The sequence below is a fragment of the Pseudomonas sp. lyk4-R2A-8 genome, assembly GCF_030209095.1.
Lineage (GTDB): Bacteria > Pseudomonadota > Gammaproteobacteria > Pseudomonadales > Pseudomonadaceae > Aquipseudomonas > Aquipseudomonas quebecensis.
Window position 1 is genome coordinate 1 of the sequence record NZ_JARVSS010000023.1, and the last position, 56,530, is coordinate 56,530.

Here is a 56,530-nt window from a genome sequence, read left to right on the forward strand (position 1 = left end):
ACTTACCCATGACGCCCCCAAAGGTTGTGTCCAACCTTTGGGGGTCAGTTCACTCCGCGTGGGAATGCAGCGGGTGACGCTCCGCGTCACGACCGTCAAGAGCGGACGCGGAGCGTCCAGGGCGGCATTCCCACGCAAGCGTGGGAACGATCAGCGCAAGGCGTTGACCAGCATGCCAATCGCCACCACCACACACAGGCTGGCAAACCCCACCTGCAGGGTGCGTGCGGCGATGACCGAACACAGGCGCCGGCCAACCAGCATGCCGACGATGCTGGCTGCGATAAACACCCAGCCGACGGCGTCGATACGCACGCCGGCATGGAATGCGCCGACCACGCCGATCAGCGAAATCAGGCTGATCACCATCAACGAGGTGGCGACAATGCCGCGCATCTGCACATCGGTAAGCTGTTTGAATGCCGGCACGATCAGAAAGCCACCGCCCACGCCGAGCAGACCCGACACCGCACCGGTGATGGCGCCCAGGGTGGCCAGGGTGGCGGTGCATTTGGCGGTCCAGGCCAGGCGCCCGGTCTGCTGGTTGAGCATGCAGTTTTTCTGGCCCCAGGAGGCGGCGCCATGGTCGCTCGGCCCGGCCTGGAGTTTCTCCCGTTGCAGCATGCGCCACGCCACCAGCACCATCAACGCGCTGAACAGGCCCTTGAGCAGCGCTTCGGGCATCTGGTGGGCGACGAACACCCCCAGCGGGGAAAACAGCGCGCCGAGCAACGCGATCAGCAACGCGGCGCGATAACGCACCAGGCCATGACGCAAACCGTCAATCGCCCCCACCGCCGCCGCCGCGCCCACCGCGAGCAGCGACACCGGCGCGGCCTGGGTCATGCTCAGGCCCAGCCCCAGCACCAACGCGGGCACACCGAGGATGCCGCCACCGGCGCCGGTCAAGCCCATGACCATGCCCATCAACACGCCCAACACACTGGCCAGCAGCATTCAGTCCACCTTGCTCAGGCGGGTCAGCCATTCGCGGCCCTTGAGCATGCCGTTCCAATAGAACCATGGCAGCAACGTGGCCTTGAGAAACCACATGGAACGACGTGCCCGCGTCGGGTCGAGGGCGAACGTCGGCAGCAGCTTGCCACCGTAACCAAACTCGGCCAGCACCACTTTGCCCTTCTCCACCGTCAGCGGGCAGGAACCGTAGCCGTCGTACTTGAGCGGCAGCGGCGCCTGTTTGCGCAGGGCCAGCAGGTTTTCGGCGACCACCACAATCTGCTTGCGCACCGCCGCGGCGGTCTTGGCATTGCTGGTGCCGCACACATCGCCCAGGCCGAAGACACGCGCATAGCGCTGATGCTGCAGGCTGTGCGGGTGCACGTCGCACCAGCCGGCGGCGTCGGCCAGTGGGCTGTTGCGGATAAACTCCGGCGCCAGTTGCGGTGGGACCACGTGCAGCAGGTCGAAGGTTTTTTCGACACGGGTGACGTTGCCTTCGGCGTCCTTGACGTCAAACCAGGCTTTGCGTGCCGGACCGTCGACTTTCACCAGGTTGGTATTGAAGGCCAGGCGCGCGTTGTATTTCTCCACGTATTTCATCAACGGCGGCACGAAGGTCGCCACGCCGAACAGCGCCGCGCCGGCCAGGTTGAATTCCACGTCGATGTTTTTCAGATGGCCTTGCTTGAGCCAGTGATCGCAGGACAGGTACATGGCCTTCTGCGGCGCGCCGGCGCATTTGATCGGAATGGCCGGCTGGGTGAAGAGCGCTTTGCCGGCCTTGAGTTGCTTGACCTGCTGCCAGGTATAGGCGGCGTGCTCGTAGCTGTAGTTGGAGGTCACGCCGTGCTGGCCGAGGGTGTCCTGCAGGCCTTCGATTTTTTCCCAGGCCAGACGCAGGCCAGGGCAGACGACCAGGTTGTTCCAGGTCACGCGCTGGCCGTTGTCGAGCACCAGGCTCTGGCTGTCCGGCAGCACCTCGGTGACGGCGGCCTGCACCCAGGTCACGCCATTGGGCAATACGTCGGCCAGGGGACGGCGGGTTTTTTCCAGGTCGTAGGCACCGCCGCCCACCAGGGTCCAGGCCGGTTGGTAGCAGTGGTAGTCGCTGGGTTCGATCAGGGTGATGTTCAGATGGGGGTCGCGCTTGAGCAGGCTGGCCAGCAGGCCGATGCCCGCCGAGCCGCCGCCGATGACAACGATGTCGCCACTGATGGTTTGGCCCCAGTGTTGGTCGGTCATGGTCTATCGCCTTTTTTTGTCAATGCACACAAGGGTCGCCGCCGGATGGCGTTACGCCCAACTTTTTATGACCGCGCCGCAGTACAGCCCGGACAAGGTCTTCATCACTTGAATCACTTCGTGGCTGGCCAGCCCGTAGAAAATGTATTTGCCTTCGCGACGGGTGGCCACCAGCCCTTCGTCGCGCAGGATGCCCAGTTGCTGGGACAGCGTCGGCTGGCGCACGCCGGTCATCGTCTCCAGCTCGCCGACATTGCGTTCGCCCTGGGTCAACTGGCACAGGATCAACAGGCGGTCTTCATTGGCCAACGCCTTGAGCAAGGCGCAGGCTTTGGACGCGGACGCACGCAACTGGGCGACTTCGCCCTCACTCAAGGTAGATTCCATTTGCGTCGGGTCCTGTGTGTCACTTAATCTGAAAACATTATGTTTAAATATAAAGTGATTGTAATCACTTTTTTCCAGCATCAGGGGCTACCGCCATGCCAGCGTTGATTCAATCCTTTCTGGACGAGGCGTCGTCGACCTATACCTATGTGGTCTACGAAGCGGACGGCGGCGCCTGCGCCATCGTCGATTCGGTGCTCAACTACGACCCCGCCTCCGGCCGCACCGACACCACCCAGGCGGACAAGGTGATCGCATTCGTACACGAACACCGTTTGCAGGTGCAGTGGCTGCTGGAAACCCATGCCCACGCCGACCACTTGTCCGCCGCGCCCTACCTGCGCCGCACACTGGGCGGCAAGATCGCCATCGGCCAGTGCATCAGCAAAGTGCAGGACGTATTCAAAAACCTGTTTAACCTGGAGCCGGAATTCCGGGCGGACGGTTCGCAGTTCGATCATTTGTTCGCCCCGGACGAGTGCTTCCACATCGGCGGCCTGCAAGCCCAGGCCTTGCATGTGCCCGGTCATACCCCGGCGGACATGGCCTACCTGATCGAGGGTCGGTTGATCCTGGTCGGCGATACCCTGTTTATGCCGGATGTGGGCACCGCGCGCTGCGACTTCCCCGGCGGCGATGCGCGACAGTTGTACGCCTCAATGCGCAAATTACTGGCGTTTCCACTGGAGACCCAACTGTACGTGTGCCATGACTATCCACCCCAGGGGCGCGAGGCGAAATGCCTGACCACGGTAGCCGAACAGCGCGCAGGCAATATTCATGTGCATGACGGCGTGGATGAAGCGGCGTTTGTGGCGATGCGCACCCAGCGCGATGCGGGGCTGGGGATGCCGACGCTGTTGTTGCCGGCGATCCAGGTGAATGTACGGGCCGGGCATCTGCCGCCGGCGGAAGACAATGGGGTGACCTACCTGAAGATCCCCCTCAACCAGCTCTGAAATGCGGGATTCGAGTTGCCCAAGATGGCGGTGTGACAGGCAGCTTGGCGCTAGCTGATTCACCGCCATCGGGGGCAAGCCCCCTCCCACATGTGTGCCTGGGTTGCATCAGGAACCGAGGCTGATGCCGTTGGAGGGCAATGGCAACGCGGTCTTGTAGCGCACCTGCTTGAGCGCAAAGCTGGAGCGGATATTCGCCACGCCCGGCACTTTGGTCAGAAAGTCCATCATGAAACGTTCCAGCGCCTGGATCGTCGGCACCAATACGCGAATCAGGTAGTCGGGGTCGCCGGCCATCAGGTAGCACTCCATCACCTCGGGGCGGTCGGCGATGGCGCTTTCGAACTGTTGCAGGGCCAGCTCATTCTGTTTTTCCAGGCTGACATGGATAAACACGTTGACGTGCAACCCCAGCAGATCGGCATCCAGCAAGGTGACCTGCTCACGGATCAGGCCCAGTTCCTCCATGGCCTTGACCCGGTTGAAACACGGCGTGGGCGACAGGTTGACCGAGCGGGCCAGGTCGGCGTTGGTGATCCGCGCGTTCTCCTGCAGGGCGTTGAGAATGCCGATATCGGTACGGTCCAGTTTGCGCATGAGACAAAATCACCTGTTTATTATGTTTATGCAGATTTTTTATCCGCAAATGATCATGAGCGCAATGAAACACAGATAAATATTCTTCTACGCCCCGCCTATGATTGTTGTAGGACAAGATTTCCCCTATCCGGGGACTGATTGTCAGCTAGCGCGCCCACTACAAGAAATTCACAAGATAGAGCGTAGAAAGCCATGACCCAGCAGTACGAACCGCTGCGCCTGCACGTTCCCGAACCCTCGGGCCGCCCAGGCTGCAAGACCGATTTCACCTACCTGCGCCTGAACGACGCCGGCCTGGTGCGCAAACCCGCCATCGACGTAGAACCCGCCGACACCGCCGACCTGGCCAAGGGCCTGATCCGCGTGCTCGATGACCAGGGTCAGGCCCTGGGGCCGTGGGCCGAAGGGGTTCCCGTAGAGATCCTGCGCAAGGGCATGCGTGCCATGCTCAAGACACGGATCTTCGATAACCGCATGGTGGTCGCCCAGCGTCAGAAAAAAATGTCGTTCTACATGCAAAGCCTTGGCGAGGAAGCCATCGGCAGCGCCCAGGCCCTGGCCCTGAACATCGACGACATGTGTTTCCCCACCTACCGCCAGCAAAGCATCCTGATGGCCCGCGAAGTGCCGCTGGTGGACCTGATCTGCCAGTTGCTGTCCAACGAGCGCGACCCGCTCAAAGGTCGTCAGCTGCCGATCATGTACTCGGTCAAAGACGCTGGCTTCTTCACTATTTCCGGCAACCTCGCCACCCAATTCGTACAGGGCGTGGGCTGGGGCATGGCGTCGGCGATCAAGGGCGATACCAAGATCGCGTCGGCCTGGATCGGTGACGGCGCCACCGCCGAATCGGACTTCCACACCGCCCTCACCTTCGCCCACGTCTACCGCGCGCCGGTGATTCTCAACGTGGTCAACAACCAATGGGCCATCTCCACCTTCCAGGCCATTGCCGGCGGTGAAGCCACCACCTTCGCCGGACGCGGCGTCGGTTGCGGCATCGCCTCCCTGCGTGTGGACGGCAACGACTTCATCGCGGTGTACGCCGCTTCCGCCTGGGCCGCCGAGCGTGCGCGCCGCAACCTGGGCCCGACCCTGATCGAATGGGTCACCTACCGCGCCGGCCCCCACTCCACTTCGGACGATCCATCCAAGTACCGCCCCGCCGACGACTGGAGCCACTTCCCGCTGGGCGACCCGATTGCCCGTCTAAAGCAGCACCTGATCAGGATTGGCCAGTGGTCCGAAGAGGAGCACGCGGCGGTCAGTGCCGAACTGGAAGCCGAGGTCATCGCCGCGCAAAAACAAGCCGAACAGTACGGCACCCTGGCCGGTGGCCAGATCCCAAGCGCCGCGACCATGTTCGAAGACGTCTATAAAGAGATGCCGGAGCACTTGAAGCGCCAGCGTCAGCAGTTGGGGATCTGACATGAACGATCACAACAACAGCATCGAAGTGGAAACCGCCATGACCACCACCACCATGACCATGATCCAGGCCCTGCGCTCGGCCATGGATGTGATGCTCGAACGCGACGACAACGTGGTGGTGTTCGGCCAGGACGTCGGTTATTTCGGCGGCGTGTTCCGCTGCACCGAAGGCCTGCAGAGCAAGTACGGCACTTCGCGGGTATTTGACGCGCCGATCTCCGAAAGCGGCATCGTCGGCGTGGCGGTGGGCATGGGCGCCTATGGTTTGCGCCCGGTGGCCGAGATCCAGTTCGCCGACTACGTCTACCCCGCCACCGACCAGATCATCTCCGAAGCCGCGCGCCTGCGTTATCGCTCCGCCGGCCAGTTCACCGCGCCGCTGACCATGCGCATGCCCTGCGGCGGCGGCATCTATGGCGGCCAGACTCACAGCCAAAGTATCGAAGCGGTGTTCACCCAGGTCTGCGGCCTGCGCACAGTGATGCCGTCCAACCCGTATGACGCCAAGGGCCTGCTGATCGCCTCCATCGAAAACGATGACCCGGTGATCTTCCTCGAACCCAAGCGCCTGTACAACGGCCCGTTCGACGGCCATCACGACCGCCCTGTCACCCCGTGGTCGAAACACCCGCAAGCCCAAGTGCCGGACGGTTACTACACCGTGCCGCTGGACGTGGCCGCCATTGTGCGTCCGGGCTCGGCCGTCACCGTGCTGACCTACGGCACCACCGTGTATGTGTCCCAGGTGGCCGCCGAGGAATCCGGCATCGACGCCGAAGTCATCGACCTGCGCAGCCTGTGGCCGCTGGACCTGGAAACCATCGTCAAATCGGTGAAAAAGACCGGCCGTTGCGTGGTGGTGCATGAAGCCACGCGCACCTGTGGCTTTGGCGCCGAGCTGGTAGCGCTGGTGCAGGAGCATTGCTTCCACCACCTGGAAGCGCCGATCGAACGCGTCACCGGGTGGGACACCCCCTACCCGCACGCGCAGGAGTGGGCGTATTTCCCTGGGCCGTCCCGTGTGGGCGCGGCGCTGCAACGGGTCATGGAGGTCTGAATGGGCACGCACGTTATCAAGATGCCGGACATTGGCGAAGGCATCGCGGAAGTAGAACTGTCGCAGTGGCATGTGAACGTCGGCGATATGGTGGTCGAAGACCAGGTGCTGGCGGATGTGATGACCGACAAGGCGATGGTGGATATTCCCTCGCCGGTGCACGGCAAGGTGATCGCCCTCGGCGGCGCGCCGGGCGAAGTCATGGCCGTGGGAAGTATTCTGATCAGCATTGAAGTGGAAGGCGCGGGCAATGCCAAGGACGTGCCGGTCGAGGCTGAACCGGTGAAGGCCGCTCCCGTCGTTGAAGCCAAGCCAGCCCCGGTCCAAAGCAAACCCGCACCAACTCAGGCTCCAGCGCAAGCCCCGGTAGCCCGCGAAGCCGACGAACGCCCGCTGGCCTCCCCCGCCGTGCGCAAGCATGCGCTGGATGCCGGCATCCCGCTGCGCCTGGTCCAAGGCTCTGGCCCGGCGGGCCGCATTCTGCACGAAGATTTGGACGCTTACTTGCTCCAGCCTGCGACGCAACATAAAACCGCTGCCGCCTCTTACGCCGAACGCCACGACGAAGAACAGATCCCGGTGATCGGCATGCGCCGCAAAATCGCCCAGCGCATGCAGGACGCCACCCGGCGCGCGGCGCATTTCAGCTATGTGGAAGAAATCGACGTCACCGCGCTGGACGAGCTGCGCGTGCACCTTAACGAAAAACACGGTGCCACACGCGGCAAGCTGACCCTGTTGCCGTTTATCGTGCGCGCCATGGTCGTGGCGCTGCGCGATTTTCCGCAGATCAATGCGCGTTACGACGACGAAGCCCAGGTCATCACCCGCCTCGGCGCGGTGCATGTGGGCGTCGCCACCCAGAGCGACATCGGCCTGATGGTGCCGGTGGTGCGGCATGCCGAAGCCCGCAACCTGTGGGGCACCGCCGAAGAAATCGCGCGCCTGGCCACGGCCGCGCGCAATGGCAAGGCCAGCCGTGAAGAGTTGTCCGGTTCCAGCATCACCCTGACCAGCCTCGGCGCGTTGGGCGGTATCGTCAGCACGCCGGTGCTGAACCTGCCGGAGGTGGCCATCGTCGGCGTCAATCGCATCGTCGAACGGCCGATGGTGATCAAGGGCCAGATCGTGATTCGCAAGATGATGAACCTCTCCAGCTCCTTCGATCACCGCGTGGTCGATGGCATGGACGCGGCGCAATTCATCCAGGCCATTCGCGGCCTGCTCGAACAACCCGCCAGCCTGTTCCTGGAGTAAGGGCATGACACACATTACGCATACCACCCTGCTGATCATCGGCGGCGGCCCCGGCGGTTATGTCGCGGCGATCCGCGCCGGTCAACTGGGCATCCCGACCATCCTGGTGGAAGCCCAGGCATTGGGGGGCACTTGCCTGAATATCGGCTGTATCCCGTCCAAGGCCTTGATCCATGTGGCCGAGCAATTCCAGCAAAGCGTGCATCACAGCCAGGGCTCGCCGCTGGGCATAGAAGTGGACGTGCCGACACTGGACATCCGCAAAAGCGTGGAATGGAAGGACGGCATCGTCGACCGCCTGACCACCGGCGTCGCAGCCTTGCTCAAGAAGCACAAGGTGCAGGTGATACACGGCTGGGCCAAGGTAGTCGACGGCAAGACCGTCGATGTCGGCGAGCAACGCATCCAGTGCGAACACCTGCTGCTGGCCACCGGTTCCACAAGCGTCAACCTGCCGATGCTGCCCATCGGTGGGCCGATTATCTCGTCTACCGAAGCCCTGGCGCCGACCCGCGTGCCCAAACGCATGATCGTAGTGGGCGGTGGTTATATCGGCCTGGAACTGGGAATCGCCTACCGCAAGCTCGGGGCGCAGGTCAGCGTAGTAGAGGCGCAGGATCGCATCCTGCCCGCCTACGACGGCGAGCTGACCCAGCCGGTGGCCGAATCCCTCAAGCAACTGGGGGTAACGCTGTACCTCAAGCACAGCGTCACCGGGTTTGCCGACGGCAACCTGCAGGTTCGTGACCCCAACGGCGACACCTTGTCATTGGCCACCGACCAGGTGCTGGTCGCGGTGGGTCGCAAACCCAACACCCAGGGCTGGAACCTCGAAGCGCTGAACCTGGATATGAACGGCGCGGCGATCAGGATCGACAGCCGCTGCCAGACCAGCATGCGCAATGTGTATGCCATCGGCGACCTGAGCGGCGAGCCGATGCTGGCGCACCGAGCCATGGCCCAGGGCGAAATGGTTGCCGAACTGATCAGCGGCCTGCACCGCGAGTTCAACCCGGCGGCGATCCCGGCGGTGTGCTTTACCGACCCGGAACTGGTGGTGGTCGGCAAAACGCCCGACGATGCCAAGGCGGCGGGACTGGATTGCATTGTGTCGAGCTTCCCGTTCGCGGCCAATGGCCGGGCGATGACGCTGGAGTCGAAAACCGGCTTCGTGCGGGTGGTGGCGCGGCGGGACAACCATCTGATCGTCGGCTGGCAGGCTGTGGGTGTGGGTGTGTCCGAACTGTCCACGGCCTTCGGCCTGAGCCTGGAAATGGGCGCGCGCCTGGAAGACATGGCCGGCACCATTCACGCGCACCCGACCCTCGGTGAGGCTGTGCAGGAAGCGGCATTGCGGGCGCTGGGCCACGCGCTGCATCTGTAGGCAACCCAGCTCCCACCCTTGAGATGCAATCAGCTGTGGGAGCCGGCCTTGCCCGCGATAGCGGCGGATCAGCCAATACAGATGTCGGATGGTCCGCCCACCTGCTCCCACACGAGCCAAGAATGAAGTATTGTTGCGCCCATCCAGAAAAAAATCCGACTTGACCAGAGATAGAGGGTGTCATGGGTAACGAAAGCATCAATTGGGACAAGCTGGGTTTTGACTACATCAAGACCGACAAGCGGTTTCTCCAGACCTGGAAAAACGGCGAATGGCAAGCCGGCACCCTGACCGACGACAATGTGCTGCACATCAGCGAGGGCTCCACCGCCCTGCACTATGGTCAGCAGTGCTTTGAAGGCCTCAAGGCCTACCGTTGCAAAGACGGCTCGATCAACCTGTTCCGCCCGGACCAGAACGCCGCCCGCATGCAACGCAGCTGCGCGCGCCTGCTGATGCCCCACGTACCGACCGACGCGTTCATCGACGCCTGCAAGCAAGTGGTCAAGGCCAACGAGCGGTTCATCCCGCCGTACGGCAGCGGCGGCGCGCTGTACCTGCGTCCGTTCGTGATCGGCACCGGTGACAACATCGGCGTACGCACCGCGCCCGAATTCATCTTCTCGGTGTTCTGCATCCCGGTCGGCGCCTACTTCAAGGGCGGCCTGGTGCCCCACAACTTCCAGATCTCCACCTTCGACCGCGCCGCGCCACAAGGCACCGGCGCGGCCAAGGTCGGTGGCAACTACGCCGCCAGCCTGATGCCGGGCTCGGAAGCGAAGAAATCCGGTTTTGCCGACGCGATCTATCTGGATCCGATGACCCACTCGAAAATCGAAGAAGTCGGTTCGGCCAACTTCTTCGGGATCACCCACGACAACCAGTTCATCACGCCGAAGTCGCCTTCGGTGCTGCCAGGCATCACCCGCCTGTCGCTGATCGAACTGGCCCAGACCCGCCTGGGCCTGGAAGTGGTCGAGGGCGAAGTGTTCATCGACAAACTGGACCAGTTCAAGGAAGCCGGCGCCTGCGGCACCGCCGCAGTAATCTCGCCGATCGGCGGCATCCAGTACAACGGCAAGCTGCATGTGTTCCACAGCGAAACCGAAGTCGGCCCGATCACCCAGAAGCTCTACAAAGAGCTGACCGGCGTGCAGACCGGCGACGTCGAAGCACCTGCCGGCTGGATCGTAAAGGTCTAACCGCCTGTGGGAGGGGGCTTGCCCCCGATAGCAGTGGCTCAGTCAATGAATCTGTTGACTGATACACCGCATCGGGGGCAAGCCCCCTCCCACATTCGAGCCGGTTCTTTCAGTTAACTGAGGAGGGCGTTTGGATTCTCATATAGCGCAAGCCTCCTCCCACATTTACTTTCCGATGTGCTCAGGCATCGCACGGCAACAGCGCCTTCTCCATCACCAAGGTGCGCTCACTGCCGTGATCGACCTCACGTACCGTGCGAAACCCCAGCCTGGCGTAAAACGGCTCGGCCGTCAGCGAGGACGGCACACTCAGCGTTGTCACCCCCGCTTCCCCCGCGCGCAGTTCGATTTCACTCATCAATAACCGGCCAATGCCCTGCCCTTGCCGCGTCGGGTTGACGAACACCGAGCGCACCACTTTGGCATCCAGCGCAGCGGTGCCGACGATCACCCGCCCCTGAACCGCCACCAGCACCATACGACGCGCGAAGAGGTCCAGCACCGCCTCCGGCGTGAAGTTACCCGCCACCCGGGCAATCACCTGCGCCGGATAATCCTGTGCATTACTGCCGTACAAGGCCGCCAGGATGACCTGGCTGACCCCCTCGGCATCGTCGGGCTGGGCGAGACGTACGACGGTAGACATGATCCCTCCTGTTTAACCTTGCCCGCTGGCAATACGCTTACCGGGCCTGCTGCCGATCATCTTGGCCTGACCATCCTTCTGCTTCCCCGTTCGCGCTTCGCTGATCAAGCTTGGGATCAGCTTGCCCTCCGGCAGGTTTTTCCAGAAACGACTGGGCAGGTGCCCTTCCATCACCTTGGGGTTCAACCGCGCCGGGTTGAATATATGGCTGTAATACGTCAGCCACATGGCGCTGTGAGGGTCTTCGACGTTCTGCGCCAGTTGCTGCCAGGCTTCGGGGCAATGGCGTTGATGAACCAGCTGTGCACCATCGTAATACACGCCGTCCAACGGTGTGGCGATCATCCAGCGATGACGGCCCATGCGCCCGATAAAGTGCTGGCTGGCCGATTTCAGAATGTCGTGGGCGGGTTCATGCCAGGCTACGTATTCCGGCAGTTCCGGCCCAGCCTCCGGCGGCAGCGCGACAAAGCGCACGAACGCGTGCAGGTGGTGCGCTTCACGGCTGACCTGCTTGATCCGCCGCTGCAACTCGCTGCCCAGTTTGTCGCCGGCCAGCATCGCGGTGCGGTCGCCGTGGCTGACGCGCCACAGCACTTCATACAACAGGCTCCAGCGTTGGTCGCCGTGGTAGCAGGCGGCCGACTCCAGCAGTTCGAGCAGTGCCTTGGGAATACGCGCCTGAAACGGCCCCGGCCCGGCAGGGATCGGCTCATCGGTGGCAAACAGATCCGCCGCCTGCGCCTCGCCCCAACTCACCTGGCTGGGGTCGACTTGATGGCTGAGTAACCAGCGCGCCTGTTCGCGCCAGGTGTCGAACAGGTTGTCGCATTCCAGGCTGATCATCCCCACAGCCCCATCTGCTGCGGCTGCGGGCGGTCCCGCAGTTGCTCGCGCAGCAACACGCTGGTGCTGTCCGCCTGCTGCGGGTGGTAGTCGCTGGTGATGAAAAACGGCTTGGCCTTGGCCAGCACGCAACGCATGCGGGCCAGGTCTTCAAAGCGGATTTTGCGCTCGCGGCGCAGGTCCACCAGGCGCTGGGTGGTGCGCAGGCCGATACCGGGAATACGCGCGATCAAGGTCGGTTCGGCGCGGTTGAGGTCCAGAGGGAACACCTCGCGATGCTCCAGGGCCCAGGCCAGCTTGGGGTCGATATCCAGTGCCAGGTGACCGGGGCCTTCGAACAATTCGCCGGCGCTGAAGCCGTAGCTGCGCAGCAGGAAGTCGGCCTGGTACAGGCGGTGTTCGCGCATCAGCGGCGGCGCGGCCAGGGGTACGCTTTTCGGGCTGTTGGGAATGGGGCTGAACGCCGAGTAGTAGACGCGGCGCAGCTTGAAGTGGCCGTACAGCGCTTCGGCGCCATGCAGGATGGTGCTGTCGTCGGTGTCGTCGGCGCCGACGATCATCTGCGTGCTCTGCCCGGCCGGGGCGAAACGCGGCGCGCGAGGTTCGTTGAGCACCGTCTGCTCGCCGGTGTAGATGGTCTGCATGGCCTGCTTGATCGAGCCGATCTGCTTCTCCGGCGCCAGCGTCTGCAGGCTGGCATCGGTGGGCAGTTCGATATTCACGCTCAGACGATCGGCATAACGCCCGGCCTCGGCAATCAGCGCCGGGTCGGCTTCGGGGATGGTCTTGAGGTGGATATAACCGCGAAAGTCATGCTCCTCGCGCAGCAGTTTCGCCACCCGAACAAGCTGCTCCATGGTGTAGTCGGCCGAACGGATAATGCCGGAGCTGAGGAACAGCCCGCTGACGCAATTGCGCCGGTAGAAATCCAGGGTCAGGGTGACCACCTCCTCCGGACTGAACCGCGCACGCGGCACGTCGCTGGAGCGGCGGTTGACGCAGTATTGACAGTCGTAGAGGCAGAAGTTGGTGAGCAGCACCTTGAGCAGCGACACACAGCGCCCGTCAGGCGTATAGCTGTGACAAATGCCCATGCCATCGGTGGAACCCAGCCCCGCCTTGCCCTCGGAGCTGCGCTTGGGCGCGCCGCTGCTGGCGCAGGACGCGTCGTACTTGGCGGCGTCGGCGAGGATGCTGAGTTTTTCGATCAACTGCATGGCGGGTTACCGATACTGGTTTTTTGTACAGTATCAGCGGTAACCCTTTGTCACAAGTACCGTCCGTAGGTGCGAGCTCAGCTCGCGGTGGCCAGCAGCAAATCCTGTATCGACCGCCCTGTGTCGCGCCCACGGTCCAGCGCATACAGCGACGCCGCAATCTCATCCGCGCGAATCGGCAAGACCGACAGCAACGTATCGCTCAAACCATGGCTGGCCTGGCTGAAGCCCTGGATGTAGATACCGGCATTGCAGCGCTCATCGGTGACGATGCGGTAGTCGCGGCTCACTTCGAAATCGCCCATGTACGCTTCCAGCGGCGCCAGCAGTTCGCGGTGCATCTGACGCTCATAGCCGGTGGCCAGGATGACCGCGTCGTAGTGATTGACGCTGGTTTCACCCGTGGCGTTATTGCGCAGGGTCAGTTCGATGCCCAGCGGGCCGGGTGCGGCCTTCTCGACCACGGTCATGGTGCGGAAGGCCTGGCGCGCAACGCCGGAGACTTTCTGACGATAGAAAATGCCGTAGATACGCTCGATCAGGTCCAGGTCCACCACCGAATAGTTGGTGTTCTGGTACTCCGCCACCAGCCGCTCACGCTCGGCGCCGACCTGCTGGAACACCAGGTCGGTGAACGCCGGCGAGAACACTTCGTTGACGAACGGGCTGTCATCCGCCGGCTTGAGCGCCGAACCGCGCAGGATCATATCCACCTGCACCGAGGGGAAGCTGTCGTTGAGGTCGATAAACGCCTCGGCCGCGCTCTGGCCGCCGCCGATGATCGCGATGCGCATCGGCTTGCCCTGCACGCAGGGCTGGTTGGCCATGCGCTCCAGGTACTGGGAGTGGTGGAACACGCGGCTATCGCCCTTGAGTGCCTTGAAGCTGTCGGGAATCCGTGGCGTACCGCCGGCGCTGACCACCACCGAGCGGGTGGTGCGCACATGCTGCTCGCCCAGCGCATCGCGGGAAATCACCCGCAGCGCCTCGACCTGCTGCTGATGCAGGATCGGCTCGATGGCCAGCACTTCCTCACCATAACGGGCCTGGGCCTGGAAGTGCCCGGCCACCCATCGCAGGTAGTCGTTGAACTCCATGCGGCACGGGTAGAAGGTGCCGAGGTTGATAAAGTCCACCAGGCGGCCGTGGGCCTTGAGGTAATTGACGAAGGAGTATGGGCTGGTGGGGTTGCGCAGGGTCACCAGGTCCTTGAGGAAGGAAATCTGCAGTTCGCTCTGGGTCACCAGGGTATTGCCGTGCCAGCGATAGTCGGCCTGTTTGTCCAAAAACAGCACATCCAGTTTGCCCTGCGCCTTCTCGCGCTCTTGCAGGGCGATGGCCAGCGCCAGGTTCGAAGGGCCGAAACCGATGCCGATCAGGTCGTGAACCGCGGGCGAAGCAATTGCCTGTGTCATTCCAGTGTCCTCTGGATAAGCCCCGTGGCGGTGGGGCGGGAATACCTTCGAGACCTGCACAACAGGTCATGTGTTGATAGGAAACGAGGACAGTGAAATAAAATTTAACTGATGATGGATCAGTGCGCGTCCCACTCGCGCATCCGCACGCGGCAGTGCTTCATGGCATTGACGATGTGTTTTTCCACCAGGGCGCGGGAAATACACAAGCGTTCGGCGATTTGCAGGTGGCTCAGGCCATCGAGCTTGCGCAACATGAAACTCTCGCGACAGGCCGCCGGCAGTTCGGCCAGGGCACGTTCGAGCAGCGCCAGGCGCTGGCCCTGATCGTGGCAGGCGTGCGGGGTGCCGGGGGCGAAACGTTCTTCGCTGTCCAGCACGTCCAGCGGCTCGACCTGGCGCAGGGCGTTGCGCCGATGGCCGTCGATCACCAGGTTCAGCGCCGTGCGGTACAAAAAGGCACGAGGTTGTTCGATGGGGGTGTCGCTGGAGCGTTCCAGTACCCGCACATAAGCGTCATGCACCACATCTTCGGCCACCTGACGGTTGCCCAGCTTGGCGTTGAGGAAACACACCAGCTCGCGATAGTAGTTTTCCAACATGACTCCCGACATCTTGAAAGCGCATTGCGGACACGAGCGTGCTCGGGCCCGCAGAAGGATGCCATTGGATAATGGCAGTTTGGGTAGGTGCAATTTATAGTAATTCTCATCTACTTTTAAAGCAGTCTTGCCTCGACAGCGGTTTTTTTTAGCCGCAAGCCCTGTAACAGCGTGTGTAACCGCTTAAATCCTCGCGCGTTTATCTCGTTTAACTGTCAGCTCTGCGCAACCGCGCCTCGACTTTCCCTGGCTGGAATCCATCCATGAAACGCCCCCGCCCCGCCCGACGCGCCCTGCTTGTTGCGGCGTGCCTGATGCCTCTGATCGCCGTCGCCGCGTGGCAGGTGTTGCCGTCGGGCCGCGACGACCTGACCACCGTCACCGTAACCCGCGGCACTATCGAAAACAGCGTGACCGCCCTCGGCACCCTGCAACCGCGTCGCTATGTGGACGTGGGCGCCCAGGCGTCCGGGCAGATCCGCAGGATCCACGTCGAAGCAGGCGATCAGGTCAAGGAAGGCCAATTGCTGGTGGAAATCGACCCGTCCACCCAGCAGGCCAAGCTCGACGCCAGCCGCTACGCCATCGAAAACCTCAAGGCGCAATTGCAGGAGCAGCAGGCCCAGCATGAGCTGGCGCGCCAGAAGTATCAGCGCCAGCAACGCCTGGCCACTGGCAATGCCACCCGTAAAGAGGACGTGCAAACCGCCAAGGCCGAGCTGAGCGCGACCCAGGCCAGGGTCGATATGTTCCAGGCGCAGATCCGGCAGGCCCAGGCCAGCCTGCGCAGCGACGAGGCGGAGCTGGGCTACACACGCATCTATGCGCCCATGAGCGGCACCGTGGTGGCGGTGGATGCGCGCGTCGGCCAGACCCTCAACGCCCAGCAGCAGACGCCGCTGATCCTGCGTATCGCCAAGTTGTCGCCGATGACCGTATGGGCCGAGGTGTCGGAGGCCGATATCGGCCACGTCAAACCCGGCATGACCGCCTACTTCACCACCCTGAGCGGCGGCACCCGGCGCTGGACCAGCACCGTGCGACAGATCCTGCCGATACCGCCCAAGCCCCTGAATGAAACCCAGGGCAGCGGCAGCCCCACCAGTTCCAACAAAAGCGGCGCCGGCCGCGTGGTGCTGTACACCGTGCTGCTGGATGTGGACAACACCGACAATGCGCTGATGGCCGAGATGACCACCCAGGTGTTCTTCGTCGCCGGCCAGGCCAAGGACACCCTGACCGCACCGGTCTCGGCACTGCTCGGCAACGGCACCACTGACACACAGATCGCCCGCGTGGTGATGCCCAACGGCAGCATCGAACAACGGGAGGTGCGCCTGGGCCTCAGCGACCGCCTGCGCGTGCAGGTGCTCGAGGGCCTGAACGAAGGCGACCACCTGTTGATCGGCCCGGTCGACGGCAGTGGAGGTTGAGATGGTCACGCCGCTGATCGAACTCAGGCACATCCGCAAATCCTACGGTGGCGGCGACAGCCCTCAGGTCGACGTATTACGCGGTATCGACCTGGCGATTCACGCCGGCGAATTCGTGGCGATTGTCGGCGCGTCCGGCTCCGGCAAATCCACCTTGATGAATATCCTCGGCTGCCTCGACCGTCCCACCTCGGGCGAGTACCTGTTCGCCGGGGAAAACGTCGCACACCTGGACAGCGACGCCCTGGCCTGGCTGCGCCGCGAAGCGTTCGGTTTCGTGTTCCAGGGCTATCACCTGATCCCGTCCGGCTCGGCCCAGGAAAATGTGGAAATGCCGGCGATCTACGCCGGTATCAGCGCCGCCGAGCGACATGCCAGGGCCAATGCCCTGCTCACGCGCCTGGGGCTGGCCGAGCGTACCGGCAACCGCCCGCACCAGCTCTCCGGCGGCCAGCAGCAACGGGTGTCGATCGCCCGCGCATTGATGAACGGTGGGCATATCATCCTTGCCGACGAACCCACCGGCGCCCTTGACAGCCACAGCGGCGCCGAAGTGATGAGCCTGCTGGATGAATTGGCGGGCCAGGGCCACGTGGTGATCCTGATCACTCACGACCGCGAAGTCGCGGCGCGCGCCAACCGCATCATCGAGATTCGCGATGGCCTGATCATCAGCGATTCGGCATCCGCCCACGACACCGCGCCCGCCGCTACCCCTGGCGCTCTGCAAGCGGTGGACCTGCGCCAGCGCCTGGCCGACGGCGCCGAACATAACGGTGCCTGGAAAGCCGAGCTGGTGGACGCGGTGCAGGCAGCCTGGCGCGTGATGTGGATCAACCGCTTCCGCACCGCGCTGACCTTGCTCGGGATCATCATCGGCGTGGCCTCGGTGGTGGTAATGCTGGCCGTGGGCGAAGGCAGCAAGCGCCAGGTCATGGCGCAGATGGGCGCGTTCGGCTCCAACATTCTTTACCTGAGCGGCTCCTCGCCCAACCCGCGCACGCCGCTGGGCATCGTCAGCCTGGAAGACGTGGCCGCGCTGGCGGCGCTGCCTCAGGTGCAGCGCATCATGCCGGTCAACGGCAGCGAGGCCGGGGTGCGTTATGGCAACGTCGACTACATGGCCTATGTTGGCGGCAACGACACCAATTTTCCCGAGATTTTCAACTGGCCGGTGGTCGAGGGCAGTTACTTCACGGCGGCCGACGAGCGCGCCGGCGCTACGGTGGCGGTGATCGGCCATCGGGTGCGTGAAAAACTGTTCAAGGGCCTGGTCGACCCGATCGGCCAATACATCCTGATCGAAAACGTGCCTTTCCAAGTCATCGGCGTGCTCGCGGAAAAAGGCGCCAGCTCCGGCAACAAAGACAGCGACGACCGCATCGCCATTCCCTACACCGCCGCCAGCGTGCGCCTGTTCGGCAGTTACAACCCGGAGTACGTGGTGATCGCCGCCGCCGACGCGCGCAAAGTGCACGAAGCCGAACAGGCCATCGACCAGTTGATGCAGCGTCTGCACCACGGCAAGCGCGACTACGAACTGACCAACAACGCCGCAATGATCCAGGCCGAGGCACGCACTCAGAACACCCTGTCGCTGATGCTCGGCTCGATTGCGGCGATTTCCCTGCTGGTGGGCGGCATCGGCGTGATGAACATCATGCTCATGACGGTACGCGAACGCACCCGCGAGATCGGTATCCGCATGGCCACCGGCGCGCGTCAGCGCGACATCCTGCGCCAGTTCCTTACCGAGGCGGTGATGCTCTCGGTGGTCGGCGGCCTGTGTGGTATCGCCCTGGCCCTGCTGGTGGGCGGCGTGCTGGTGCTGGCCAAGGTGGCAGTGCAGTTTTCCCTGGTGGCGGTGCTCGGCGCATTCGGCTGCGCATTGGTCACCGGCGTCGTATTCGGCTTTATGCCGGCCCGTAAAGCTGCCCGGCTCGATCCGGTTAAGGCATTGACCAGTGAATAAACCCTATGTCCCCTCACACCTGTGCGTACTCAGCCTGTGCCTGCTGATCAGCGCCTGCGCAGGCCGGCCGCCCAGCATCGACCGCGGTATCGTGCCGCCCGCCGCCTGGCAATACGCCGAACGCGATGCCGCCCAAAGCGTGAACGCCCAGTGGTGGACACGGTTCGGCAGTGCGCCGCTCAATCGCCTGATCGAACAGGCGCGCCGCGACAGTTTCGACGTGGCCGCAGCGGTGGCGCGGGTACGCCAGGCCCAGGCCAGCGCGGTGATCGCCGGCGCGCCGTTGCTGCCGGAGGTGAAGGCCAACCTCACCACCAGCCATCAGAAGTTACTGCGTGGCGCAGGCGGCCCGGACCTCGACGCCAGCGAGAGCGACGATGCGGTGAACAACTTCGGCGCCAACCTGACCGCCAGCTACGAGGTGGACTTCTGGGGCGGTCGCGCCGCCGCCCGCGACAGCGCTCTGCACAACCTGCGGGCCAGCGAATTCGAGCAGGCCACCGTGGAGCTGACCCTGCTCGGCAACGTCGCCGACCGCTACGCGCAAACCCTTGCCAGCGACCAGCGCCGACACATCGCCGAGTTGAACCTGGCCAATGCGCGCAATGTGCTTGCGCTGGTGCAAACCCGCTATGACGCGGGCTCCGCCACGGCTCTGGAATTGGCCCAGCAAAAAAGCCTGGTGGCCGGCCAGCAACGCCAACTGCCGCTGATTGCGCAACAGGCCGAAGAGTCGCGCATCACCCTCGCCGCCCTACTGGGCCAACCCGTGCAGGCCCTGGACCTGGGCGCCGAGCCCTTCCAGGCACTGACGTGGCCGAGCATCGGCGCCGGTCTGCCCAGCCAATTGCTCAGTCGCCGCCCGGACATCGCCAAGGCCGAAGCGCAACTGGCGGCGGCGCAGGCGGACGTGACCGTGGCCCGCGCCGCCCTGCTGCCCGCCATCACCCTTGGCGCCACCTTGGGTTCCGACGCCTACAAGGCCATCGACGTGCTGCGCAGCCCCTACTACACACTGACCGCCGGGCTGGTGGCGCCGATCTTCAACAACGGCCGTTTAAGCGCTGAACGCGATAAGGCCCGCGCGCGCCAGGACGAACTGCTGCAGACCTATCGCGGCACGCTCATCAACGGTTTTGCCGACGTGGAAAAAGCCCTCAGCGGCATCACCCGCCTCGACCAGCAGCGCCAATGGCAGGACGAAGAATTGCAACAGGCGCAGACCGCGTTCCAGATCGCCCAGCAACGCTACCAGGCCGGGGCCGCCGACTGGCTGACCGTACTCGAAACCCAGCGCACCCTGTACGCGGCCCAGGACCTGAACGTGCAACTGCGGCTGTCACGCCTGCAGGCCAGCATCGCGTTGTACAAGGCATTGGGTGGCGGCTGGAAAACCGACATCTGATAAACAAAACTCCACTTTCGTACGCGAGGCGTCTGTTAGCCCTACATTCCTGGCCTTGAGGTCCTTGGTAAAAAAGCCGTTATCACACGGCTGCCCCGGACCTCCTGATGACTGTCGTAAAACACTTGGCGTGCGGCGGCCTCTGGCTGCTGGCGAGCCTGGCCGCCGCCGAGCCGCTGATCAAACCCACCGCCATCGATTGGTTGCTGGACTGCCCGCTGCCTTCGGCTGACCGCCTGGCCGCCGACGTGGTGGAACGCACTCAGTGCGGCAGCGTATCGGTCCCCCGCGACTACGCGGCGCCTCGACAAGGCACTCTGCGCCTGTACGTGACCCGTGTCGGCGCGCGCCAACCGCTGAGTCGCCAGGGCGTAATCTTCGTGCACGCGGGCCTGCCACCGCCAAAGAACGGCGTCGGCACTTTTGCTCTCCAACTGGCCAGTCGCTGGAGCGCCAACGCCACACAGGCCTATCGCAGCCTGCTTGAGCGCTACGACGTCGTCGAACTCAGCGCGCGCGCCCTGGACCAGACCACCCAGGTGGAATACGCCGCGCGCGACATGGAGTATGTACGCGACCAACTCGGCGATGCTCAGCTGTATTACCTGGGCAACGCCGACGCCACTCGGCTGGGCAACCGCTATGCCGTGCTGTTCCCCGAACGCGTGGCGCGCATGGTATTGGTCAACGCCGACGCCGACGACATCGGCACGCCGCTGGTGGACCTCCTGCGTCTAAAGGACCCTGCAAAAGCCGATGCCGGCAGTTGCGTTTACCGATGGGTCGGTGAATTCCTGGCCTACGGCAAACAACCCCCATCGTTCACGCGATGCCTGCCAATGAGTGACTGGCCTTAGATAACCGTTTGCGACCTGCTGCGACCGAAAACGACCTCGCGCATTGACGCTCCGGCCGGATCGTTATTAAGTGCTATTTATCCGCATTAATACGATAAATCGCCCACATGCTCAGCCGTCCGCTACGCCGCAAACGCCAGAAGCTGTCCGATGTGATTGTCGAATCGGTCAAGCGCTCCATCGTCACCGACGCTTTGAAGCCGGGCGATCGCCTGCCCACCGAGCGTGAGCTGATGGAGAGCTTCCAATGCTCGAAGGGCTCGGCCCGCGAAGCGCTCAAGGCTCTGGAGGTCGAAGGTCTGGTCAGCACCCGCACCGGCCCCAGCGGCGGTGCGTACCTGAACCAGGCGGGCACGGAACCTGCCAGCCGCGCATTGCGTAACTACCTGCATTTTCAACATTTGGACGGCGAGCAGGTGTACCAGTTACGCAAGGTCATCGAGGTGGAACTGGCGGTGTCGGTGTTGGGCCGCCTGAGTGAAGACGACTTCCAGGCCCTGCAGGACAACGTGGATTTTTGCAGTGCGCCGGAAGACAGCGAAGCCGGCCAGCGCGAACAGCGCCTGGCGGAATTGGAGTTCCACACCCTGCTGGCCAAGGCTTGCCCCAACCCGTTGCTGAGTTTTATGGCGCAGTTTCTCAATGACCTGCTACGTGACCTGGTGGTGCTGAAAAAAGCCTACAAGCCCAAGCGCAAGCAGTTCGATGCGGCCAACCTCGATTATCACAAACAGCTGTTGATCGCCTTTCGCGCCGGGGATGAGCGCGCGGTGCGCAGCTTGATGCACGAACACATGTGCGACGCCGAACACCATATGACCGCGCTGGAAGGCCAGGTCAGCCCGCACTTTCTTTTGGAGTTCGATCACTCTTAAAAACACTTCGATCAAGGTGCGCTGGGTTTGCCCTCGCACACTGTGACCACGGTCCATGCTCGCCCCAATAACAGGCCTGCCCACAGGCCCCAGCTTCACCGTATCGCCCTTGCCGCTCCTGCCAATAACTAAACCAGGGAGTCACCCCATGCAGCGTCGTACGTTATTGAAAGCCAGCCTCACCGCCGCCGCCGCCCTCAGCCTCCCGCTGAGCGTGCGGTCGGCATTTGCCGCCGAGCCCTTTACCTTTTACGGCCTCAAGTCCATGTCCGGCGCCTTCGCCAGCTATGGCAAGTTTGCCGACATGGGTTCGCGCCTGGCGGTGGAGCAGTATCCCGAACTGCTCGGTCGGCCGTTGAACTACAAGGTCATCGACACCGAAGGCAATGCCGGCAAAGCGGTACGCAGGGTGCAGGAGGCCATCCAGCAGGACGGCGCGCGATTCTTCCAGGGCTGCACCTTGTCATCCTCGGCCCTTGCGGTGGCCAAGGAAGTCGACAAGGTTGGCGGCGTGTTCATGACTCCGGTGGGCGCCGATGAAGTCACCGGCAAGGACTGCAACAAAGCGACGTTCCGCTGGTCGGTGCCCACCTACGGCGCGATCCGCGAAACCCTGCTGCCGCTGATCAAGCTGCTGCCCGAGGCCAAGCGTTGGTACACCATCACCCCACAGTACGTGTTTGGCGAAGCGTTGCTTGAAGGCGCCAGGACCGTGCTCAAAGAGAATGGCCTGGAGCACGTGGGCAACAGCTACCACTCGCTGCAGGAACAGGAGTTCTCCGGCTACCTGACCAACGCCATCTCGACCAAACCCGACGTACTGGTGCTGCTCAACTTCGGCAGCCAGTCGTCCAACACCCTGCGCCAGGCGGTGAACTTCGGCATCAAGGAGCGTATGAAAGTGCTGCTGGTGTGGTCCGCCGGCCTCGACCAATTCCAGGAATTGGGCAGCGATGTGCTCGAAGGCGTGTACCTCGGCGCCCAGTACTGGCATCAGGTCGACACCCCGCTCAACCGCGAGCTGGTCAAACTGACGAAAGCCAAATACGGCATCAACCCCACCTACCCCCTGGCCGCCGACTACATCAGCACCAAGGTCATGCTCGACACCATCATCGCCACCGGCAGCTTCGATGGGCCGACCGTGGCCAAGGCCATGCAGGGCCTGAGTTTCGATGGCCCGACCGGCAAGGAGTCGATCCGCGCCGGCGACCACCAGGTGATCAAGGACTACTACCTGTTGATCGGCAAGCCCGCCAGCGAGATGGCCGACAAGGACGACCTGGCCAAAGTACTCAGTGCCGGCCAATCGTTCCCGCCGGTCGACGCCACAGGCTGCACGCTCGCCTGATCCTGACCAGTCAAACGCGACAGGGCCGCCCCCGCGGCCAGCTGTCCGAGGGTTTCTGCATGCTTAATCTTTACCTGTTCCAGATACTCAACGGCCTGGGGTTGGGGATGATCTACTTCCTGATCGCGGTGGGGCTGACGATCATTTTCGGCCTGCTCAACTTCGTCAACTTCGCCCACGGTGCGTTTTTTCTGCTGGGCGCCTACATCTGCTATACCGCCGTGAGCCTGACCGGCAATTTCTGGCTGGCATTGCTGGTCGCACCGCTGGTGGTGGCCGCACTGGCCTGGGTCATCGAGCGGGTGTTGATCCAGCGCATTTATCACCTGCCCCACATGTTCCAGATCCTGGTGACCCTGGGTATTGCGCTGATCATCCAGGAGGCGAGCGTGATGATCTGGGGCCCGGTGGGCAAAAGCGTCGCCGTGCCGGAGCTGTTGCGCGGGGTGCTGGTGGTGGGTGATTTTGTCTACCCCTACTACCGCCTGTTTCTCATCGTGTTTTCCGCGTTGGTGGGCCTGGGCCTGTGGCTGCTGCTGGAGCGCACGCGCTTCGGCGCCCTGGTGCGCGCCGGCAGTGAAAGCACCGAGACCGTGTCGCTGCTCGGCACCAATATTTTCCGTTTGTTCTCCATGACCTTCGCCCTCGGCGTGGGCCTGGCCGGTATGGCCGGTGTGCTGTTCGCGCCATTGCGCGGCGCGCAGCCGTTCGTGGGCCCGGAGATTCTGGGCATCGCCTTCGTGGTGGTGGTGATCGGCGGCATGGGCTCATTCAGCGGCGCGCTGGTCGGCGGTTTGCTGGTGGGCGTGGTGCAAAGCCTGATGACCACACTCTGGCCCCAGGGAGCGAGCCTGATGATCTACGGCGCCATGGCCGCGGTGATTCTGGTACGTCCTTACGGCCTGTTCGGGAGAGCCTGACATGAGCGAGAAAAACCCCCTGCCGTTTGCCAGGACCCAGTCGCGGGCCATGCTGCTGTGGGTGCTGGCGGTGCTGATCGGCCTGCCGTTGATATTGCCCTCGGCGACCCTGGCCACCGAGATCCTGATCTTTGCCATGGCCGCCCTGGCCTGCAACCTGCTGCTGGGCTACACCGGACTGTTGTCATTCGGCCAAGGCATCTTCTTCGGTGCCGGCGCGTATTGCGCGGCATTGCTGATGATCAACCTGCACCTGGGCCTGTTCAGCGCGCTGCTCGGTGCCGCCGTCGTCGGTGGTTTCCTGGCGTTGCTGGTCGGTGCCCTGGCGATTCGGCGTACCGGCATTTACTTCGTAATGCTCACGTTGGCATTCAGTCAGATGGCCTACTTTGTGGCCTACACCTTGAGCGACTGGACCGGTGGCGACAACGGCCTGCTCAGCGTGCCGCGCCCGGAGATTCGCCTGGGTGACACTGTGCTGCTGTCGCTGGCCGACGCCCGTGCGTTCTATGCTTTTGTGGCGGTGCTGTTCCTGCTGATTTTCATCGGCGCCCGTCGGGTCATCGCTTCGCCGTTCGGCAGCACGCTGATGGCGATCCGTGAAAACGAAACCCGCGCCTCGGCCATCGGCTACGACACGCGGCACTTCAAAATTCTGGTGTTCGTGCTGTCCGGCGCGGTCACCGGGATTGCCGGCGCGTTGTACGCCATGCTGCTGCACTTTGTGCCGTTGTCGAATATCGACCTGGCGATGTCCGAAAACATCCTAATCATGACCATCGTCGGCGGCACCGGCTCGTTGTTCGGCTCGCTGCTGGGTGCCGGTTCCATCGTGCTGCTGGGGGACTTCCTGTCCGACCTGTGGCCACGCTGGCTGATGCTGCTGGGGGTGATCCTGATCCTGGTGGTGATCTTCATGCGCGGCGGTTTGTGGGGCGGCCTGGCCTCGCTGTTCGACAAAGTACGCGGCAGCCGCAAGGCCGGTGTCGTGGTCAAGGAGGACGTGTTATGAGCATCCTGCTGGAAACCCAAGACCTGGAACTGGCCTACGGCGCATTCCGTGCCGTGAACGGCGTGAACCTCAAGGTCGAAGCCGGCACCATCCACACCATCATCGGCCCCAACGGCGCGGGCAAGACCAGCCTGTTCCACTGCCTGACAGGCGAACGCCAAGCCACGGCCGGGGCGATTCATTTCGACGGCGGCAACCTGATGCGCAAGCCGGCCCACGCCCGGGTGGGCCTGGGCATGGCGCGCTCGTTCCAGCTCACCAGCCTGTTCCAGAACCTCAGCGTGCGTGAAAACCTGCGCCTCGCTGCCCAGGGCCGCGACGGTGCGCGCGTACTGAATTTCTGGCGCCACGTAGACAGCAAACGCGAACACCTGGAGATGGCCGACCAGGTGCTGGAGCGTCTGCAACTCAGTGCCCGCGCCGATACCCTGGCCGGCGAGTTGTCCCACGGCCAGCAGCGGGTGCTGGAGGTGGGCATGTCGATCTGCTCCAAACCCAAACTGTTGATGCTCGACGAGCCCACCTCGGGCATGGGCATCGATGACATCCCGATCATGACCCAATTGATCAGCGACCTTGGCCGCGACCATACGGTGCTGTTGATCGAACACAACATGAGCATTGTCATGTCCATCAGCCAACGCATTACCGTGATGAGCCACGGGCAGATTCTGGTGGAAGGCACGCCGGAGTTCGTGCGCGCCGATGAGCGTGTGCGCAGTGCTTATCTTGGGGAGGCTGCCTGATGCTGATCGTCGAGAATATCCATTCCTACTACGACAAAAGCCACGTGCTCGAAGGCGTGTCGCTGAAGGTCAACCCCGGCGAACTGGTGACGCTGCTCGGGCGCAACGGCGCCGGCAAGACCACCACGCTGCGCAGCATCCTTGGGATTATTTGTCCGCGCCAGGGCCAGATCCACTTCAACGGTCAGGCGCTGGTGGGCCGGAAAATCTTCGAGATCGCGCGCCAGGGACTGGCGCTGGTGCCGGAGAACCGTGGGATTTTCCGGCTGCTCAGCGTCGAGGAAAACCTGCGCATCGCCGTCTGCAAGACCAGCCGCTGGCAGCTCGAAGACGTGTACGGCATGTTCCCGCGTCTCAAGGAGCGGCGCAAAAACGCCGGCCACGCGTTGTCCGGCGGCGAGCAACAGATGCTTGCCATCGCCCGCGCTCTGCTCAACGACCCCAAGCTGCTGATCCTCGACGAACCCACCGAAGGCCTGGCTCCGGTGATCGTCGACGAACTGGTAAAGATCCTGCGCAAGGTCAAGGACGACGGCCTGCCGGTGTTGCTGGTGGAACAGAACCTGATGGTCTGCGACAAGCTCGCCGACCGCCATTACGTGCTCGAACAGGGCCGCGTGGTCTATGAGGGCAGCGCCGAAGCCTTCCGCGCCGACCCGAGCATCAAAAACCGTTACCTGGCCCTGAGCGCCTGACCGGAGAGTGCCCATGAACAGCTTTGCACAACCGCTTCAGAGCAATGCCCCGCTGATCAACCGCGACCGCTTGTGGCAGTCGCTGATGGACCTGGCCCGCCTCGGCGCCACCGCCAAAGGCGGCGTGTGCCGCCTGGCCCTTACCGACCTCGACCGCCAGGCCCGCGACCTGTTTGTACAGTGGTGCGAAGACGCCGGGTGCAGCGTGACCGTCGACGCTATCGGCAACATCTTCGCGCGCCGCCCCGGTCGCAATCCGGAGCTGCCGCCGGTGATGACCGGCAGTCACATCGACACCCAACCCACCGGCGGCAAGTTCGATGGCTGCTACGGAGTGATGGCGGGCCTGGAAGTGGTCCGCACCCTCAATGATTTGAACATCGAAACCCAGGCGCCGATCGAAGTGGTGGTGTGGACCAATGAAGAAGGCTCGCGCTTCCCGCCATGCATGATGGGCTCCGGGGTATTTGCCGGTAAGTTCGACTTGCAGGACACCCTCGACAAACGCGACGACCAGGGCCTGTCGGTGGGCGCCGAATTGCAGCGCATCGGCTATGCCGGTGCGCGCGCGGTGTCGGGCCACCCGGTCGGCGCGTATTTCGAAGCGCATATCGAGCAAGGCCCGGTGCTGGAAGATCAGGCCACCACCATTGGTGTGGTGATGGGTTGCCTGGGCCAGAAGTGGTTCGACCTGACCCTCACCGGCGTCGAGGCCCACGCCGGGCCGACCCCGATGCACCTGCGCAAGGACGCCCTGGTGGGCGCCGCCGAGGTGGTCAGCGCGGTCAACCGTATCGCCCATCAGCACCAGCCTCACGCCTGCGGCACGGTCGGTTGCCTGAGCCTGCATCCGGGTTCACGCAATGTGATTCCCGGCCAGGTGCACATAACCCTCGACCTGCGCCACCTGCATGCCGACAAATTGCAGGCCATGGTCGAGGAAGTGCGCCGCGTAATCGACGCCACGGCCGCCCGGCACGGGTTGATGGTTGAGCTGACGCCCACCGCCGATTTTCCACCGTTGGACTTCGACCTGGCCTGCGTCAATGCCGTGCGCGAGGCAGCCCAGGCGTTGGGTTTGAGCCATATGGATATTGTCAGCGGCGCCGGGCACGACGCGATTTTCGTCGCCGAACTGGGCCCGGCCGGGATGATCTTCGTGCCGTGCGAAGGCGGCATCAGCCACAACGAAATCGAAAACGCCGCCCCGGAAGACCTGGCGGCCGGTTGCGCGGTGTTGCTGCGCGCCATGGTCAATGCGGCGCAGGGAGACAGGGCATGAGTGAGATAGGCCAACTGACAGCGGTGCAACTGCTGGAGCATTTCCGCAACAAGACCTTATCGCCGGTGGACGTTACCGAAGATGCGCTGCTGCGTATCGAACGCTACAACCCGACGGTCAACGCCTACTGCCATGTCGACCCCGAGGGCGCGCTACGCACCGCACGGGCGTCCGAGCAACGCTGGTTGAAGGGTGAGCCCTGCGGCGCCCTGGATGGCGTGCCCGCATCGATCAAAGACCTGACGCTGACCGTTGGCATGCCCACGCGCAAGGGCTCGCGCACCACATCCGCCGAAGGCCCCTGGGATGTCGACGCGCCGTTCCCGGCGTTCCTGCGCAAGGCCGGGGCGGTGCTGCTGGGCAAAACCACCACCCCGGAATTCGGCTGGAAAGGCGTCACCGACAACCCGCTGTACGGCATCACCCGCAACCCATGGGACACGCGCACCACGGCCGGCGGTTCATCCGGCGGCGCCGGCGCGGCGGCGGCATTGAACCTCGGGGTGCTGCACCAGGGCAGCGACGCGGGCGGCTCGATTCGCATCCCCTGCGCGTTTACCGGCACCTTCGGCATCAAGCCGACCTTCGGCTACGTGCCGCAATGGCCGGCGAGTTCCATGACCATCCTGTCGCACCTGGGGCCGATGACCCGCACCGTGGAAGACAGCGTGCTGATGTTGCAGGCCGTCGCGCGGCCGGACGCGCGGGATGGTTTGATCGGCGCGCCACGCAGCACGCCGTGGTTATCCGACGCCTTGGATTTGAAGGGCCTGCGTATCGCCTACAGCCCCGACTTCGGTTACATCGACGTGGACCCGCAAGTGGCCGAGGTGGTCGCACGAGCGGTTGAGGGCCTGGTGCAGTTGGGCGCCCATGTTGAGCAGATCGACCCGGGCTTCAGTGACCCGCTGGACGTGTTCAGCACCTTGTGGGCCGCCGGCGCCGCGCGCTTGACCGGTTCGATGAGCGAGGCACAAAAACACCTGCTGGACCCTGGCCTGCTGCACATCGCGCAACGCGGCGAACGCTTGAGCCTGGATGATTTCAACACCGCCCTGGAAGCCCGCGCAGCGTTGGTGGCGCGAATGGCGGCGTTCCATCAGCACTACGACGTGCTGGTCTCGCCGATGCTGCCGATCACCGCGTTCGCCGCCGGGCATAACGTACCGCCTGGTTCAGGCATGCAGGAATGGACCGAGTGGACGCCGTTCACCTACCCCTTCAACCTCACCCAGCAACCGGCGGCGTCAGTTCCGTGTGGCCTGGCCGCTAATGGCCTGCCGGTGGGATTGCATGTGGTCGCGGCGCGGTTTGCCGATGAGCAGGTGTTGAGGGTATGCCAAGTGTATGCGCGCGCATTTCCAACCCGACACTTGCAGGCTCCCAAAGCCGCCACACCCCAGGCCAACAGGTGAGAGGTGGCGTACCGCCTCGCACATTTTCTGATCGCATTCCAATGCCCTGCCCCTACAATGTCCTCCATTCATTCCTGGGGGCTTCATGGATATTGAACTGGCACGCACCTTCCTCGAAATCACCCGCTGCGGCAGCCTGGCCGCGGCGGCCGAGAAACTGCACGTTACCCAGACCGCCATCACCGCCCGCGTGAAAAACCTTGAAAGCCAGCTGGGCTGTACGCTGTTCGTGCGCAACCGTGCCGGGGCGCGACTGACCGCCGATGGCGAGGCCTTCGTGGTGTATGCCAACCAATTGCTGCAAACCTGGGAAGCCGCGCGGCGCGACCTGCCGTTGCCCGACGGCTATCGCAACGTGCTGCATATCGGCGGTGAGGTGAGCCTGTGCAACCCGCTGATGCTCGGCTGGGCCAAGGCCTTGCGCGAGCACATCCCCGGCCATGCCCTGCGCACGGAAATCCGCGAAGGCGAGTACCTGCTGCGCCAGCTGGAGCTGGGCGTGCTCGACGCCGCGCTGGTGTTCCAGCCCCACTATTGGCCGGGCTTGCAGGTGGAACAGGTCCTGGAAGAAAAACTGATCCTGGTGCAGTTGGCGAGCAAGCCCGAACCCTACGTCTATATCGATTGGGGCCCGGGGTTTCGCCAGCAGCATGACGCCGCCCTGCCCGAGCGTGCCCGCGCCGCCGTGAGCTTCAGCCTCGGGCCGCTGGCGCTGCAGTACATCCTGGAGAACGGCGGCGCCGGGTATTTCCGCACGCGGGTGGTGCAGAGCTATCTGGACAGTGGGGTGATGCAACGCGTGCCCAAGGCGCCGGAGTTCAGCTTTCCGACGTACCTGGTGTACGCACGGGCGCGGGATTCGTCGGTGCTGCAGCGCGCGCTGGAACTGCTGCGCGGGGTGGTCAAGGCCGAAGGGGATTGGTCGCAGCGCTGGGATCCACTGATTTAAACCCTCAGAAATTGGCGCAAAAAAAGGGGGCAGCCTGTGCAGGCTGCCCCCTTTTTCACTGTTGCATCACGATCAATGCACGATGGTCTGGGTGCAGATATGCCCCAGGCTGACGTACTGCACATTGTCACCGCCAACGCCTACCCCCGGGAACTCAGCCAGCTCGATGCGCCAGCCGCCTTGGTTGTACGTGGTGTCCCATTTGTACGGCACGCCGGTACTGCTGTCGTTGATGACCGTGTGGTAATCGCCGAAGCAGCTGCCGATATTCGCCGTGGCCGACGTTTCACCTGCGCTGTTGGTGGTGGCCGGATAATTGACCCAGCGGTAGTTGAAGTCGATGAAGTGATTGTCCACGCGCAGCACCGGAGTGACGCCCAGCAACGGCGCGCCGGTGGAGTCGGACCATTGCGTTTTCCAGTTCAGCACCCGTGCCGTTTGCGTGGCCAGCGGCATTTCCGAGACCGGCACACGCACGATGTTGTCGCCCTTCACGTCGTGGGTATTGAGGCGTGGCGTAGAGCCCAGGCTCAGTTGGTACTGCTTGGTCGCGTCCTGCGCGACGTCGGGGTTGGCCCGTACGCGCACTTTGACCGTGGTGCCCGGCGCCACGCTGGGGTAGGTCGACGACGAACCGGCCGGTACCGTGATCCAATTGACCCCATCAAACCGGTCGAAGATCCACTGGTTGCGACTGCCGGTTTCATCACCGGCCAGGTACATGCTCACGCTCTGGCCGCGCACGGCCTTGAAGTCGAAGTAATCGACATCGTTGGCGTTGTCGAGGTTGCCGCTGACTTTGTTCATCGAGTCCGGCAGCACGAAGGCGGTCTGCGGCGTGTCGTTGGGTTCGTAGGCATCGATGTTGCTGTCTACGGCGACGCCAAAGCTGAACTGCCCGTTGCTGGCGGTATTGGCCACCATGTACCAGTAATAGTCCCCCGCCGGCAGCACGCCATTGAGGTATTCATCGGCGTTGCCGGCGGCATCCGAAGACCCGACCAGGCTCAGGTTGCCCTGGCCGTCATCCAGGAACAGGCTCAGCGACATGTCGGTGCCGGCGCTCTGGTTGACCAGTTGCACTTGAATACGCGCATTCTGCGGCAGGTTGAAGTGATAGGCGAACTCGTTGCCGGCCTGCACCCCGTCCACGCTGTACAGCGTGTTGATATCAAGCGTGGGGAACAACGGCTCGAACGCAGCAATGGCGGCGGCGCTCAATTCGGCCTGCGCCGGTTTTTTCAGTTCACCGACCACGGTGTCGAACGGTGCGGTTTTCACCGCCTGGGTCAGCGCCTTGGACTGGCCGGTCTTGGCGGCCTTGAGTTTTTGCTTGAGCAAGGCCGGAACCTTCGCCGCATCCAACTTGCCGCCGGGCTTGAGCGCCTTGTCGACCGCCTGCCGGACGGCCTGGGCAGTGAGTTTCTGAGGGGTTTGCTCCGCCAGGGCAAAGGCCGAAACAAAGCAGGAGGCCGCCATGGCCGCGCCGAGCATAAAGGCTTTTTTCGATTTCATTTTTTATCCATCCATAGTTAAAAACTGAAGGTCAGGTGACATCCGGTCACCTGGGATGGACTGTAGGACATGACTGTATGGATGTACAGTATTTTTTGAAAAAAATGTGGGCTTAAGGGAAAATGCATGTAGGAAAAAAGCTCCTTCTACAGCCAGGTCCCCCAATACCCCCAACCCACAGCCCAAATCATCACAAGACGATATGGCCAAACGGCCCAACGCTTGAGTGCAAGGGGGACGGCGGCTAGCTCTGCTTCGGTCACGAGGCCTTCTTTAACCGAACGTTTTGGCGTGCGCAGGATATTAATCAACAGTGCCATGCGATTACCCCGGTTGAGCTGCTGGTTTCGTTTCCAGCGTTCCTGATATTTACGGACCTCTGCGTTTTCTTTGAAGTAGCTTTCCAGTTCGTCGAGTTTTGTGTGCCCTGCATACAACATCAGTCCCAGAACAACGAACGTGCCAACGATCATCACAAGGGTGTACATGTAAAAAACAGACATCATTAAGCGCCCTCCGGTTGAAATATCACATCACCGTCGATCTCGACGATCTTTCCGCCAAGGAACGCCCCTGCATCACCTCCTTTAGTTCCTCCAACATATCCTCCCGCGGCTCCCCCAATAACTCCACAAGACAGTGCGCCGCTTCCTCTAGTCGCCACACCTAACAAAAGGGTGCAGGCGCGGCGGGTTAGTTCAGCGCCTAAGCCTCCGATTCCAGCAGCCCCAGCCACTCCCCCCACCAACCTCCCCGTCTCCACATACTTCGCCCTCCTGCACTGCGTCTCCCGCCCCGCCACACACGCCTCCTTGATTTCCAACCCCGCCACGCCCACATCCAGCGCCACCCCCAGGTAGGTCCCCCTGCCCAACCACTTCGACATCTGCGCAGTCTCCCGAATCCGTTGCGCATACGCGGCGATCTCACCCTTATGCAGATAGCTTTTGGTCGATATCCCCAGCACCTTTTTCAACGACTCATTGCCCTGCAAACCCGTGCCGAACCGCGCCGCGCCTTGCAGCTGCAGGTCCAGGCGGCGGAACAGGGCCTGGCGCTGCTGGATAAAGGCATCGCGGTCCAACGCGCCGTCTTTCAAGCGTTGATGCAAGCGTTCGATGTCTTCCAAGGTTTGCGCCACCTCATTCAGGTGCCGCGCCCAGGCCGATGTGGCGCTGCCGATGCCAATGGAGGTGGACGCCATGAAGCTCTGCAACAAGTCGTAGTTGCCGATCAAGGCCTTGCCGGTGGATGAGTTCATATCCAGGTGGCGTCGCACCTCTTGGGCATGTCGCATCAACCAGGCTTCCTCGCCCGAACAACTCACGCTGTGGGAATCGGGAATAATCACCAGTTGCCCCGGCGTGACCAGGCCGGGGCGCAGGTGCCGGTTCAACACATCAAAATGCTCGGAGCGTTGTCGGCTCGGGGCGCTGCCCATCAGGCGCGATTTCAAGCTGTGGTAGTCCGTGGTGCGGTCGTTGATATAGCTCTGCGCCATGCCCTACATCCGGGATGCAAAGAAGATGGCGTGGAAATATAAGCAAGCGCCTGGGGGCCGGACACAAGCGCAAGTGGGGTCATTAACATTTGGGAAGTTGCCTACTTCGTGAAGAAACAGCGCCTACAGAAACACCCCTAATAACCGGTCATTTCCAGGTAACCCACCCCACCGTCAAAGCGCACCGGGCCTTCCCAGTACGGAATACTCAGGTTCATCCAGGCGTTGGGGTTGAGCGCTTCGGTGGTGATGTCCAGCTGTTTGCTGGGGATCTTCAGCGACCAGCGCGTCGGTATCTGGCGCCCGTCAATCGCGGTGGTGCTCAACGGCGTCAGTTGGATATCGGCGTTGTGCAGGGTCTGGGTGCGGCCTTCGCGGTCGATCCAGGTGCCGGTCAGGTACGGCGCGCCGTCGGTTTGCCGCACCCGGAACAGCATCAGGTGTGCGCCGCGATCCAGGTGCAGGGAGAACCAGTCCCAGCCTTTCTGGCTGGCGCTCAGTGGTTGGCTGCTCCATTCGCGGTCGAGCCACGCGGGGCCGCTGACCTGATAGGTCTTGCCATCGATGCTGACGCTGCCCTCGGCGCGCAAGAACGGCTGGCTGTAGTAATACGACGCCTGGCCCTGGTCGGATTTGCGGCTGTAGCCGTTGTCGCCCTGCAGCACCAGTGGGCGACTGGAGGTTAAACGCAGGTCGTAGGCAAATTGCGCACCGTTGGCCTTGAGTTGCATGTCGGCCAATGTGCTGGTGGCGCCGGGACGGCTGGTGAAATGCCAGTCATCGATCCAGGCGTTGAACGGCGCCGCTTGCGCCCCGGCCTGGCCTACGCCGCCACGGGCGAAGCGTTCGGCGGCGTAGTGGCGGGTGTCGGAGGTGACGGCGGCATGCCCGAGCCACAGGGTGGAGTCGTGCCAGCCCGGTTGCGTCGGTCCGGCCTTGAGGGCGTTGCGAAACAACGTCCACTGCACGCCGAACACGTTGCCTTGGGCATCCTTGAGGTTGGCGGTGACGTACCACCATTCGATGCGAAAGCCCGCGTGGGGACCATGGTCCTCGGGAAAGCTGAAGACCTTGCCTGGCACTACCTGGGCAAAGTCCGCCGCGTCGCTGCCAAGGCCGGCGAAGCTTTCCTCGGGCGCGGGGGCTTTGTCGCAGGCCGCCAGCACGAGCAGCACCGCCCAGCACAGCGACTTAACCTTCATAGGCGAATGTCCTCAACAAATCCGTCGGGCGGCTGCGATACAACTGCCACAGCGGCCAGGCCGAGGCCAGCAGCGTGGCCAGCATTGCCAGGCCCAGCAACTGCGCCAGTTGCCAGGGGAATACCTGCAACGGCAGGCGCCAGCCGAAGGCCTGCACATTGATCACCGCGTCCAGGCACCACGCCAGCAGCAGCCCCAACGGCAGCGCCAGGCACAAGGTGAGCACCGCCAGCAGCCAGGTCTGGCCGAGGTTGAGCAGCATCAATTGTCGCCGCGTCACGCCCAGCGCCCACAGCGGTGCAAGTTGGCCGAGGCGGCTTTGGCTTTGGGTCAGCAGGCTGATGAACAGTGCCACGCCGGCCACGCCAAGGGTGAGGCTGTTGAGCGCGGCCGTGGCGGCGAAGGTGCGTTCGAATACCTGGCTCGACCAGCCCTTGAGTTGCTGCTGATCGATGATGCGGCTGTCCTCCAGGGCAAACACACGCTGCACATCACGGATCAGCGGCGGCACATCGGACGGTGCGACCCGCAGGTTGAACCGCGACGGAGACAGGCCCGGCCAGTGGTTCAGCAAATGCGTGGCATTGATCAACAGATGGCCTTTGGGGTTGCCGTAGTCGGCGTAGATGCCCACCACCTTGAGCGCCCAGCGCCCTTGCGGTGTCGGCAGGTCCAGCGTGTCGCCCACGCTCAGGGCCAGGCGCCGCGCCAACTGTTCGCTGAGCATTACGCTGTCACTGTCGCGCAATTGATCCCACGGCGCAGAGGCCGCTTCCAGCAACGGCCAGTGCTGACGATAGGTCGCGTCGTCGACCACACCCGCCAGGTCTGCCGGCCAACCCTCAAGCTGCACCGCCACCTGCCAGGTGGGCAACACCGCGCGCACCAGCGGTTGCTGCGCCAGCCAGGTGCCCAGTTGCTCGGCCTGGGCCGGGGTCTGGGGGTTGAGGTACAGCTCGGCAGTCAGGCGTTGTTCCAGCCAATGGTTGAATGTGAGGCGAAAACCCGAGGTCATGGAACCGGCACCGATATTGGCGGCCAGCGCCAGCAGCAGCGCCATCAGCGCCAGGCTCAGGGCCGGCAATTGCTGGCGACAATCGGCAAGAAACCATTGGCCAAGGACCGAGCGACTGCGGCCCAGCACCGCCTTGAGCAAGCCGTTGAGCAGCACCGGCAAGCCCAGGGCTGCGCCCAGCAGCAACGCGGCCATCAGTACGAACCCGGCGGCCAGGCTATCACCCCGCCACAGCGCCAACAGCGCCACCAGCAGCGCGGCGGCGGCCACATAGCCTTGACGCCGCAGCCAGCGCCCATGCGCCTCGTGCCAGGCCTGGGCATTGGCCAGCGCCAGCAAAGGCAGGCGCGCCGCGCGCCACAGACTGTTGGCGCCGGCGAGCAAGGCACCGAACAGGCTCAAGCCCAAGCCGGCCAGCCACCAGCCTGGGCTCAGGCTCAGTTGCCCCGGCACCTCGGCGCCATACAGACCGCGCAGGCTCGCGGCCACGTCCGGCAGCAACAGGCTGGCCAGCAAGTAACCGCTGGCCACGCCGAGCACGCCGCCCAGCAACGACAACATCCCCAACTCCACGCCCAGCCCAAGGATCAGGCAGCGCGCGCTGACCCCACACGCGCGCAACGTACGCAGCAGACCGCGCCGCTGTTCCAGAGCCAGGCCGATGGCGGCGTGCACGATAAACAGCCCCACCACGAAGGATAAAAAACCCAGCGCGTCGAGGTTCAGGTGGAAACTTTCAGTCAGCCGCGCAAGGTTGTTGTCCTCGCCTTGCTTGAGTTGCAGCTCGGCGGGCGGTGTCGGGTGGCTCGCAGCGAAGGCCTTGTCCACCAGCAGGCGCGACAACCGTTCGGGCATCGCCAATAGCGTTTGCGCGAAGCCGATGTCGGTGAGTAACAGCCCGGGTGCCATGTCCGCCTGGGCCTGCAACGGCGGCAGGCGCTGCCCCGTCACCGTCAACGGTTGCTCGCCCTCATGCAGCCCCAGGCCCCGCAGGGTCTGCGGCGCGATAAAGGTAAGCCCCGGCGGCGCAAAGAACGCGAGGATCTGCGCCTGGCTCATCCGCTGCCCCGCCACCGCGCCACTGCCCGGCAACGACAACGGCTCGATGCCCATCAACTGCAAGCGCTGGTCCTCATGCCCCTGAAGCTGAACACGCCCCTGCACCACCGGCGACACCGGCCACCCGGCACGGCGCAATTGGGCGAACAGCGTCTGCGCAAAACTGGCCCCATCTGGCGTTGAGAGACTGGCCTGGGGTTCGCCTCCGATCAACTGGCTGGCGCGGGCGTAGCTGTCGCGCGCCTGGCTGTTAAGGGCCTGCACACCGGTCAGCAGCGCAGTGGCCAGCCATAGACCGGTCAGCACGCTGAAAAATTGCACCGGGTGACGCCGCCAATGGCTGAGCAACGCGCGCAACGTCCAATAGAAGACCGACATGTCAGGCGGCACCCGTCGGCACGACCTGCCCGCGATGCAACAGCACCTGGCGATCCAGCCGCGCGGCGAGCCGTGGGCTGTGGGTGACCATCAACAGGCTGGTGGGGCTGTCGCGCAGCAGGTCGAGCAGCAATTGCAGCACCTCGTCGCTGGTGGCTTCGTCGAGGTTGCCGGTGGGTTCATCGGCCAGCAACAGGCCCGGACGCGAGGCCAGCGCGCGGCCCACCGCCACGCGCTGCTGCTGGCCGCCGGAAAGTTGCTCCGGGTAGCGCGCCAGCAGGTCGCCCAGGCCCAGTCGCTCGACCAATTGCGCCTGCCACCGCGCATCGAAACGCCCCGCCAGCCGTGCCTGGAACGCCAGGTTGTCGGCAACGCGCAAACTGCCGATCAAGTTGAATTGCTGGAACACCAGACCGATGTCGGCGCGCCGCCAATGCGCCAGTTGTGCCTCGCTCATCCGGTCCAGGCGCTGTTCGCCGACCTGGATACGCCCGGCATCGATCCGATCCAACCCGGCCACCAGGTGCAGCAGCGTGCTCTTGCCGCTGCCCGATTCGCCCATCAACGCCAGGCTGCCGCGCGCGGCCAACTGCAGATCGACGCCCGCCAGCACCGGCAACGGGCCTTGGGGAGTGGCATAGCTTTTAAACACGCCTTGCACCTGCAACATGGAAACGCTCGTGTAATGGCTGGGCAATCGAGAATAACGGCTGCAGGTCGAGACCACGCAAATTTTTCACATGGATTTCACCGCTCGCCCACTCACGGCTCTTTAAAGTGCCGGCCAAGCGTCACCCGTCGGCCACTTATTAGTTGCCACGTCTGGCAACTTTTAACCGCCGCATGTTCAGCGAAAAGACAGCCGCCCTGTGACAGCTTCTGGCTCCCCGGCAGGCATTCGCCGACCCGTAGCGCCTGATCAAATAAAACGCTGCCGACAGCGCCCAAGGTGAATGAAGTGGTTGACCTTATCCTGACCGAACCGCGCACGCGCAGACACTTCATCAAGCGTTTGTCAGCCCTCTGGCTGGGCATTGTCGTCGTTGCCTTACTTGTGGCCGCCTTCATGTTCTGGCCATTGTCGCCACGGGACCTGGGCGTCGGTAATCGCTTGCTGAGTTCATCGGTATTGCCGCTCTGGCGCGACGGCGACCTGATCGTGCTGGTGCGCCACGAAGAGCGCTGCGACCGCTCGAGCAACCCATGCCTGGGCCCTGTCGAAGGCCTGACGATCGCAGGCAGCCAACGCGCCGAACAGCTCGGAAAAGCCTTTAAATCATTGGGCATGGAAGGCAGCGACGTGCTCGCCAGCCCGGCCATTCGCACGGCCCAGACGTCCCGTTTCATGTTCGGCCAGACCGAGGTCACCGCCAGCCAGCAAGCCGTCTGCGGCACGGCGATGGGTGAGGAATTGCTCAGCCACAAACAGTCCGGACGCAACCTGGTATTCGTCACTCACAGCGGCTGCATCGCCGACTTCGAAGCCCGCCTGGGCTACCCCCATGCCAAGTTCCCTGAATATGGCAGCGCGCTGTTCGTGCAAGTTTTGCCCAATGGTCAATTCAAGCCTCTGGGCATCGTGAATAACCCCGACTGGCCGATGGCACTCAAGCAACTTTAAGTGGCAGGCAACTCATTACTGCAGTTTATGTTCAGCAAAAAGACAGCCCAGTTCTGGCATGTTCAATTACGCCTTTAATTTAAGGACGTCATGACTATTTCCCGCTGCTTAGTGAGCCCCGTGAATTCCGCCGCTGTTACTTCATTACTTAAAACCGACATTGTCATGACCCGCATAAACCCCCTGCATGTGCTATTAGCCGCGTTCGCCGCTTTTTATTTATTACCCCTGGGCCTGCACGGTCTATGGACGCCGGATGAAACACGTTACGCCCAAGTCAGCCAGGAAATGCTGCTCAGCGGCAACTGGATCGCACCGCATTTCATGGGCATCCGCTATTTCGAAAAACCTGCCGGCGGCTATTGGCTGATCGCCCTGGGCCAGGCGTTGTTCGGCCAGAACCTGTTCGGTGTGCGCATTGCATCGGCGCTCGCCAGCGGCTTGAGTGTGCTGCTGGGCTACCTGATCGCCCGCCGCTTGTGGAACGACCCTCGCAAAAGCTTCGCCTGCGCCCTGCTCTACCTGAGCTTTGGCCTGGTGGCCGGCCAGGCCGGGTATGCCAATCTTGATCCGCTCTTCACCCTGTGGGTCAACCTCAGCCTGGTCGCGCTGTGGTTTGCGCTGGACAGTCAAACCCTGTCTCGCCGGATGAGCGCCTGGGCCACTGTGGGGTTCGCCTGCGCCATGGGTTTCATGACTAAAGGGTTTCTGGCCTGGGCGTTGCCGGTACTGATCGCCGTCCCCTACATGCTCTGGCAACGGCGCCTGGGGGAATTGCTGCGCTATGGGCCGCTGGCGGTGCTGGTGGCCGTGCTGGTGTGCTTGCCGTGGGTGTGGGCGATTCATCGGCAGGAACCGGACTTCTGGCGCTTCTTTTTCTGGAACGAGCATATCCGCCGGTTCAGCGCCGACGACGCGCAGCACGTACGCCCGTGGTGGTTCTTCCTGCCCATCATGGTGGTAGCGTGCCTGCCTTGGGCCGGGCTGCTGCCCAATACCCTGCGTAAGGCCTGGCAGGCAAGAACCCAGGCACCGGTGCGCTTCCTGGCTCTATGGCTGCTGTTGCCGCTGGGCTTATTCAGCCTGAGCAACGGCAAGCTGCCGACCTATATCATGCCCTGCCTGTTGCCCCTGGCTTTGCTCATGGGCCACACGCTGGTCGATCTGGTGAACCAAGGCAAAGGCCGCGCGATCGGCCTCAACGGCCTGCTCAACTTCGTCATCGGCATGGCCGCAATGATTGGTCTGATCTACCTGCAAATTGCGCGACCGCTTTATGGCAACAGTCATGCCGAGATGTTCAGCCTGTCGCTGACCTTCATCGTGCTGCTGGGGTGGATTCTGACCAACCTGCTGCAGGCCTTCCGCCCGCTCGCCCTGTGGGCCATGCCGACACTGGGCATCGGCCTGCTGGTGGTGCTGCTGCCGGCCGGTATGCCGGCGCTGATCACCGATAACGAAATGCCCGATCAGTTCGTGCTGGAACACCTGGACGAACTGCAGCAAACCAACGCCCTGCTGAGCAACCAACTGGAGAGCGCCAGCGCCCTGGCCTGGCGCCTGCAACGCACGCAAGTGACGCTGTACAACACCGAGGGTGAACTGCGCTATGGCCTGCAATACCCCGATGCAACGCAACGAAAAGTGAACCTGGCGCAGGTTCAGGACTGGCTCACGCAGGCTCGCCGCCACGGCCCGGTCGGCGTACTGCTGCGGGTCGGCAGCACCAGCGAAATGGCCGAGGCGGGCCAGCTGCCGCCTGGGGGTAAGCGCTATAACAAGGGCTATCTGGAACTGACCCTGTATCCGCAGGTGCCCTGATGCCGCGCTTTTTCAGGACCGACCGCGGCGCCCTGTGCCTATTGCTCTGCGTTTCGGCCCTGTTGCTGCTATGCGGGCTCGGCGCGCGTGACCTCTGGGGCCCGGAAACCCGCTGGGCCAACATTGCGCTGCAGATGCTGCAGAGCGGCGATTACTTCGACCCCTACCTCAAGGGTGCGCCCTACTACGACAAACCCCTGCCTTCGTATTGGCTGATCACCGGCATGGCGCATCTGATGGGCGGCCTGGGCCCGTGGTCGCTGCGCCTGCCATCGGTCATCGCCGCATGGCTGAGCGTGTGGCTGATCTACCTGCTCGGCGAGCGCCTGTTCCGTAAAGGCACCGGCCTGATCGCCGGGTGGATGCTTGCCACCACGTTTTACTTTCTGTTCTGGGCCCGCGTAGCCACCGCCGATGTGCTGACCCTGTGCGGCGTACTGGCCGCAGTGTGGTGGTACTGGCGCGGGCCGGAGGACACGCGGTTTGGGCGTTACACGGTGTTCTGCCTGCTGCTGGCGGCAACTTCGCTGTTCAAAGGCCTGATCGGCGTGGTGCTGCCGGGCCTGGTTTTGCTGCCGCATCTGCTCCGCGAACAGCGTTACAAGCGCCACCTCAACCCGCGCCTGTTCCTGGCTCTGCTGCTCGGCGCCGTGGTGTACGCCGTGCCGTTCGTGCTATCCCGCCTCTACGGCGCACCGACTTACGGCGAGAGCGGCCTGGCGCTGGTGTTCCGGGAAAACGTGGTGCGCTTTTTCGCCCCGTTCGACCATATGGAGCCGATCTACACCTACCTGATCTACCTGCCTGCCTACACCCTACCCTGGGCACCGTGCTGGCTGCTCGGCCTGTGGCTGGCGCTGCGGCACTGGCGCCGGACCCCGCCCAACGTGCGCTGGTTGGTGTGGGCCTTGGGCCTGCTGTTTGTGTTCTTTACCGCCAGCGGCAGCCGACGCAGTTACTACGTACTGCCGCTGGTGCCGTTCGCCCAGTTGCTGGCCGCCTGGTGGCTGAGCGAACGGCTGGCGACCCGGCCCGCCAGCGGTCCTCGCTGGCAGAAGGGTTTCGCCATCGCCGCCGTGGTCATGCTCGGTGTGCTCGGTGTGGCCTATCCCTGGAGCAACGGCCGTGGCGGCGTTACGCGCTTTGCCGAGGATGTACGGACCGAGGCGGTGAGAACCGCGCCGTGGGATCAATGGCAGATGGTCCTGGTGGAAGCCGACAACAAGGCGCCCCTGTACCTGCAAACCCCTGGCAGACCGTTTTACTACGTGAGCCAAGCCCAGGACTTCCCGCGCCTGGGTGACAGCGCCGCGTTCATGGCCTGGCTGGATACCACCAGCGGCCGGCACTTCGACCCGCAGCGCACGATTATTGTCACCGCCTTCTCCAAGGACGACCCGACGCCCTTGGCTTACCTCGCCGTGGACCATCAGGTGGTCACCACACAACCGGACAATGGCGAACGGCTGTTTCATGTACGCCAGGACGGCAGCCGGGCGTTCATTCCTCGTTTGCCCTGAGTTGAGCAGCTCGCGCACTCCCCCTCCCGGCCGCAACATCCAAACGGATGGATCGGGTATCCATGAAGCCTGACGGCTGAAACGATTAAATTCCTGTAGGAAATTGCCTACTCGATAAGTCGCACCACGTGCACAACGTGCGCAGTGATCTGACCATTTATCTATTATTTTCAAACAGTTAATCAATACATCCAGACTCGTTCGCTGATTCCTATCCGGAAAGGACCGTCAGAAACGTCCAATTAATGACGTGGTTTTTATGGCACGTTGTGTACCTCCTTTCAGCTGGATATTTAGGATCAGGTTTTTATGGGTCAACCAAATCTCCAACGTCTACCCCGCTCTCTACAGCGCAGAGCGGCGGCAAGGCCTCAGGGTGGCCATTAACGGTGCCCGATCTCGACACACAGCGGGCCGCGCCCCCGACCAGCCAACCTGAGAACACGCCGTTTTACGCAGAACTGGGCGAGGTCATTGCCCATAGCGGGCACGCCCGGTTCGCCGAGCACCTGCTGCATCTGGTGAACAAATGGGTGCCGATCCACTGCGTCGATCTCAGTGAATGCACCCTGGATGAACCGCACGAACGCGTCATCGATATCAAGCGGCTGGGCAGCGCCGGCCAGCATCCCGCACGCCCCTTACGCTTGCCTTCGGGCCCAGACCACCCGCTGTGGCGAGCCATGCTCGACATGCAGGACCCGCTGCTGATTCAAATGAACGCCAGGCTCAACAGCCCGCAACCCTGGGACAACCTGCACCAGTGCCACCTGGTGTCACGCCAGGGCGACAGGCGCTGGGTGATATCGTTCTCCCGCCCGTGCACCGAACGTGGGTTTTCCTTGAGCCAGTTGTCGTTTCTCAAGCGCCTGTCCGAGACCTTGCTGCCGTTGCTCGAACACCACGCCCACCTGCTGCGCCAGGCACCGTGCCCCCCGCCCGAACCGGGCCTCGCGCTGTCGCAGCCCTCGCACCTGCAGCAGGCGTTCTACCAGCGCCTGTCCCTGGACGACATCAGTCTGTCGGCGCGCGAGCAAGAGGTATGCCTGGGTTTGTTAACGGGCGGCACCGTGCCGCAGCTGGCGGAAAAACTCAGCGTGAAAAACAGCTCGATCGAAACCTACCTCAAACGCGCCGCCGCCAAACTGGGCGTGAGTGGCCGGCATGGTCTGGCCAAGTGGATGATCGGCACCGGTGAGTCTGGATACGGTACGGGGTAAGGCGTGGCGCGGCTTGCCGCAAGAGCGGTCATCCCATCGCCAGACTGAACGGCGAAAATTCCGCAAACCGCCAGCGTAATGCCAGCGCGGCAGGGCGACGTGCGACGTGTTCCACCGTCACCGTCCACACGCGCTGGGCTCCCTCAAACAGCGCCACCTGCGGGCCGTCGAGGATCAGCGCGGTGCGTCCGGCAAGCTGCAGCACATCCCCGGTGTCGAAATCGATAAACAACAGTCCTGCCAGCGGGTTGGCCGCCAGGTTGCCCAGGGTGTTGAAGAACAGGTTGCCGGCGTAATCGGGAATGGTCAGCACGTTGCCCTCGACGCGCACGAAACCGGTGTTGCCGCCCCGGTGGGAAACGTCCACCGCGCGCTCGCCGTCGGTGTCCACGTAGGTGGCGACGAAGAAGGTGTCGGCACTGCGAATCAGGTGCTGCGCGGCGGCGTCCAGGTGATCGCTGCGCTCAACCGCGTTGCCGGGTTTGCGCGCGACGCCTTCGACAGGGCGCAGTTGGATGTACTTGGGGCAATTGCCGAAGGTGTGCACCACATCGACCGAAAATCCGTCAGGGTCAAGGGCGCCGAGGCGCCCGTTCATGCGGTTGCGGCGACGGGTATTGAGGTCGATGCCGAGCACGCCGACCGAGGCACCCTGGTGCAACCCCGCGAGGGCAGGGTCGGTGGCCGACGGCAGGCTGTCGATCTGCAGGCGCTGCGGGTCGGGCGAGTGTACGAAGCCTGGCGCACCCTCCACGAGCGTTGCCCAAGGCGTGCCTTGCCCATCGACCACGCCGAGCACGAGGTATGGCAGCAGCGGGTAGAAATCCCGATGCTGCTCGGGCAAGTGGTCGCGAATGACCTTGGGCCCGATCACCGCCATGCGCTCGGCGACGCCGGCGCTCTGCTGCATCTGCCGTTCGCCGGCGTGCCAAGGGGATTGTTCGAGAGTGTTCATGGGTCACCTCCAGCAGGAATAGGTGAATGCTGCGCCCGGACACGCAACGAGGGAATCACCACCTGCGGCAATCCACTGTTACGCCAACTGAAATGCCGGATGCCCGCGCAACGCGCTCACACAGTGCTCGACAAAACTGCGCACGCGCATCGGCGCATGCCGGCCCTCGCGGTACACCACCTGCACCGGCAGCGGTGGCCCTTCGAAGTCCCGCAGCACCTGGCGCAGGGCTCCGCTGAGCACATGCTCATGCACCGGGTAACTGAGGCACTGCAGCAGCCCCGCGCCCTGCACGGCGGCGTTGATCGCGCCTTGCACCGTGGAGCACGTCAGGCGTGCGCGCGCCCTGAAGGGGTCCTGCGGGTCCGCACTGGCGATCAGGCGATGCTGCTTGAGTTCATCCGGGTGCCGGGGTTCGCCATGGACGGCCAGGTAATCGGGGCTGGCGCAGAGGATAGGCCGCACCTGCCCGAGCGGCCGCGCGATCAGCGACGAGTTGGGCAGCTCGCCCACCAGGATCGCCACATCCACGCCCTCTTCATGCAGGTTAGGGTGGGCGTCCTGATACCGCGCCAGCAGACGCACATCGGGGTAGCGCACCAAATAGCCGGCCAACACCGGCGCCATCGCATAACGACTGAACAACAGCGGCATGCACACCCGCAGGGTGCCCTGGACTTGTATCTGCAAGCCCTTGGCCGATGCTTCGGCGGCGTCGACGGCGGCCAGCAGCCGCACACAGTCGGCCAGGTAGGCGTCACCGGCGTTGGTCAGGCGGACGCCCTGCGTACTGCGCAGCAACAGGGCGACACCCAGGCGCGCCTCCAGGCGGGCCATCGCGCGCACCAGCGTCGGGCCGGAGACCCCAAGGGCGCGCGCCGCCGATGCCAGGCTCGGTTGCCCGGCCAGCGCGACGAACAGTTGCATATCGCGATAGCGCTCCATCAATGACGACGCCCGTGGGGCGGGTTCAACGCAGCATCCTGGCTCAGGCGCTGGCTGAGAAAGTCGACAAAACTGTTGATCCTGGCGGGCACGCGCCTACGGTTGTGGAACACCACTTGGATCGGCAGTGGCGGCGGCTCGAAGGCCTCGAGGACAATCTCCAGTTCGCCGGCCGCCACCCCCGCCGCGACCTGGTAGGACAACACTCGCGTCATCCCCCAGCCCAGGCGCGCCAGGTTGATCGCCGCGTTATTCGCCGAAACCACCAGCCGCGGCGTGATCGATACCGCCAGCGGCCGGCCGTTGTCGACGAATTGCCATTCACTGACCACCTGGCTGGCGGATGAGGTGGCGATCGTCGCCTCGCGCAACTGCGCGGGATGGTCGGGCCGGCCATGCTGATCCAGATACCCCGGCGCGGCGCATACCACGCGGCGCACCTCGCCAACCTTGATCGCCTGTTGCCCCGGCTCATGCAGGTGGCCGATACGCACGGCCACATCGACGCCTTCATCGGCCATGTTCACCACACGGTCGACCAGCAGCGCGTTGATCGTCACCTGGGGGAAGCGGTCGAGATATTCACCCAGCAGCGGTGCCACATACAGCTCGCCGAACAGCACCGGGGCGGTCAGCGTGAGGTGGCCCCAGGGGTTGGCATAACTGCCCGCCGCCGCTTCCTCGGCCTCGTCCAGCTCGGCGAGGATGCGCCGGCAATCTTCCAGATAACGCTGGCCGGCTTCAGTCAGATGCAAGCTGCGGGTGGTACGCGCCAGCAACTGCGTGCCGAGGCGTTGCTCCATGGCGGCGATGGCGCGGGTCACGCTCGGCGGCGACGTGTTCAAACGCCGCGCCGCAGCGGCAAAGCCCTGCTCCTCGGCGACCGCCAGAAACACCTGCATCTCGTGAAATCGGTCCATCGGTGCTCCTTAACTGGATTGCAGCCCGGCGGCCGTGCGGGGCATGCCCACAAAACCCGGCAGGGCTTCAATGCGCCCGAGCCAGGTGCGTACCTGAGGGTAGTCGGCCAGCGACACATTGCCTTCCGGCGCGTGGGCCACGTAGCTGTAAAAAGCGACGTCGGCGATGCTCGGTTGCTCACCGACCAAAAACGGCGTCTGGCTTAGTTGCTGCTCCAGCAGGTGCAGCAAGGCGTGGGCACGGCTGATGGCCAACGGCGCATCCACATCGGCGCCAAACACCACCGCCAAACGCGCGGTGGCAGGTCCGGCGTGCAGCGGTCCGGCGGCCGCCGACAGCCAGCGCTGAACCCGCGCCTGGCCGACCGGGTCGCTCGGCAGCCATTGGCCGTTGCCGTATTGGCTTGCCAGGTACACCAGAATTGCATTGGAGTCGGCAAGCACGGTGCCGCCATCATCGATCGCCGGCACCTGGCCGAAACTGTTGATATTGGCAAGGAACTCCTCGGTTTTATGAGCGCCTTGCTTGAGGTCCACCAGAATGAATTCACTGGGCAGCCCCAACAACGACAGCATCAACTCCACGCGATGGGAGTGACCGGACAACGGGAAACCATAGAGTTTGATCGCAGACTGAGACATGACAGGCTCCAAAAGTGGGGTAGGCAACGCTGACCATCTTCCAGCGCTGCCGCCGCCGGAGGAATCACCACGATTCACAATCGAGCATTTCACCCTGCGAAACAATCACACGCCTATGTGGTGAGGGTGTCAATCAGTTGAAGGGCGTTGGCTGCCCCACCGCCACAGGGGCGGCACCGAGATTTCAGGTAAAAAATTCAAACTATCGCGGCCCCCATGGCTCAGAACTTCACGTTCAACGTTTTTGCAGGAGGCGACATGCAATATCGACAACTGGGCCATTCGGGTCTGCTGGTGTCCGAAATCATCCTGGGCACCGTGCCGTTCGGCGGGCGCGCCGAGTTTGAAAAATGTGGCGCCGTCGACGTGCCCCAGGCCAGGCGTATGTTCGACATCGCATTCGACGCCGGGGTGAACATGGTCGACACCGCCGACCTCTACTCCCACGGCCTGGCCGAAGAAGTCGTGGGCAAAGCCCTGGGCGACAAGCGTCACGACATCCTGTTGGCCACCAAGGGGCGCAGCCCGGTGGACAACAACCCGAACAACTCCGGTTCCTCGCGCTATCACCTGATTCGCGCGTGCGAGGCCAGCCTGAAGCGCCTCGGCACCGACCATATCGACCTGTATCAATTGCACAACTGGGACGGCATGACGCCCATCGAGGAGACCCTCGAAGCCCTGCGGCTGTTGGTCGGCTCGGGCAAGATCCGCTACTTCGGCACCAGCAACTTCACGGCCTGGCAGATGATGAAAACCCTGGGCAAAGCCGAGTTGCACGGCATGCTCAAACCCATCACGCAACAGATCTACTACACCCCGGAATCCCGCGAGGCCGAATATGAGTTGCTGCCGCTGGCCCTCGATCAGCACGTAGGCACCCTGGTATGGGGACCGATGGGCGAAGGCCTGCTGACCGGTTCGACCCGCCGTGGGCACAAGCCGCCGGCCAACACCCGCCAAGGCAGCGATTGGCCGGAACCCTATGTGCACGATCAGGAACGCGCTCTGGACATCATCGATACCCTCGCCGCCGTGGGCGATGAGCACGGCGTTTCAGTGGCGCGTACGTGCCTGGCGTGGCTCAAGGATCGTCCGGGCATCACCTCGTTGATCGTCGGCGCGCGCACCGAGGAACACCTGCGCGACAACCTGGCGGCCACCGAGTTGAAACTCAGCGAGGAACAATCCTCCCGCATCGAAGCCGCCACGCGGCGCCAGCCGTTGTACCCGTACTGGCACCGTTTCACCGCCGGGATCGACCGCTTCGACCCGGCAGAGCAACCGTTCCTGGCCGAGCACCAGAAGACCCTGGACGCGCGCCAGGACAAGTAAGCCAGAGCGGCCCTGCGCGCCAGGGCCGCCTTGCAATCGCCAGGCACACTGCCTATATTTGCGCCCTGGCGCGATCCACGCCACCTTCCGCGGAAAGGGCTGCGCCCAGGACATCGCATCACCCACTCGATTTCTACGACTCCCCACCTGACAGCGGAAAAGGTAAGCGCAAGGAGCTCGTATGTCGCAACGTCCCGTTACCTCCACCACCGATGGCCGCCTCAACCTTGAGCAGCAGCGCAAGCGCGCCAAGGAACTGCTGACGCGCCTGAAAGCCCACGACGCTCACGCAACCTTGTCCCAGGCCCAATGGCAAATCGCCAAACAATTGGGTTTCAGCAGTTGGCCCAAACTCAAGGCCCATGTCGACGCCCTCGACTTCGCCGCGCGCCATCCCAACTTCCAAGCCAGCGACGAAGCCCGCACCACCCATTGGCGCTGCGGCAGTGACATCGCCCATACCTTGCAACTGGCCGGGTTCCAGGGCCAGTTCCGTATGCTCACCGATCCGCTGTGCATGGGCCCGGTACGCGACGTGCCCGCCGAGGAATTTCGTACCCTGCGCAGCGCCTTCATCAGCCAGACCTTTGCCATGGATCTGACCACCGTGGCGCAGCGGGTCGACAACGAATACCAGCACCTGCACGCCCTGGCCGACGATGCACCGAGCGTACTGTGGTGCGAAGCGGACGCCTACGATCAACTGTTCCTGATTCGCGCCCTGGCAGGCCTGGACCGAGCACCGCGCCACTTGGAATTGATCCAGGTCGATCGCATTCCCGGCGTCGAACGCTTTATCGGCATTGGCCAATTGGCCCCGGATGTGCTCGCCTGGCTCTGGCCACAGCGGCGCCGGATCAACGACGACGCGGTGCAACTGGCCAAGCAGGCCTGGTCGGCCTATTGCAATCCGTCACCGCTCCAGCTGGCGCAACTGGCACACACCTATCACCCCGCCCTGCCTTCGCTGGCCCCGGCACTGTTGCGTCAATTGCAGGAACTGCCGGGCGCCCAGGACGGCCTTTCGCTGACCGAGCGCCTGGCCCTGACCTGCCTCGCCGACACCGGGCCCATGGCCTTCGGGCAGGTATTCGCCGAGCTGATGGCCAAGCGCGAGCCGCTGCCGTTTCTGGGGGACATGATGTTCCACGCACTGTTACGGCCGCTCATCGATGGCAAGCAACCCTTGCTTACGGAAAGTGAAACGCAACTGGAATGGCCCCGTCGCGTACTCGACCTGACGCCCCTGGGCCGTCAGGTGCTCAGTGGTCAAGCGTATTGGCCCGAACATGCCTCTCACGCACGCTGGGTGGGCGGCACCTGCATCCGCCCCGGCGAGCCGCATTGGGCGATTGACCAGGCGCTGCGGCCGATGTGGAGGACGTCCTAAAACGAGGCGGCTGAAAAGGTGCGAGGACGCGGCGTACCCAACCACGTGGGGATTGATTTTCATCAACCCGCCCGTGCTTCGCCGCTATGAGAGCGACTTTAGGCCTTTACGTTCTGCCGGATATTCCAGCCGAACCTCACGGGCCCACCCTCCTTGGCACCATCGGCTTTCTGAGCTTGGTAGCTGACGTCAACGGTAGCGAAATTCAAGGCGATGCTGTCGAAGAGCACATCGTCCTGATTATTGGCACCGGTGCCGTAGGACACCACCATCACTTCCTTCAGGGTGATCACCAGATACTCCACTGGGCTGGAACCGCCCGCTTTGCGCACCACCAATCGTGCTTCGGGATAATGCTTGCCGCTGGCGCAGGCCATCATCAGGTTAGGGCTGGATTTATCCAGCGGCTTTTTCAGGTTCAGGTTGGCAATGTTGACCTTGCCCGTGCCCCCTCCGGTGCCTGAATGCATTGACCCGGTCTGCGACAGCCCCCACGCCCATTCGGTGATATCAATCTCGTCGCGATGGGCCTGGTCCCGTGATTCACCCTTGATATCGCCCAGTTTCAAAAACATATCGACTGCCATGTTGGTTCCTTGTCCTGTTGTTCGTCGGGAGTGACGTGGGGCGCACTGTTCCCGAATCGAGACGGCGCTCACAAGATGGTAAAGCTGGATCGGGAAGTGCCCGTCTTGAAAAGACGAAACGTCCGACATTAATTTGCGCTGCTGCGTCTTTACTCTCTCGACTCCCCAAAAACCCAGGAGTTAAGGAATGACAACCGCCCTGCTCAAGGATGGATTTCCCTCGGCCCACCACACTACCCGCCAACGTATTGAAAACAGCATCGACCTGCGTCGACTGTTCTTCGCCATCGACAGCGATCCGGCGCTGATTGGTGCGGGCGTGGTGTATATCGATGAGGGCTTCAACGTGGTCACGCTGCGTGAGTTCCAGGCGATTTGCAGTGTGCAGCCCATTAAGGTGGTGTTGCGTGAGGCGCCTCGCTATGTAGGGCCGGTGGAGTTCAAGCGGATGTTGGAGCATGAGCCGCGGGAATCGCGGTTGGTGAGTGAAGCGTTGAATACGGCGGTGACGTGTGCGGGGGCGATACTGAGTTGGGTGGTGGTCTGGAGCGGAGTTGCGTTTATGCCGTTCACTGCGGGGGCAAGTGTGGTGATTTCCTTCGTTGGCAAAGCAGCTGCTGTGGCCAGCTCTGCGCAATGTCTCATCGGATTAGGCAGAACCGGTGTTGAAGCATTCAGCCCGCAGACTATTGACCGTCTCGACAGCGAGGATTGGTATCAAGCCGCAGTCGCTGCACTGGACAGTATCGCATTGCTGGGAGTCGCTACATCTGCCTTAACGACAGTAAAAACTATCAATTTAAGTACGAAGGTAACGGGAAAACCCATTCAGCAAGTGTTGAGAGGGCTTACCCGGCAAGAAAGAGTAAAGCTCAATGATGCGCTGCTCAGAATCCAGGACCCGCGACTGACAACGAAACTGCTCAAACTAAAACAAGCCGCAGGCACCACCAGCAAACGCATCAGTGCAGCACAAATGAAACAAGCCACCATCAATCACATAAGAGATTCATTGGCTGCGACCTCAGGGTTCATGAGCAGCGCGATGTCAGGCAATGTTCGTACGCTCACTGTCGGTCTATATGAGGAGTTCGATCAATGAAAAAGCAAAGAGCGCTAAAGACCCTGGAGAAGTTGGGCCATGACACCAGCGTTAGCTTGCCTGACTGGAAAACGATGAGTGGAAAGGATCTTTTTTACTCTATTTTTTATATAGAAGACCCACGACCGTGGCGTAAACGTTACATGCCAGTCATCGGAGGATGGATGCTTGCCGGGTGTTTTAGCATTGCCCTGACTGGCGTCCTGATAATGGTTACCTATCTTTCAGAAGCCCCAGAAGCTTCTACGTTGCGTAATTGGTTTTTTGGCGGAGTAGCGATAAGCGCGGTGTTTTCCATTGCGCAAATTGAAGTGCTCTACGGCCGCATCCATTGGGTCTGGATAAACGTCGCGATATACCTCATCTGCCTGTTGGTAGCACTTCCCACCCTCGCCTACCGCCCCAACACTTACCTTTACGCCATCTGCCTGCTCTGCCCCTTGACCGGCCTGTTGATCCTCAACAGCAATCGCTGCCGCGAACTGCGCCACAAGATGGTAGACATCCGCCACAAGCGCGAAGACATCATCGCGACCCTGAAAAAACAAGGCCGCTGGAAATGGTGGTAATCCCACTCACAAACAAGGACAAGCCATGCAGAACATCAACACCCTCCTACGCCAATTCAGCGCAGAAGGCGCCACCCATCTCTACTCCAGCCCGCCCTCGGTGCTCACCCCCGCCGACCTGTATCGGGCCAAGGATGATGCCCGTTACCGCGAGCTGATTGCAGGCAGTAATATCTACCTCATCACCGCGCGGCGCCGGGTGCTGATCAACCCCTACGACGTTCAATTGCTCGACCGCACACTCCACGGCAGTTTCCTGGTGATGGACGAGCTGGGGGTGCAGTCCGTGCCTTTTCGCTATGACATCCCGCCGATCACACCGGACGATCACGATGCCATTGAACAAGTAACCGTTGCGCCAAACGGCACGCATTTGCAGATCATTACTGCCTCACGACAGGTCACCACCGCCGCGCATATCTTGGTCGCGAGCGCCAGCAGTGCGCTTGAAGCCGACCACCGGGATATGGACGTGCTGTACGTCGGCCAGGGTATCGGCCGAGTCAATTCGCGTAGCGCTGTCGACCGTTTGCTCAACCACACCACCTTGCAACGCATCTTGGCCGAGGCCTCGACCAACCACCCGGAGCTGGAGATTTCGCTGCTGCTGTATCGCTTCGAATACGGGCGGACAATGATCAGCAATGGCGGCGACCTCAACCTCGACCCACTTGCCAGCGAGCAGGAGGAGCACGCGCACTTCGAGCGGCTGCGCTCAGTGCGACTGAACCGCGATGAGGTGATCACCTTGGCGGAAGCGGCGCTGATCAACCATTTCAAACCGCACTACAACACCTTGCTCAAGTCCACGAACTTCGCTGCACATCACAAGATCAAACCGCTGAAAAAGCTACTGGCCAGGGGTATCACCGGTCTTACGGTGGAGATTTGCACGTCAAACATCAACGCACGCCTCAGCACCCGTGACGCGCTGCCGCTGGACCTGACCACGATGATGCCCACCCATGTTCTGGAGGGGCAGGCCTTCAGCGACGAGCAGCAAAAACAGGCCTGGTTCGAGGAGTTGCGGGTCATGGCGCACACCCAATACGCCAACTTCCCGCTGACCACGCCCGAGGAGCGCGATACCTTCATGCATGGCATGGTGTGGGTCGGGCAGACGCAGCGGGAACAGATGTGGCCGATGCACGGCGAGGTCAACAAGTAGAACGCGCAGAGTCCGGTGATCTGTTCCTTCATGAGCCAACATAAACCACCTGTGGCGAGCGGCATCATTGCTCTTCAGGCGGCGGGGTGGGTTTTATCCAACGCCTTGTCCACCAGCAGTTGCACACCTTCGAGCATTCGGCATAGGCCCAACGCTACATTGCGCTGAGCCCCGTCAATTTCGAAGGCGAGGTGGGCGGCGATTTCGTTGATGGAAGCCAAGTCCTGGGAGGCGTTGACCAGCAAGGTTTCCGTGTCCAGGTCAGCGCGCAGGGTGAAGAGCCCGTCGCTGGGTTCGGGTGTTGGTTTTTCAGGGTTCAGGTAATGGTTGATCGCACGGTAGGCCACGTCGTGCAGGGTGCTGGAGTCGAAGTCTTGAGGGCCTGGGGGGTTTGGACTGTCTTTAATCATGGTGGAACTCCTACGAGAATGGAGCCGTCACGATTCGCGGTCAAACGAAATAGGGTGGCAGCTATACGCGGGTTGACCGACCGGCTCGTAGGAACTCCGGCATACCCTAAGGTATCCCGCGTACAGCTGCCGCGACACGATACAACAGACGTGAAAAAAACGCCTGAATCGGTGTTGGCAAAGGAGCACTACGAGGCGGACGGTCAAATCCGGTCGCTGAATTGGCAGCGACGGTCAGGAGGTTAGTCAGCGCAGTTCCGAGCGACAACCTGAAAGCCTTGTCGGAAAAGTCCGAGATCAACAATAGCGTCTTGTGGAGATCCAAACCCGTGTTTGCCGAACCACGCTCTATCAGAACGAACTGGAAGTGGCGCGAGGGACTGTCGACATCATGCCGGGCACGCGCGCGCAAGTAACGCTGAGTGCACAGTTGCCGCAGGGCCGCGTGAAGTGGCAGATCGGCGTAGCGAATGGCACGCCGGCGGGTTTCCTTAACGCAATCGACTGGCGTCCGAACACCCTTCTGACTCACGCATGGCGCCCTGGAAACCGCTGATCTATACGGTGGGGAGCAGCCCGTTGACCGACTTTCCGGCCGTGCAGTGGCGAGACGTCAACTCCCCGACAAGGATCAATTTTCGCGTCCGGTAAGACGGGCGATGGTTTTTTAAGCCCTGCGTTTGTGTACGACTGTGTTCAATGGATTGAGCAGTAAAGACGAGGCTCGCAAACCACTGGAATCTTGCATAAGCCATTTCAGTCGACCGCATTCCTGTGCCCTGGTTTATTGAGCCGGCCGCAGCAACTGCATCTGCTGGCGATAATCATCCGTCACCTGCCTTGCCTGGCTGCTGCTGGTGATGACCCTTGGCGTGATCAACACGATCAGTTCGGTGCGGTCCTTGGATTTGCTGGTGTTGCCGAACAGCCAGCGCAACCCCGGAATTTTCCCGAGGTAAGGCACTGCACTGACACTCTCGGCGTTGTCCTGCTTGATCAGCCCTCCGAGCAATACCGTCTGCCCACTCTGCACCGCCACCTGGGTCGATACCGAGCGCGTGGAGATGCGTGGATTGTTTTGCGTGTCGCCATTGCTCGTCTGGTCCTGGGCATCGCTGACCTGCTGCTGGATATCCATGTACACCAGGCCACCCGGATTGATTCGCGGCACTACGTCGAGGATCACGCCGGTCTGCACATATTCAACACTGCTCAAGGTGGTATCGGAGGTGCCGGTATTCACCGTGGTCTGGCTGATGGGGATGTTGTCGCCCACCTGGATCTGCGCCGGCTGGTTATTCATCACCACCAGCGACGGTGCCGACAGCACTTGGGTGCGACCGTTGGTTTCCAGAGCGTGCAGCGCCACCTGCAGGTTGGAGCTGACGAAGGAATAGAACAATGAATCCGTCGCCCCCAGCCCTGCCCCGCCACCGCCCAGCGCACCCTGGCTGCCGGCGGCGTTGGCCACGGTGGTGCTGGTGGAATTACCGGCCAGGCGTCCCAGGTACCACTGCACGCCCAGGTCCAGTTCGCCGGTGAGTTTGACTTCGAGGATGCGCGTCTCGATCTGCACTTGCAGCGGCGGGTTATCGAGGCGCTTGATCGCCGATTCGATCTCTTTCCACTGCACCGGGCGCGTGCGCACCAGCAGTTGGTTACTGCTCTTTTGCGCGGTGATGCGGGTACCGGCGTCGAGGCTTTTGGCCGGGGCGTCTTCGCTGGTGACCTGCTCGGCGTTGTCCTGCTCGGCTTCGGGCTCCTGCTCCTCTTCTTCTGCGGCGGGTTGGTTGCCATTGAGGTTGTTGCTCAGGCCGCCGGGCGTGCTGCCGGAGGTGCTGTTGGTGCCCGGCGAGGACAAGGTCGCGGTGCGCAAACCGGGGGCGACCTTGGCCGGCGCGTCGTCCTTGATCGCGCCGGTGCCGTAGATCTGCCGCAGGTACTTGGCCAGGTCGGTGGCCTTCATGTTGCGCACGTCATACACGTACATCTGCGGCTCGTTGCCGCCGCCCTCGTCGATGGTGTGGATCCAGTCACCGACTTCGCTGAGATACTGCGGTTGCGAGGAAATCGCCACCACCGAGTTGGTCCGTTCGATCGGCAGGAACCGCACCATGCCCGCCAACGGCATGCCGCTGTCGGGGCCGAACATCTTTTGCAGCTCGGGCATCAGCTCGGCCACCGAGGCGCGTTGCAGGCCGAACACGCCCACCGACATACCTTTGAGCCAGTCCACATCGAAGGTGTCGATGGTGTCCTGGTAGTTGGCCAACTCTTCCGGAGTGCCGGCCAGGCTCAGCACATTGCGCGCCGGGTCCACCAGCAAGAATGCATTTTCGCGGGCGAACGGTTTGAGCAGTTTCTGCATCTCGGTGGCCGAGATATAGCGCAGCGGAAATAGGCGCGCCGACAAACCGCTGGACGGCTGGGCCACGCGCATCTGCGGCACCAGCTTGCCCGCCACCGCCTGGTTGGCCGGCAGGATCACGTAGCGGTTGCCTTGCCGGATCATGGCGTTATCGGTCCAGGACAGCAGGGTTTCGAGGATCGACAAGGCCTGCTGCTTATTCACCGGTTTGGAGGTGGAAAAACTGACGTTGCCTTTCACGCCCTGGGCGATGCTGTAGTTCTCGTGCAACAGGTCGCCCATCACGCTGTTAATCACCGCTTCAATGGGCTGGTCGGCGAAGTTGAACACGATGTCACCCCCGCCCTCCTCGCGGCCGGCGGGCGCCGCACTTGGCGGGCGGACGAAGGACTGATTGCCACGGATCAGTTGACGCTGGGGCGGGGTCTTCGCGCTGGGCTGGGTGCTGTCGAGCGGTGCCTGTTCAGCCGCCGGGGCCACCGGCGGGCGTTGCGAACCGGTGCCTTGCACCGCCTCGTGCAACAGCGCCGGGTCGGCATCCAGGTGCTCGGGAAAGGTCCCGCAGCCACCGAGGGTGACGGCGGTGGCCAGGCAAAACGCAGTGGTGCGCAAAGCGCCAGGGAAAGTATCGATCAAGGGGTGGACTCGTGAGGAAGGATAATCGGGGGCGTGGTGGACGGTGGCGGCAAACGCGGGGTATTCAGGCTCAGGGTGTGCGTGCGGCCATCCAGCACAAAACGGGCGTCGCGGGCGGTCAGCTGTTCGAGCCGCCAGCCGTTGGGCAAAGTCTGGCCCTGGTGGACTTTGAGCGGCGGGCCGTCCGCGCGCTTGAGCAGCGCCACCTGTACGTTGCCGTCCAGGATGATGCCGGTCAGCACCAGGCTCGACAGGTCGGACACACCCGCCTGGCCGACGGCGCGGTCGGGGCTGCGATCCGGGCTGAACAGCGGCGCCTGCCAGGTTCCGGCCAGGCTGTCGAGGCTGGCACTCGGTGCATTCAGCACCTTGGCCGCTGCCTGGGTGCGCGCATCGGGCGCAGGCGCCGGCAGCCATTCGGGCGCGTCGCCGATGCTGCTGAGAATGCCGACCATCAGCAGGCTCAACACCGCGGCAACGCCAAGCAGGAGCCATTCAACGGGGCGCAGTGCACTGATCATGGCTGCACCTGCC

Annotated in this window: 51 protein-coding genes and 1 pseudogene (1 of these 52 cut by a window edge); 28 read left to right on the top strand and 24 right to left on the bottom strand. The window is 62.9% G+C overall.

All coding sequences use genetic code 11. The features are described from left to right. Nucleotides 1-150: 150 nt before the first annotated feature. Genes QRN10_RS20750 through QRN10_RS20760 form a run of 3 tightly spaced genes read right to left on the bottom strand, consistent with a single transcriptional unit; the run spans nucleotide 151 to nucleotide 2,589 of the window. Nucleotides 151-957: a sulfite exporter TauE/SafE family protein gene (locus QRN10_RS20750; RefSeq protein WP_285429021.1), complete on the bottom strand. Its 807-nt coding sequence runs from the start codon at nucleotides 955-957 to the stop codon at nucleotides 151-153. Continuing rightward, nucleotides 958-2,202 (bottom strand): NAD(P)/FAD-dependent oxidoreductase, encoded by a 1,245-nt coding sequence (locus QRN10_RS20755; protein WP_285429022.1) that lies wholly within the window; start codon nucleotides 2,200-2,202, stop codon nucleotides 958-960. Between the two features lie 51 nt (nucleotides 2,203-2,253). Beyond that, entirely contained in the window at nucleotides 2,254-2,589 is a 336-nt protein-coding gene (locus tag QRN10_RS20760; protein WP_017527038.1) for an ArsR/SmtB family transcription factor, read from the bottom strand. 95 nt (nucleotides 2,590-2,684) lie between these two features. On the opposite strand from QRN10_RS20760, the gene QRN10_RS20765 reads away from it, so the two are divergent. Next, nucleotides 2,685-3,548 (top strand): MBL fold metallo-hydrolase, encoded by an 864-nt coding sequence (locus tag QRN10_RS20765; protein WP_285429023.1) that lies wholly within the window; start codon nucleotides 2,685-2,687, stop codon nucleotides 3,546-3,548. Nucleotides 3,549-3,656: 108 nt separating this feature from the next. Here QRN10_RS20765 and bkdR read toward each other — a convergent pair whose 3' ends face one another. Next, nucleotides 3,657-4,145, bottom strand: a complete 489-nt coding sequence (bkdR, locus tag QRN10_RS20770) for a Bkd operon transcriptional regulator BkdR (RefSeq protein WP_034137807.1) — start codon at nucleotides 4,143-4,145, stop codon at nucleotides 3,657-3,659. A gap of 195 nt (nucleotides 4,146-4,340) precedes the next feature. Here bkdR and QRN10_RS20775 point away from each other — a divergent pair, with 195 nt between their 5' ends. The 5 genes from QRN10_RS20775 to QRN10_RS20795 all read left to right on the top strand — a co-directional run bounded on the left by QRN10_RS20775 (nucleotide 4,341) and on the right by QRN10_RS20795 (nucleotide 10,479). Then, entirely contained in the window at nucleotides 4,341-5,576 is a 1,236-nt protein-coding gene (locus tag QRN10_RS20775; protein ID WP_285429024.1) for a 3-methyl-2-oxobutanoate dehydrogenase (2-methylpropanoyl-transferring) subunit alpha, read from the top strand. Nucleotide 5,577: 1 nt separating this feature from the next. Then, nucleotides 5,578-6,636 carry an alpha-ketoacid dehydrogenase subunit beta gene (locus QRN10_RS20780; protein ID WP_285429025.1) on the top strand — a complete coding sequence of 353 codons (1,059 nt, stop codon included), beginning with the start codon at nucleotides 5,578-5,580 and terminating at the stop codon, nucleotides 6,634-6,636. Next, nucleotides 6,637-7,893, top strand: coding sequence for a dihydrolipoamide acetyltransferase family protein (locus tag QRN10_RS20785; protein WP_253508415.1), 1,257 nt, complete (start codon nucleotides 6,637-6,639; stop codon nucleotides 7,891-7,893). It begins immediately after the preceding gene. 4 nt (nucleotides 7,894-7,897) lie between these two features. After that, on the top strand, nucleotides 7,898-9,277 hold the full coding sequence (gene lpdA, locus QRN10_RS20790; protein ID WP_285429026.1) for a dihydrolipoyl dehydrogenase: 1,380 nt from the start codon (nucleotides 7,898-7,900) through the stop codon (nucleotides 9,275-9,277). Between the two features lie 182 nt (nucleotides 9,278-9,459). Then, nucleotides 9,460-10,479 carry a branched-chain amino acid aminotransferase gene (locus QRN10_RS20795; RefSeq protein ID WP_181081794.1) on the top strand — a complete coding sequence of 340 codons (1,020 nt, stop codon included), beginning with the start codon at nucleotides 9,460-9,462 and terminating at the stop codon, nucleotides 10,477-10,479. Nucleotides 10,480-10,675: 196 nt separating this feature from the next. Here QRN10_RS20795 and QRN10_RS20800 read toward each other — a convergent pair. From QRN10_RS20800 to QRN10_RS20820, 5 genes and pseudogenes are all read right to left on the bottom strand, one after another. Further along, nucleotides 10,676-11,125: pseudogene (locus QRN10_RS20800) on the bottom strand (GNAT family N-acetyltransferase); the annotation flags it as partial. Nucleotides 11,126-11,137: 12 nt separating this feature from the next. Continuing rightward, nucleotides 11,138-11,971, bottom strand: a complete 834-nt coding sequence (locus QRN10_RS20805; protein ID WP_285429027.1) for a TIGR03915 family putative DNA repair protein — start codon at nucleotides 11,969-11,971, stop codon at nucleotides 11,138-11,140. After that, nucleotides 11,968-13,188 carry a putative DNA modification/repair radical SAM protein gene (locus QRN10_RS20810; RefSeq protein WP_181081796.1) on the bottom strand — a complete coding sequence of 407 codons (1,221 nt, stop codon included), beginning with the start codon at nucleotides 13,186-13,188 and terminating at the stop codon, nucleotides 11,968-11,970. The genes QRN10_RS20805 and QRN10_RS20810 overlap by 4 nt, the downstream gene beginning before the upstream one ends. Before the next feature lie 77 nt (nucleotides 13,189-13,265). Then, the gene (locus QRN10_RS20815; RefSeq protein ID WP_181081797.1) at nucleotides 13,266-14,603 is read right to left on the bottom strand and encodes a lysine N(6)-hydroxylase/L-ornithine N(5)-oxygenase family protein; all 1,338 of its coding nucleotides are present in this window, start codon (nucleotides 14,601-14,603) and stop codon (nucleotides 13,266-13,268) included. A gap of 119 nt (nucleotides 14,604-14,722) precedes the next feature. Beyond that, on the bottom strand, nucleotides 14,723-15,205 hold the full coding sequence (locus QRN10_RS20820; RefSeq protein WP_181081798.1) for a sigma-70 family RNA polymerase sigma factor: 483 nt from the start codon (nucleotides 15,203-15,205) through the stop codon (nucleotides 14,723-14,725). Nucleotides 15,206-15,468: 263 nt separating this feature from the next. On the opposite strand from QRN10_RS20820, the gene QRN10_RS20825 reads away from it, so the two are divergent. From QRN10_RS20825 to QRN10_RS20885, 13 genes are all read left to right on the top strand, one after another. Next, nucleotides 15,469-16,638: an efflux RND transporter periplasmic adaptor subunit gene (locus tag QRN10_RS20825; RefSeq protein WP_285429028.1), complete on the top strand. Its 1,170-nt coding sequence runs from the start codon at nucleotides 15,469-15,471 to the stop codon at nucleotides 16,636-16,638. A gap of 1 nt (nucleotide 16,639) precedes the next feature. Beyond that, a complete protein-coding gene (locus QRN10_RS20830; RefSeq protein ID WP_253508421.1) occupies nucleotides 16,640-18,610 on the top strand; it encodes a MacB family efflux pump subunit in 1,971 nt (656 codons plus the stop codon). Beyond that, nucleotides 18,603-20,015: an efflux transporter outer membrane subunit gene (locus tag QRN10_RS20835; protein WP_285429029.1), complete on the top strand. Its 1,413-nt coding sequence runs from the start codon at nucleotides 18,603-18,605 to the stop codon at nucleotides 20,013-20,015. Before QRN10_RS20830 ends, QRN10_RS20835 begins: the two co-directional genes overlap by 8 nt. A gap of 107 nt (nucleotides 20,016-20,122) precedes the next feature. After that, a complete protein-coding gene (locus QRN10_RS20840; RefSeq protein WP_181081802.1) occupies nucleotides 20,123-20,872 on the top strand; it encodes an alpha/beta fold hydrolase in 750 nt (249 codons plus the stop codon). A gap of 107 nt (nucleotides 20,873-20,979) precedes the next feature. Further along, complete coding sequence (locus tag QRN10_RS20845; RefSeq protein ID WP_181081803.1) at nucleotides 20,980-21,747, top strand: FadR/GntR family transcriptional regulator; 768 nt, start codon at nucleotides 20,980-20,982, stop codon at nucleotides 21,745-21,747. Between the two features lie 148 nt (nucleotides 21,748-21,895). Next, the gene (locus tag QRN10_RS20850; protein ID WP_285429030.1) at nucleotides 21,896-23,098 is read left to right on the top strand and encodes an ABC transporter substrate-binding protein; all 1,203 of its coding nucleotides are present in this window, start codon (nucleotides 21,896-21,898) and stop codon (nucleotides 23,096-23,098) included. A gap of 59 nt (nucleotides 23,099-23,157) precedes the next feature. Then, complete coding sequence (locus QRN10_RS20855; RefSeq protein WP_266246047.1) at nucleotides 23,158-24,018, top strand: branched-chain amino acid ABC transporter permease; 861 nt, start codon at nucleotides 23,158-23,160, stop codon at nucleotides 24,016-24,018. A 1-nt stretch (nucleotide 24,019) separates the two neighbouring features. After that, entirely contained in the window at nucleotides 24,020-25,030 is a 1,011-nt protein-coding gene (locus tag QRN10_RS20860; protein ID WP_285429031.1) for a branched-chain amino acid ABC transporter permease, read from the top strand. Further along, entirely contained in the window at nucleotides 25,027-25,776 is a 750-nt protein-coding gene (locus QRN10_RS20865; protein ID WP_285429032.1) for an ABC transporter ATP-binding protein, read from the top strand. The genes QRN10_RS20860 and QRN10_RS20865 overlap by 4 nt, the downstream gene beginning before the upstream one ends. Then, complete coding sequence (locus QRN10_RS20870; RefSeq protein WP_285429033.1) at nucleotides 25,776-26,471, top strand: ABC transporter ATP-binding protein; 696 nt, start codon at nucleotides 25,776-25,778, stop codon at nucleotides 26,469-26,471. Before QRN10_RS20865 ends, QRN10_RS20870 begins: the two co-directional genes overlap by 1 nt. A 13-nt stretch (nucleotides 26,472-26,484) precedes the next feature. Next, nucleotides 26,485-27,753 carry a Zn-dependent hydrolase gene (locus QRN10_RS20875; RefSeq protein WP_285429034.1) on the top strand — a complete coding sequence of 423 codons (1,269 nt, stop codon included), beginning with the start codon at nucleotides 26,485-26,487 and terminating at the stop codon, nucleotides 27,751-27,753. Then, nucleotides 27,750-29,168, top strand: a complete 1,419-nt coding sequence (locus tag QRN10_RS20880) for an amidase (protein ID WP_285429035.1) — start codon at nucleotides 27,750-27,752, stop codon at nucleotides 29,166-29,168. The genes QRN10_RS20875 and QRN10_RS20880 overlap by 4 nt, the downstream gene beginning before the upstream one ends. Before the next feature lie 85 nt (nucleotides 29,169-29,253). Next, a complete protein-coding gene (locus QRN10_RS20885) occupies nucleotides 29,254-30,117 on the top strand; it encodes a LysR family transcriptional regulator (RefSeq protein ID WP_181081811.1) in 864 nt (287 codons plus the stop codon). A gap of 72 nt (nucleotides 30,118-30,189) precedes the next feature. Here QRN10_RS20885 and QRN10_RS20890 read toward each other — a convergent pair whose 3' ends face one another. The 6 genes from QRN10_RS20890 to QRN10_RS20915 form a co-directional block, all read right to left on the bottom strand. Beyond that, a complete protein-coding gene (locus QRN10_RS20890) occupies nucleotides 30,190-31,632 on the bottom strand; it encodes a hypothetical protein (RefSeq protein ID WP_266246054.1) in 1,443 nt (480 codons plus the stop codon). A gap of 146 nt (nucleotides 31,633-31,778) precedes the next feature. After that, complete coding sequence (locus QRN10_RS20895) at nucleotides 31,779-32,135, bottom strand: hypothetical protein (RefSeq protein WP_253511862.1); 357 nt, start codon at nucleotides 32,133-32,135, stop codon at nucleotides 31,779-31,781. Between the two features lie 2 nt (nucleotides 32,136-32,137). After that, nucleotides 32,138-33,133, bottom strand: a complete 996-nt coding sequence (locus QRN10_RS20900) for a hypothetical protein (protein ID WP_285429036.1) — start codon at nucleotides 33,131-33,133, stop codon at nucleotides 32,138-32,140. A 137-nt stretch (nucleotides 33,134-33,270) separates the two neighbouring features. Beyond that, complete coding sequence (locus QRN10_RS20905; protein WP_285429037.1) at nucleotides 33,271-34,335, bottom strand: lipocalin-like domain-containing protein; 1,065 nt, start codon at nucleotides 34,333-34,335, stop codon at nucleotides 33,271-33,273. After that, nucleotides 34,325-36,787, bottom strand: coding sequence for an ABC transporter permease (locus QRN10_RS20910; protein ID WP_285429038.1), 2,463 nt, complete (start codon nucleotides 36,785-36,787; stop codon nucleotides 34,325-34,327). The genes QRN10_RS20905 and QRN10_RS20910 overlap by 11 nt, the downstream gene beginning before the upstream one ends. Before the next feature lies 1 nt (nucleotide 36,788). Next, on the bottom strand, nucleotides 36,789-37,457 hold the full coding sequence (locus QRN10_RS20915; RefSeq protein WP_285429039.1) for an ABC transporter ATP-binding protein: 669 nt from the start codon (nucleotides 37,455-37,457) through the stop codon (nucleotides 36,789-36,791). A gap of 261 nt (nucleotides 37,458-37,718) precedes the next feature. On the opposite strand from QRN10_RS20915, the gene pmrG reads away from it, so the two are divergent. From pmrG to QRN10_RS20935, 4 genes are all read left to right on the top strand, one after another. Beyond that, nucleotides 37,719-38,408 carry a lipopolysaccharide core heptose(II)-phosphate phosphatase PmrG gene (pmrG, locus tag QRN10_RS20920; RefSeq protein ID WP_181081302.1) on the top strand — a complete coding sequence of 230 codons (690 nt, stop codon included), beginning with the start codon at nucleotides 37,719-37,721 and terminating at the stop codon, nucleotides 38,406-38,408. A gap of 165 nt (nucleotides 38,409-38,573) precedes the next feature. After that, complete coding sequence (gene arnT / locus QRN10_RS20925; RefSeq protein ID WP_266246063.1) at nucleotides 38,574-40,229, top strand: lipid IV(A) 4-amino-4-deoxy-L-arabinosyltransferase; 1,656 nt, start codon at nucleotides 38,574-38,576, stop codon at nucleotides 40,227-40,229. After that, nucleotides 40,229-41,749, top strand: a complete 1,521-nt coding sequence (locus QRN10_RS20930; RefSeq protein ID WP_285429040.1) for an ArnT family glycosyltransferase — start codon at nucleotides 40,229-40,231, stop codon at nucleotides 41,747-41,749. The genes arnT and QRN10_RS20930 overlap by 1 nt, the downstream gene beginning before the upstream one ends. Before the next feature lie 389 nt (nucleotides 41,750-42,138). Beyond that, nucleotides 42,139-42,969, top strand: a complete 831-nt coding sequence (locus QRN10_RS20935; protein ID WP_253508442.1) for a helix-turn-helix transcriptional regulator — start codon at nucleotides 42,139-42,141, stop codon at nucleotides 42,967-42,969. 28 nt (nucleotides 42,970-42,997) lie between these two features. On the opposite strand, the gene QRN10_RS20940 is transcribed toward QRN10_RS20935, so the two are convergent. The 4 genes from QRN10_RS20940 to QRN10_RS20955 all read right to left on the bottom strand — a co-directional run bounded on the left by QRN10_RS20940 (nucleotide 42,998) and on the right by QRN10_RS20955 (nucleotide 46,431). Further along, nucleotides 42,998-43,924, bottom strand: a complete 927-nt coding sequence (locus tag QRN10_RS20940) for a pyridoxamine 5'-phosphate oxidase family protein (protein WP_285429041.1) — start codon at nucleotides 43,922-43,924, stop codon at nucleotides 42,998-43,000. 78 nt (nucleotides 43,925-44,002) lie between these two features. After that, a complete protein-coding gene (locus QRN10_RS20945; protein ID WP_253508446.1) occupies nucleotides 44,003-44,869 on the bottom strand; it encodes a LysR family transcriptional regulator in 867 nt (288 codons plus the stop codon). Next, nucleotides 44,869-45,789, bottom strand: coding sequence for a LysR family transcriptional regulator (locus QRN10_RS20950; protein ID WP_285429042.1), 921 nt, complete (start codon nucleotides 45,787-45,789; stop codon nucleotides 44,869-44,871). Before QRN10_RS20950 ends, QRN10_RS20945 begins: the two co-directional genes overlap by 1 nt. A 9-nt stretch (nucleotides 45,790-45,798) precedes the next feature. Further along, complete coding sequence (locus QRN10_RS20955) at nucleotides 45,799-46,431, bottom strand: glutathione S-transferase family protein (protein WP_285429043.1); 633 nt, start codon at nucleotides 46,429-46,431, stop codon at nucleotides 45,799-45,801. A gap of 258 nt (nucleotides 46,432-46,689) precedes the next feature. On the opposite strand from QRN10_RS20955, the gene QRN10_RS20960 reads away from it, so the two are divergent. Next, on the top strand, nucleotides 46,690-47,766 hold the full coding sequence (locus QRN10_RS20960) for an aldo/keto reductase (protein ID WP_285429044.1): 1,077 nt from the start codon (nucleotides 46,690-46,692) through the stop codon (nucleotides 47,764-47,766). 181 nt (nucleotides 47,767-47,947) lie between these two features. Continuing rightward, nucleotides 47,948-49,156, top strand: coding sequence for a DUF1835 domain-containing protein (locus QRN10_RS20965; RefSeq protein WP_285429045.1), 1,209 nt, complete (start codon nucleotides 47,948-47,950; stop codon nucleotides 49,154-49,156). Nucleotides 49,157-49,254: 98 nt separating this feature from the next. On the opposite strand, the gene QRN10_RS20970 is transcribed toward QRN10_RS20965, so the two are convergent. Then, a complete protein-coding gene (locus QRN10_RS20970) occupies nucleotides 49,255-49,743 on the bottom strand; it encodes an Hcp family type VI secretion system effector (protein WP_181081288.1) in 489 nt (162 codons plus the stop codon). A gap of 187 nt (nucleotides 49,744-49,930) precedes the next feature. On the opposite strand from QRN10_RS20970, the gene ssp4 reads away from it, so the two are divergent. Genes ssp4 through QRN10_RS20985 form a run of 3 tightly spaced genes read left to right on the top strand, consistent with a single transcriptional unit; the run spans nucleotide 49,931 to nucleotide 52,582 of the window. Continuing rightward, nucleotides 49,931-50,845, top strand: a complete 915-nt coding sequence (gene ssp4, locus QRN10_RS20975) for an Ssp4 family T6SS effector (protein WP_285429047.1) — start codon at nucleotides 49,931-49,933, stop codon at nucleotides 50,843-50,845. Continuing rightward, nucleotides 50,842-51,414, top strand: a complete 573-nt coding sequence (locus tag QRN10_RS20980) for a hypothetical protein (protein ID WP_285429048.1) — start codon at nucleotides 50,842-50,844, stop codon at nucleotides 51,412-51,414. The genes ssp4 and QRN10_RS20980 overlap by 4 nt, the downstream gene beginning before the upstream one ends. Before the next feature lie 25 nt (nucleotides 51,415-51,439). Continuing rightward, nucleotides 51,440-52,582 (top strand): hypothetical protein, encoded by a 1,143-nt coding sequence (locus QRN10_RS20985; RefSeq protein ID WP_285429049.1) that lies wholly within the window; start codon nucleotides 51,440-51,442, stop codon nucleotides 52,580-52,582. A 74-nt stretch (nucleotides 52,583-52,656) separates the two neighbouring features. Here the strand turns inward: QRN10_RS20985 and QRN10_RS20990 are convergent, their stop codons facing one another. From QRN10_RS20990 to gspM, 4 genes are all read right to left on the bottom strand, one after another. After that, nucleotides 52,657-52,992, bottom strand: a complete 336-nt coding sequence (locus QRN10_RS20990; RefSeq protein WP_266246081.1) for a DUF6124 family protein — start codon at nucleotides 52,990-52,992, stop codon at nucleotides 52,657-52,659. A 784-nt stretch (nucleotides 52,993-53,776) separates the two neighbouring features. After that, nucleotides 53,777-55,996: a type II secretion system secretin GspD gene (gspD, locus tag QRN10_RS20995; RefSeq protein ID WP_285429050.1), complete on the bottom strand. Its 2,220-nt coding sequence runs from the start codon at nucleotides 55,994-55,996 to the stop codon at nucleotides 53,777-53,779. Then, nucleotides 55,993-56,517, bottom strand: coding sequence for a general secretion pathway protein GspN (locus QRN10_RS21000; RefSeq protein WP_285429051.1), 525 nt, complete (start codon nucleotides 56,515-56,517; stop codon nucleotides 55,993-55,995). The genes gspD and QRN10_RS21000 overlap by 4 nt, the downstream gene beginning before the upstream one ends. Then, nucleotides 56,514-56,530, bottom strand: partial view of a type II secretion system protein GspM gene (gspM, locus tag QRN10_RS21005; RefSeq protein ID WP_181081280.1) — the end only. The gene runs 595 nt beyond the window's last position; only the last 17 of its 612 coding nucleotides appear in the window; the start codon falls outside the window, past its right edge — the gene reads right to left on this strand; it ends in the stop codon at nucleotides 56,514-56,516. Before gspM ends, QRN10_RS21000 begins: the two co-directional genes overlap by 4 nt.

What these genes read in the sequence shown, in the direction of transcription:
- QRN10_RS20980 (WP_285429048.1), top strand. Translation starts at nt 50,842, where the DNA reads ATGAAAAAGCAAAGAGCGCTAAAGACCCTGGAGAAGTTGGGCCATGAC.
- QRN10_RS20860 (WP_285429031.1), top strand. Translation starts at nt 24,020, where the DNA reads ATGAGCGAGAAAAACCCCCTGCCGTTTGCCAGGACCCAGTCGCGGGCC.
- ssp4 (WP_285429047.1), top strand. Translation starts at nt 49,931, where the DNA reads ATGACAACCGCCCTGCTCAAGGATGGATTTCCCTCGGCCCACCACACT.
- QRN10_RS20825 (WP_285429028.1), top strand. Translation starts at nt 15,469, where the DNA reads ATGAAACGCCCCCGCCCCGCCCGACGCGCCCTGCTTGTTGCGGCGTGC.
- QRN10_RS20910 (WP_285429038.1), bottom strand. Translation starts at nt 36,787, where the DNA reads ATGTCGGTCTTCTATTGGACGTTGCGCGCGTTGCTCAGCCATTGGCGG.
- arnT (WP_266246063.1), top strand. Translation starts at nt 38,574, where the DNA reads ATGACCCGCATAAACCCCCTGCATGTGCTATTAGCCGCGTTCGCCGCT.
- QRN10_RS20945 (WP_253508446.1), bottom strand. Translation starts at nt 44,869, where the DNA reads ATGGAGCGCTATCGCGATATGCAACTGTTCGTCGCGCTGGCCGGGCAA.
- QRN10_RS20905 (WP_285429037.1), bottom strand. Translation starts at nt 34,335, where the DNA reads ATGAAGGTTAAGTCGCTGTGCTGGGCGGTGCTGCTCGTGCTGGCGGCC.
- QRN10_RS20785 (WP_253508415.1), top strand. Translation starts at nt 6,637, where the DNA reads ATGGGCACGCACGTTATCAAGATGCCGGACATTGGCGAAGGCATCGCG.
- QRN10_RS20760 (WP_017527038.1), bottom strand. Translation starts at nt 2,589, where the DNA reads ATGGAATCTACCTTGAGTGAGGGCGAAGTCGCCCAGTTGCGTGCGTCC.
- QRN10_RS20795 (WP_181081794.1), top strand. Translation starts at nt 9,460, where the DNA reads ATGGGTAACGAAAGCATCAATTGGGACAAGCTGGGTTTTGACTACATC.
- QRN10_RS20940 (WP_285429041.1), bottom strand. Translation starts at nt 43,924, where the DNA reads ATGAACACTCTCGAACAATCCCCTTGGCACGCCGGCGAACGGCAGATG.
- QRN10_RS20750 (WP_285429021.1), bottom strand. Translation starts at nt 957, where the DNA reads ATGCTGCTGGCCAGTGTGTTGGGCGTGTTGATGGGCATGGTCATGGGC.
- QRN10_RS20955 (WP_285429043.1), bottom strand. Translation starts at nt 46,431, where the DNA reads ATGTCTCAGTCTGCGATCAAACTCTATGGTTTCCCGTTGTCCGGTCAC.
- QRN10_RS20970 (WP_181081288.1), bottom strand. Translation starts at nt 49,743, where the DNA reads ATGGCAGTCGATATGTTTTTGAAACTGGGCGATATCAAGGGTGAATCA.
- QRN10_RS20875 (WP_285429034.1), top strand. Translation starts at nt 26,485, where the DNA reads ATGAACAGCTTTGCACAACCGCTTCAGAGCAATGCCCCGCTGATCAAC.
- QRN10_RS20765 (WP_285429023.1), top strand. Translation starts at nt 2,685, where the DNA reads ATGCCAGCGTTGATTCAATCCTTTCTGGACGAGGCGTCGTCGACCTAT.
- QRN10_RS20820 (WP_181081798.1), bottom strand. Translation starts at nt 15,205, where the DNA reads ATGTTGGAAAACTACTATCGCGAGCTGGTGTGTTTCCTCAACGCCAAG.
- QRN10_RS21000 (WP_285429051.1), bottom strand. Translation starts at nt 56,517, where the DNA reads ATGATCAGTGCACTGCGCCCCGTTGAATGGCTCCTGCTTGGCGTTGCC.
- QRN10_RS20950 (WP_285429042.1), bottom strand. Translation starts at nt 45,789, where the DNA reads ATGGACCGATTTCACGAGATGCAGGTGTTTCTGGCGGTCGCCGAGGAG.
- bkdR (WP_034137807.1), bottom strand. Translation starts at nt 4,145, where the DNA reads ATGCGCAAACTGGACCGTACCGATATCGGCATTCTCAACGCCCTGCAG.
- QRN10_RS20890 (WP_266246054.1), bottom strand. Translation starts at nt 31,632, where the DNA reads ATGAAATCGAAAAAAGCCTTTATGCTCGGCGCGGCCATGGCGGCCTCC.
- QRN10_RS20985 (WP_285429049.1), top strand. Translation starts at nt 51,440, where the DNA reads ATGCAGAACATCAACACCCTCCTACGCCAATTCAGCGCAGAAGGCGCC.
- QRN10_RS20900 (WP_285429036.1), bottom strand. Translation starts at nt 33,133, where the DNA reads ATGGCGCAGAGCTATATCAACGACCGCACCACGGACTACCACAGCTTG.
- QRN10_RS20780 (WP_285429025.1), top strand. Translation starts at nt 5,578, where the DNA reads ATGAACGATCACAACAACAGCATCGAAGTGGAAACCGCCATGACCACC.
- QRN10_RS20755 (WP_285429022.1), bottom strand. Translation starts at nt 2,202, where the DNA reads ATGACCGACCAACACTGGGGCCAAACCATCAGTGGCGACATCGTTGTC.
- QRN10_RS20930 (WP_285429040.1), top strand. Translation starts at nt 40,229, where the DNA reads ATGCCGCGCTTTTTCAGGACCGACCGCGGCGCCCTGTGCCTATTGCTC.
- lpdA (WP_285429026.1), top strand. Translation starts at nt 7,898, where the DNA reads ATGACACACATTACGCATACCACCCTGCTGATCATCGGCGGCGGCCCC.
- QRN10_RS20880 (WP_285429035.1), top strand. Translation starts at nt 27,750, where the DNA reads ATGAGTGAGATAGGCCAACTGACAGCGGTGCAACTGCTGGAGCATTTC.
- QRN10_RS20965 (WP_285429045.1), top strand. Translation starts at nt 47,948, where the DNA reads ATGTCGCAACGTCCCGTTACCTCCACCACCGATGGCCGCCTCAACCTT.
- QRN10_RS20885 (WP_181081811.1), top strand. Translation starts at nt 29,254, where the DNA reads ATGGATATTGAACTGGCACGCACCTTCCTCGAAATCACCCGCTGCGGC.
- QRN10_RS20840 (WP_181081802.1), top strand. Translation starts at nt 20,123, where the DNA reads ATGACTGTCGTAAAACACTTGGCGTGCGGCGGCCTCTGGCTGCTGGCG.
- QRN10_RS20865 (WP_285429032.1), top strand. Translation starts at nt 25,027, where the DNA reads ATGAGCATCCTGCTGGAAACCCAAGACCTGGAACTGGCCTACGGCGCA.
- QRN10_RS20870 (WP_285429033.1), top strand. Translation starts at nt 25,776, where the DNA reads ATGCTGATCGTCGAGAATATCCATTCCTACTACGACAAAAGCCACGTG.
- QRN10_RS20810 (WP_181081796.1), bottom strand. Translation starts at nt 13,188, where the DNA reads ATGCAGTTGATCGAAAAACTCAGCATCCTCGCCGACGCCGCCAAGTAC.
- QRN10_RS20830 (WP_253508421.1), top strand. Translation starts at nt 16,640, where the DNA reads ATGGTCACGCCGCTGATCGAACTCAGGCACATCCGCAAATCCTACGGT.
- QRN10_RS20895 (WP_253511862.1), bottom strand. Translation starts at nt 32,135, where the DNA reads ATGTCTGTTTTTTACATGTACACCCTTGTGATGATCGTTGGCACGTTC.
- QRN10_RS20855 (WP_266246047.1), top strand. Translation starts at nt 23,158, where the DNA reads ATGCTTAATCTTTACCTGTTCCAGATACTCAACGGCCTGGGGTTGGGG.
- QRN10_RS20775 (WP_285429024.1), top strand. Translation starts at nt 4,341, where the DNA reads ATGACCCAGCAGTACGAACCGCTGCGCCTGCACGTTCCCGAACCCTCG.
- QRN10_RS20960 (WP_285429044.1), top strand. Translation starts at nt 46,690, where the DNA reads ATGCAATATCGACAACTGGGCCATTCGGGTCTGCTGGTGTCCGAAATC.
- QRN10_RS20990 (WP_266246081.1), bottom strand. Translation starts at nt 52,992, where the DNA reads ATGATTAAAGACAGTCCAAACCCCCCAGGCCCTCAAGACTTCGACTCC.
- QRN10_RS20815 (WP_181081797.1), bottom strand. Translation starts at nt 14,603, where the DNA reads ATGACACAGGCAATTGCTTCGCCCGCGGTTCACGACCTGATCGGCATC.
- QRN10_RS20805 (WP_285429027.1), bottom strand. Translation starts at nt 11,971, where the DNA reads ATGATCAGCCTGGAATGCGACAACCTGTTCGACACCTGGCGCGAACAG.
- QRN10_RS20850 (WP_285429030.1), top strand. Translation starts at nt 21,896, where the DNA reads ATGCAGCGTCGTACGTTATTGAAAGCCAGCCTCACCGCCGCCGCCGCC.
- QRN10_RS20845 (WP_181081803.1), top strand. Translation starts at nt 20,980, where the DNA reads ATGCTCAGCCGTCCGCTACGCCGCAAACGCCAGAAGCTGTCCGATGTG.
- QRN10_RS20915 (WP_285429039.1), bottom strand. Translation starts at nt 37,457, where the DNA reads ATGTTGCAGGTGCAAGGCGTGTTTAAAAGCTATGCCACTCCCCAAGGC.